The sequence below is a fragment of the Nocardioides speluncae genome, assembly GCF_003121585.1.
Taxonomy (GTDB): Bacteria; Actinomycetota; Actinomycetes; order Propionibacteriales; family Nocardioidaceae; genus Nocardioides; species Nocardioides speluncae.
Genome location: NZ_QEOO01000017.1, coordinates 1 through 53,264 on the forward strand (window position 1 = coordinate 1; position 53,264 = coordinate 53,264).

Below are 53,264 nucleotides of genomic sequence, written 5' to 3' on the forward strand. Positions count from 1 at the left end.
CCGCCAGCACCAGCCACCCAGATCCACCCACGATCAACCTCCACGCCCTCAGACCGAGAGCCGCATGACAGACCGATCTACGCTACGTGGCATTGGGCGTCGACCCGTCTCTGCATTTCCATGGGGGCCGCGACGGGTTGAGGCTCTTTTACTGAGTTACGTGGTTACCGTCGGCGGTTGGTTGCGGTACTTGGTTCGGTTGCCTTTCGGCTTACGGTTTGCTCGGGTCAACGGTCTCTGGTTGCGGTTCCCAAACCTTTGACTATCGCTCGAACGTATGTACAGTTGACGTAGTCAGTCATCGTCGGGACACCATGGGGGAGGTGTCGGAAGAATGCTCGTCAATTCACCGCATCCGGTGCTTGTCTGTGCCGTCGCTATTGAAGCGGCATTGAAGGATGTTGACGGCGTCGAGCCGACCTTCATGCGGACTTCGGAGAAGGCGGATGCACTGCTCGCGCTCGCGCGACTGGAGACCCAGCTGGCCGCGTTGCGGCTGAAGGTGATGGCAGCAGCGGATGACGTCGCCGAGGAGTCCGGGGCGCGTGACGTGGCCGCGTGGCTGGCCCACGAGTCTCGCGAGAACCCGACCGCCTGCCGCGCCGAGCAACACCTCGCCTTGGCGCTCGACACCCGGTGCACCCGACTCGGTACGGCGGTCGCCGAGGGTGCGGTGAACCTGGCCCAAGCCAAGGTCATCGCTCGAGCCTTGGGCGACCTGCCCGACGATCTCGACCCCGAGTTGCTGGTGCGGGCGGAGGAGCACCTGGTCGAAGCGGCCAGCGAGTACCGGCCGGATCAGCTGCGGGTGCTGGGCAGGCGGATCCTCGACGTGATCGCCCCCGACGTCGGCGAGGCCGAGGAGGCCAAGCAGCTCGCGCGGGAGGAAGAGCGTGCCTGGGAGACCACCAGCCTGACGCTGACCAGGCGCGGAGATGGCACCACCCGACTCACCGGCGTCCTACCCGACGCCGCGGCAACCCGGCTCGCCACCTACCTCGACGCATTCACCTCACCCCGTTCCCGGGTGGTCGAGCAGCGAGCGCCAGCAACCGCAGCATCGCGGCCGCGGTCACGCGGCCGCGATGCTGGGGCCGTCGTCGAGACCACCGCCATGCCACAGCACCGCGCACGCGGCCAGGCGTTCATCGCACTGCTCGAACACCTCGACCCAGCCAAGCTCCCAGCGCACGGCGGCGACGCCACCACAGTCATGGTCACCATCAACCACGACTCGCTCACCAAAGACCTCGCCACCGCCGGGTTGCTCGGCACCGACGACAAGATCACCGCCGCCCAAGCCCGCCGACTCGCCTGCACCGCCCAGATCCTGCCGGTCGTGCTCGGCGGGAAGTCCGAGATCCTCGACCTCGGCCGCACCCGCCGACTCTTCTCAAGAGCACAACACAAAGCCATGCGAATACGCGACACGCGGTGTCGCGGCGAGAATTGCACGATACCGGCGACCTGGACTGAAGCCCACCATTGGAAACCGTGGTCGAAGGGCGGAAAGACCGACCTCGCCGACGGCGTACTGCTTTGCAGTCACCATCACCACCGAGCGCACGATGCCCGATATTCATCGGAAAGAATGCCGAACGGCGATATTCGATTCCACCGCAGAACATAAATGGACTGCCACTAGCAGAGGGACGACAATGACGGCAGGCACGGCAGATAGCCTTCATCGATAGTTCGGTGTGACGGTCAACATCTCGCGTCAAATCGAACGTAGGTGCGACGCGTGAGCTCTTCAAACCCCTGGATCCGGATGGTTCAGTCTCGCCCAGGTTCATGGCTGATTGCGGGGAACCTCGCCGGCTGACTCCGCGTCGAGGTGGTCTGATCGCGAAGATCGCGCCCCATGCGGCGACCGTGAAGGCCGCCGCGGTCAGGAGCACCGCGAGCCAGACCGCCCGCCAGTGGCCCCGGTAGGTGTAGATGGCGGCCGGGATCATCCCGACGCCGAAGAGCACGACAGGCGTGCCGTAGTCCCAGGCGGGCTGCTCCTCCTCCCACACGCCGACCCAGCCCCAGTTGGAGGAGAACTCGAACACCAGGAGGACGGCAGAACCGAGTCCGGCGACGAAGGCCCACGCCAGGTCGGCCGCCGGATTCGGGTCGCGCCGGGCCTGGTCCGGTTCGGGCCAGGGTGCGAGGGCGGCCAGCCCCAGTACCGCTCCAGCGACGACGGGCACCCAGAAGTACCCGCCGATCCCGACATGGATCTCCGGGATCTTCCGGAAGCCGAAGCCGGCGGCCACCAACAGACCACCCGCCACCAGGGCGGCCCAGCGCGCGTGGCGGGTGCGAGGCAGCAGCGCGAGTGCCGCACCAGCGGTAGGCAGAGTCCGGGGCCGAGCACGGCAGCGGTGAGCGGCAGGCCGAATGCGATCGGCGAATTCGGGTCATCGAGGTCAGCGCCGAGCAGGTCGAGGAGGACCAGCAGCCACAGCACGCCAGCGGCGAGGGCGAGCCAGAGAAGCGGCTCGACGAGGTAACGCAATCTCACAGAACGGGCAGCATCCGCTCGCGCTCGAAAGCGGAGACCTGGCCGCGGTACTCGTCCCACTCGGCGCGCTTGTTGCGGAGGAAGAAGTCGTAGACGTGCTCGCCGAGGGTGTCGGCGAGGAGCTCGGAGTTCTCGGAGATGCCGATGGCCTCGTTGAGGCTCTTCGGCAGCGGCTCGATGCCGAGGCTCTTGCGCTCGCGCTCGGTCAGCGACCAGACGTCGTCCTCGGCCTCGCGGGGCAGCTCGTAGCCCTCCTCGATGCCCTTGAGCCCGGCGGCGAGGATCACCGCGAAGGCGAGGTACGGGTTGCAGGCGGCGTCGAGGTTGCGCAGCTCGATCCGGGTCGACTGGCCCTTGTTGGGCTTGTACATCGGCACCCGGATCATCGCCGAGCGGTTGTTGTGTCCCCAGCAGATGTACGACGGGGCCTCGCCGCCGCCGATCAGCCGCTTGTAGCTGTTGACCCACTGGTTGGTGACGCAGGTGATCTCGGGGGCGTGCTGGAGTACGCCGGCGATGAACTGCCGGCCGGTCTTGCTGAGCTGGTACTCCGCGCCGGCCTCGAAGAAGGCGTTCTGGTCGCCCTCGAACAGCGACACATGGGTGTGCATCCCGGAGCCGGGGTGCTGGGTGAACGGCTTCGGCATGAAGCTGGCCCAGATGCCCTGGCTGAGCGCCACCTCCCGGATCACGGTCCGGAACGTCATGATGTTGTCTGCGGTGCTCAGCGCGTCGGCGTACCGAAGGTCGATCTCCTGCTGGCCGGGGCCGCCTTCGTGGTGGCTGTACTCCACCGAGATGCCCATCGACTCCAGCATCGTGATCGCCTCGCGCCGGAAGTCCGCACCCATCGACTGCGCGGTGTGGTCGAAGTACCCGCTCCGGTCCACCGGGACCGGCTCCGCTCCCCCGCCCGGCGTGTCCTTGAAGAGGTAGAACTCGATCTCCGGATGGGTGTAGAAGGTGAAGCCCTTCTCGGCCGCCGCACTCAGGGTCCGCTTCAGGACATAGCGCGGGTCGGCGTACGACGGCGAGCCGTCCGGCATCGAGATGTCGCAGAACATCCGGGCGGTGCTCGGCCCGTCGCCCGACCGCCACGGGAGGATCTGGAAGGTGGCCGGGTCCGGCTTGGCCAGCATGTCGGCCTCGTAGACCCGGGCGAATCCCTCGATCGCCGAGCCGTCGAAACCGATCCCCTCAGTGAAGGCACCTTCAAGCTCGGCCGGCGCGACCGCCACCGACTTGAGGAACCCGAGCACGTCGGTGAACCACAGCCGCACGAAACGTACGTCGCGCTCCTCGAGCGCCCGCAGCACGAAGTCTTCCTGCTTGCCCATGAGGCAACTATGACCCATCACGTGTTTCCGGGAGATGTCCTGGTCACCTTCCGACAACGGCAGCGATGACTAACCCCGGGCCGGCGGGTCTACCCATTCATGACTCAGCGACCGAACCGAACCGTGGTAGCCAACTTCACGATGAGCCTCGACGGACGGGTCAACGGCCCCGGCGGCGACCAGGACATGAGCTGGATCGCGCCGCACGCCGTCACCGACGCCGCCCGCGACAGCCTCACTCAGCTGGTCGAGCCGGTCACGACCGTCGTCCTGGGCGCACGAACTTCGAGGGCTTCGGCAGCTACTGGCCGAACGTCGCGAAAGACGACAGCGCCGAGCCGCGCGACCGGGCGTTCGCGCAGTGGTTCGACCACGTGGAGAAGGTGGTCTTCTCGACCACGCTGACCCAGCCGACCTGGCAGAACTCGCGGATCGTGAGCGGCGACCCGGGCGAGGTGATCGACGAGCTCCGCGCCCAGGAGGGCGGCGACATCATGGTCTCGGCCAGCATGAGCGTGATCCGGGCACTGCTCGCAGCCGACCAGGTCGACCGGCTGAGCATCAATCTCTGCCCCGAGGTCTCCGGAGGCGGGATGCGGCTCTTCGAGGACGGCATCCCTGCGTCCTCCTGGACGCTCACCGGGACGACGACCAGCGAGACGGGTGCGATCTGGGCGTGCTACGACCGCAAGCGCGACTAGCTACTTGCTGGGCGCGAGAACCCGCACACAGCAGCGCGGCGGATCCGGCGCCAGCTCGACCCGGTCGCCGTCGCAGCCCAGCCGGTCGGCGACGGCACGCACGAAGTCGAGGTTCATCCCGCACACGAGCTCCTGGTGCTCGGCGGCCAGCCGGTCGTAGGGGCAGTTGCCCAGGGTCAGGTCACCGTGGTCCTCGTCGATCTGCGGCTCGTACCCGTAGTCGGCGAGTACGCCGGCCACCCGGGCGAGGTCCTTGCCGGTGGGCTTGGCGTTGTGTACGGCGTCCGCGGCGGCCTGCTGGGCGGCGTCGGTGACGGCCTCGTTCATGGGTGCGCCGTCGAGCGCCCGCTCGACGGCGTCCGCGAGCACCTGACCGGCCAGGTCGTAGCGCCGGCTCGGCACGCTGACCGAGACCTCCTTGCGCGCCCGCCGGTAGAGCTTGGCCGGCCGGCCGGCACCGGGTCCGCTCCGTCCGGTCAGCCGCCGGAACTCGGGGACCAGTAGCCCCTCATCGACCAGCCGCTCCAGATGGAACTTCGCGGTGTGCCTGGGTACGTCGACGCCGTCGGCCGCCTGGTCGCGGCTCACCGCGTCGGGCTGGGCGGAGACGAAGCGGTAAAGCGCGCGTCGTACCGGGTCGGCCAGCGAGCCGACCCTGGTCACGCGGCGGGCGAACGCGTCTTCGGTCACGATCACTTTCTATCAGACAGATGTCTTGTCGAAACAGTCTTGACAGGTCTACCGTTGAAATCTGTCTCCGTTAGAAGACAGACAGTTCAGTGAAAGGAGTCGCCATGGCACTCACCCACGCCTGGCACGACATGACACAGGAGATGCGCTCGGAGCTGCACGACATCGCCTTCATCGGCCGGGTTGGGCCCGCCCGCCAGGCATTCCTCATGCTCTGGGTCACCTTCGCCATCGCGCCGATCGTCTTCGGCATCGACAAGTTCGCCGAGGTGCTCAGCTCGAACTGGGCAGGCTACCTCGCCCCATGGGTCAACGACCTGGTCCCCGGCACCGCGTCCGAGGCGATGATGGCGGTCGGCGTCATCGAGATCTGTGCGGGCCTGCTGGTCGCCGTACTCCCCCGCATCGGCGGGTACGTCGTGGCCGCCTGGCTCGCTGGCGTCATCGTCAACCTGGTCTCCCAGGGCGAGTTCTACGACATCGCGCTGCGCGACTTCGGGCTGCTGGTGGGCGCTCTGGCCCTGGCCCGGCTCGCGATGACCTTCCACCGTCAGGAGCAGGAGGTCACCGACTGATCCCCCAGACCGCGAGGGCGGCTACCGTCTGACCTCTCTGGCTACAGTGCGTGCGTGACAGCTTCCCCGTGGCGCTCGCTCGTACTGACGCTGGCTGTGATGTCGGTAGTCGTCCTCGCCATTCACGTGGCGTTCCCTGACCACCCGGACTACGCCGGACACTTCGCGGCCGGCGCCGGGATGACGTTGGGCGGGCTGTCGGTGTTGCTGCTCTGGCACGAGAAGCCGGCTCCCGGTCGCGCGACCATGCTGGCACTCGCCGCGGTCGGCGTCGGTGCGCTCACCGAGGCGACCATCTTCCGGCTCGCTGACTTCGACGTCGTCGACTTCGGTCTGCAGAGCATCGGCGCAGTCTTCGCGACGTACCCGTTCCTGTACGGCGCCACCATCGAGCGCAACCTGATCGGAATCCTCGCCGGGCTCGCCCTCCTCGCGGTCGGCGTCGGCCACATCGTCTGGCTCACCGATGCGTAGGGCGCTGGTCTGGGTGCCCTTCGCCCTCGTCGTCGCACTCGGCCTGCTGGTCGTCGGCGAGCTGGTGCTGCGTACGGCGATCCCGCGCGAGCTCGCCGGCACCGTCACCGCCGTCGACCGCCGTACCGAGGACCAGCCCGGCGTGGACGACGTCTGGTTCGTGACCCTTGATGGCAATCGAGAGGTCCGGGTCGAGCGGCCGATCGGCGAGCGACTGGAGTCTGGCGACGAGATCGTCAAAACGGCGTGGAGCCGCAACCTCCACGTCAACGACGAGGAGGTGCGGCTCTCACTCAGCCCGGAGGCGCGGGCCAGTCTGTGGTTCGTGCCGCTCATCTGGCTCCTGGCCGGCGGGCTCACCCTGGCCACCACTCGTCCTAGCGAACCGTGACCAGCGTGTGCATGCCGCGGGCGGCCAGCATCGTGCCATCGTCGAGGTCGACCACCCAGCTGACCAGCGTATACCGGCCGGGCGCGAGCGCCGGTCGGACCAGCGCGCGGCCGCCGGCCTCGAGGACCGGCATGCCCGATGGGGGCGCGCCGGTGAAGGGCATCACCGGCGGCCGCTTGCCCGCGTTCATCGCCTCGAAGAACGCCTGTAGGTCGGCCTCGGTGGTCTCCGGCCGGACCGGCACAACACGGCCTCGTCCAGCTGTCCGTTCCGGTTGGTCACCGCGATCGTCCCGTCCGCCGTGAGCGGTCGGCGTACCCGGAACCGGGGTCCGGCCGAGGTGTCGACCATCGTGATCGCCGCGTCCGCGACCATCGGCGGAGGCGGTGCCCACGGGCCGTCAACGACCAGGGCAGTCAGCGGCCGTCCGGTGTCGGCGTCCTGGTAGTCGACGAGGTAGTAGGTGCCCTCGCCGAGCCGCTGCCGGAACTCCGCCGTCCGGCCGGGTACGGCGAGCGCCCCGCCGAGCATCGTCGCCTCCTCGGTGAGCTGCCGCCCCGCCGCCGCGGCGGCCTCGCCGCGCTCGGTGAGTGCGGCGGTCAGGTGGGTCAGGAACCGGTCGACCGGCACCCCGTCTCGCAGCCGCAGCAGGCCGAGCCGGATCCCCTCCGGGTCGTCGGTGCGCACCCGGAAGGTGACCGCGCCAGGCCGATGCCGGGCCGGAGCCGTGAAGCCGGTCGAGCTGCCGACCACGTCCACCGTCATCCTCGACGGCGCCGTTGCCTGCTGGCTCTCCAGGACCGGCGCTGCCGTGGCGGTCGGCGCCACCACCCCGGCTGCAAGGAACGCGGACAGGGCGGCTGCGGCGTACGTGGTCTGCTTGGCCTGCTTCGACATCGACGTTCCCTCCGGAGGTCTGTCTGGGTCGACTCCAAACCTGTCGCCCGGCCCACCCCCGGACAACGGGGATCCTCCCGGGATGCACCCTGAGCGGGGCCTCGGGGTCTGCGCAGCCGGACCGGCTCAGCGAGCGCGCAGCCGGCGCAGCATCCGGGCGTCCTCGAAGCCGACCGCGCGGGCGGCCGCCTCGACGATGGTCCCAGCCCCGATCAGCAGCTCGGCCCGCTCCAGGCGGACCTGCTGCTGGTAGCGCAGCGGGGTCAGGCCCACGGCGCTGGTGAAGGCCCGGGTGAGAGTTCGCTCGGACACCGCGACCCCAGCCGCCAGCTCGGCGAGCGGCAGCGGCTCGGCGTACCGCTCGTCGATCTCGTCCTGGGTCCGGTGCACGATGTCGTCGAGATGGTCGCGATGCCGCAGCATCACGCTCTGCTGAGGGTGCAGCCCGTTGCGCCGCGCGTACACCACCATCGACCGTGCCACCCGGGCCGCAGTGGCCGGTCCGTGCCGTTCGGAGATCACGTGCAGCGCAAGGTCGATGCCACTCGCGATCCCGGCCGAGGTGTGCAGCCGGTCCTCGGACACGAACAGCACGTCGCGGACGACACGGACCCGCGGGTGCCGGCGCTGCAGCGCGTCCTGCAGGCCATGGTGCGTGGTCGCGCGCCGGCCGTCGAGCAGCCCGGTGGCGGCCAGGGCGAACGCTCCCGCGCACACGCTGAGCATGGTGCCACCGGCCTCGTGGTGCCGGACGACCTCCTCCAGCAGCGGCTCCGCGACCGGTTGTCCGATCGGGCCGTCGCCGTTCTCCCAGCCCGGGATCACCACCAGGTCGTCGGCGGCGAGGCTCGGCCAGGTCGTGTCCGCGACCAGGCCGAGCCCCTGGTGACTGGTCACCAGGGGCTCGGTCGCGACGTAGGACAGCTCATAGACGGGCCCGCAGTCCCACACCGATCCAAACGCCTGCGCCGGGCCGGACAGGTCGAGCAGGTGTACGCCGGGCGGCAGGACGAAGAGCACACGAGTCATGATCCGGTCAGGATGCCACGGCCTCCCCGATGACCTCGCCGACGACCTGGTCGATGGTCGCGATCGTCGCGAACCGGCCGGCCAGCGAGAACTCGGTCCCGGCGATGACATCCGCGACCGCGCGGACCTCGCCGGTGTCCGGCCGAGTGATCGGGAAGGTCGCGGTCGCGTCGGTGACGAAGGTGACGTCGTACCCGAGGTCGGCGGCGACCCGGGTCGTGGTCTCGCAGCACTGCTCGGTCTGGATGCCGGCGATCAGTAGGCGGCCGACGCCCTTCTGGGTGAGCAGCTGCTGCAGGTTGGTGGTCGTGAAGGAGTTGATCGACGACTTGGTGATCACGGCCTCACCGGGCCTGGCAGTCAGCCCCTCCTGAAGCCGAACGAAGCCCCAGTCCGGGTCGAACGGGCCGCCGTCCGCCTGGCTGTGCAGCACCCAGATCACCTCCTGGCCGACCGCGCGGGCGTGGTCGACCAGCCGGCTGACGTCCTCGACGATGTCGGGGTTCGAACACTGCTCCCAGACGGCTCGGTGCCGGAAGGACTCCTGGACGTCGATCACGAGGAGTGCGGTCTTCTCTGCCGTGGTCATGCGTCCATCCTGCCGGCGTGGCCCAGCGCCGGCCAGACACGGTCCGGTCGGCTAGCGGACTGATCCGGTCACGCCTTGAGCTACCCGGATGCTGGCTGCGGAGTGGGCTCCTCGGTGGCGGCGTCGACCTTCGCCAGGGCGGACTTCGCCAGCCTGACGATGTCGGACTCGTCGTGCCCAAAGGTGACCAGGTAGCCGTGCACCGCGTTGCGGACCAGCGCCAATTCAGCGTCGGTCAGACGGATGGTCTTCATCCTCCAACGGTACGCCGCGCTGAGGAGCGCCTGTTGGAGATTCAGTCGGTGAGCTCGACCGGCTCGGCGATGGCGTCGACCAGTGCGCCGTTGCGGAGCACGGTGATCTCCATCCGGGCGCCGATCGCGTCGGCGAACATCCGCCGCTGCAGCGACTGCGCGTCTCCGAGTGGGGTGCCGTCGATGGCCAGGATGACGTCGCCGCGGCGCAGCCCGGAGTACGCCGCCGGGCTGTTCTCGACGACCTCCACCACCCGCAGTGCGGTGCGCTGCCCGGTCCTCTCACGGAGCGCGGGCGACAGCGGCGTGGGCGAGCTGACCAGCCCGAGGTAGGCGCGGCGTACCCGGCCGTCGTGCATGAGCGCATGGATGATCCGGTGCGTCGTGGCGTTGATGGGTACGGCGAGCCCGAGGCCGACGCCGGCCACGGCGGTGTTGATGCCGACCACCCGGCTGCGCGAGTCGGCCAGCGCCCCACCGGAGTTGCCGGGATTGAGGGCAGCGTCGGTCTGGATCACGTCCTCGATCAGCCGGGTGGCGCTGCGGGTGCGGGCCGGCATCGAGCGCCCGAGAGCGCTGACCACGCCGGCGGTCACCGAGCCGGCCAGGCCGAGCGGGTTGCCGACCGCCACGACCAGGGAGCCGACCAGCAGCCGGTCGGCGTCGCCGTACTCCGGCGGGCTCGGCACCTCGCGGTCGGCGCGGACCACCGCCAGGTCCGACAGCGGGTCGCGGCCCACGACGTCGATCCGGGCGGTCACCCCGTCGCTGAACTCCGCCTCCCCGGCGTTCGCGTCACCGACCACGTGCGCGTTGGTGACCAGGTGGCCCTCGCCGGTCAGCACCACGGCCGACCCGGCCGACTCGCCTCGCTGCCCGCGCATGCGCACGGCCGCCACCCGCGGGGTCAGCTCGGCAGCCACCCCCGTGACGATCGCGGAGTACGCATCGAGTGCGTCGTTCTCGGTCGGGTCCATCGACAGATGGAACGAACGGAGCCCGGCGTGGATTCCACACCAGGCTCCGCTCAGAGCGAACGCGGCCTCAGCTTGCTGCTTCGACCTCGGTCCGGACCGGGGGTGCGACGATCCGGCCGCGGCGTACGGCGACGTACCGGCCGAGAGCCACCAGCCCGAAGCCGGCCAGGAAGATCGCCAGGGTGAACCCGCCGTAGGAGACCGGGAACTCCCCGGCCTCGAAGGCCGGTGCCGAGCTTTCGGGGTCCATCGCGTCCAGCAGCAGGTACAGAGTCTGGAAGACGAACGCCCACAGGTAGGCGATGGCGTACGCCGTGTTGGCGGCCAGGCGGGACCGCAGCAGGTAGCCGAGCGGGAACGCGGCCAGCAGCGTGACGACCGTGATCATCGGAGCTCGGCCTCATCGGACGCCGGCCCGCGCCGGGGCGCGGCGAACATCAGGTAGACCGCGGCGACGGTCCACACGATCGACACGCCGACCAGGATCCGGATCCCGGCCGGGATGCCGTCGACGAAGAATGCCGGCAGTCCGGTGAGGGTGACGATGATGATCGCGACAGCGGCAATCCGAGCGGCAACGCTGTTGCCGCGCCAGGCAGCAATGACCGCGACCAGGCCGACGACGCCGAGCACGGTGCCGACGGCCAGGACCTCCATCGGCGGGCCCTCCTCGCCCTCGGGCGTCGGGATCAGCACGCTCGGGATGTTGGCGGCGCTCATCAGGCCGGCGAGGACCAGGCCGACCTTCTGCCCGGTACTGGGCGTGGTGCGGCGGGTAGTCATGGTGCTCATGGTGACTCCTTGGTGAGTGGTTTGGTGAGTGGTGGTGCACCAAACGTGCGGCCCCGCCGCTTCCCGGCGGCAGGTCGGAACTGCCCGTGCCGTTCCCGCGCTGTCCCGGCCGCACAGGAAGGAGTTCCCGGGACACCTCACCCGGAGCGCGGCCATGATGAGTCCATGACAGTGCGGATCCTGCTCGCCGACGACCACCCGGTCGTGCGCGGCGGGTTGCGCGCGCTGATCGACACCATCGACGGGCTGGAGGTCGTCGGCGAAGTCGGCGACGGCGAGGCGGCGGTCCGCGAGGTGCAGCTGTCCCGGCCGGATGTGGTGCTGATGGACGTGCGGATGCCAGTGCTCGACGGAGTGGAGGCGACCCGCCGGATCCGGGCGGCGGTCCCGGAGACCGCCGTACTCATGCTGACCATGTACGACGACGACGCGACCGTGTTCACCGCGATGCAGGCCGGCGCCCGGGGCTACCTGCTGAAGGGCGCCGAGCAGGACGAGATCGTCGGCGCGGTGCGGGGGGTGGTGGCCGGGCAGGCGATCTTCGGTCCGGGCGTCGCGGTCCGGGTGCTGGCCCACTTCAGCGCCCCGCCCGCGCGGACCGAGATCCCGTTCCCGGAGCTGACCGAGCGCGAGCGCGAGATCCTCGACCTGCTCGCGGCGGGCTCGCGCACCAGCGCGATCGCCCAGGAGCTGTTCCTGTCGCCGAAGACCGTGAGCAACCACCTCACCAGCATCTTCGCCAAGCTCCAGGTGACCGACCGCGCCGCGGCGATCATCCGTGCCCGCGAGGGTGGGCTGGGCTCATGACCTACGCCGAGCTGGTCGGCGTCGCGGTGCTCGGGCTCAGCACCCTGGTCAGCGGTGCAGCGCTGCTGGCCCGGTCTCGCGCCGTACTGCCGGGCGCACCGCTCGCGCTCGGCGGCCTCGCGCTCCTGACGGGTGCGCTTGCCTGGCGGGCCGAGCCGGAGCTGGCCCGGGCTGCGTTCGTGACCGGAGGCTCGCTGCTGCTGCCACTGGCCGTCACGGCGTACCCACGGCTGCGGTGGCGGCTCCCGGTCGACTTCGTGGCTCTGGTCGTCGTCACCGGCTCTGGCCTGATCGCGGTCGCGTCGCTCGGCTGGACCGGGCCGTGGGAGCGCTCGGGCATCCTCTGGCCCACGGGCATCACCCTGGCCGCGACCGGCTTCCTGCATACCTGGTGGAAGCTCGAGCGCAGCGACGGCACCGACCGCTGGGCGCTGGCCTGGATGGCGTTGAGCCTGGCGCTGACCGGAACGGTGTTCTTCTTCATCGTGTTCGCACTCGATGGCGCGACCGGTCAGCGGGCCGGCATCGGGTACGGCGTGGGCTACGGGCTGTTCGCGGTCGTCGCACCCGCGATGTACGTCGGCCTCTGGCGCCCGGAGGTCGTCGACGTCCGCGGTCTGGTCGTCCAGGCGGTGGTGCTGGCGACGGCAGTGGTCGTCTACATGGCGGTCTACGCGACCCTTCAGGGAGGCCTCGATCTGCTCGGCGGCGAGCCGCCGAGTGTGGGCACGATGGCACTGGCCGCCGCACTGATCGCGGCCCTCTTCCACCCGCTCCAGGTGGCGATGCGCGGCGTCATCGACGAGCTGCTGTTCGGCACCCGCCCGGACCCGTTCGGCGCCGCTGGGCACGTCGCCGAGAACCTCGGCGACGACCCCGAGCTCGCCCTGCGCACGATCCGCGAGGCGCTGGTGCTGCCGTACGCCGAGCTCCAGGTCGGCGGCGAGGTCCTGGCCACGTCCGGCACCGCCGTGACCCACACCCGGGCACTGCCGCTCACGCTCGGCGACGGCCGCACCGGCGAGCTCGTCGTCGGGCTCCGGGCGGGCGACCTCGCCCTCACCGCGGGCGATCGGCACGTGCTCGACCTGGCCCGGCCGCTGCTCGCCCAGTCGCTGCGGGCACGGCTGCTCGCCGACCAGCTGCAGGAGTCGCGCGAGCAGACGATCACCGCGATCGAGGAGGAACGGCGGCGACTGCGCCGGGACCTCCACGACGGACTCGGGCCGCGGCTGTCCGGGATCGCGTTCACCTCCGACGCAGCCCGCAACACGATGCCCGACGACCCTCCCGCCGCGGCCGCGCTCCTGGGCGGCCTCCGCGCGGAGGCGGTCGCGGCGATCGAGGAGATCCGGCAGCTGGTCTACGGGATGCGGCCGCCGGCCCTCGACGAGCTCGGGCTGGTCCCGGCGCTGCGGCAGCAGGCCCACTCACTTCGTACGGCGGACGGGCGGCCACTGCGGGTCGAGGTCGACGCGGCCGACCTGCCGCCGCTGGCAGCGGCGGTCGAGGTCGCGGCGTACCGAATCGCGGTCGAGGCGCTCAGCAACGCCGCCCGGCACAGCGGCGCCGACCTAGCCGAGGCCAGCCTCCGGGTCGCCGAAGGGTCACTCGTCGTCGAGGTCAACGACCATGGCGCCACCCCGTCGACCTGGACCCGCGGCGTCGGCCTGTCCTCGATGCGGGAGCGGGCCGCCGAGCTCGGCGGGAGCCTCGACGCCGGGTATGCCGACGGCGGCGGCCGCGTGGTCGCCGTACTCCCGCTGTGACTCGGGCCGGACGTCATACGAACCGGCGGCTATCGGTGCCGGACCGCATGACGTACCGCAGGACGTCATACGAACCGCGCGTCATGGGTCGCGATTCGTATGACGTCCCGCCCCGTGCGACGCCATGCTGAGCATCGTGTACTCACGGTCGCTGGTCGCCGCCGCGCTGGCGTACGCGCTGCTGCACCACATCGGGCTGCTGCCGGATGGGCTCGGTCCTGGGCCGGAGGACACCCGGCTGCTCGACTGGCTGGACCTGGCCGTCCCGTGGCTGGTGCTCGGCAGTGCGGCCGCGGTGCTCTGGGCCGACCGGTCGCGGCCCCTCGTATGGCTGCTCTTCGGCGCCGGCGCGATCGCCTACACCTCCGGCCACGGCATCCATCTCGCGGCCAACTCGATCGGCCACGAAGTCGCCAACGACACCGTGCACCTGTGGGACGAGCCGGTGGGGCACCACATCTGGTTCGTCGGGGTCGCCCTGGTGCTGGCAGCACTGGCGCTCACCATGGTCGACAAGCCCCGGCCGCCGGTCCTCGGCTACGTCCTGGCACTCGCCGTCGGGCTGACCTGGGCGACCAACGCGGTCGGCGGTGGCACCGAGGTCTTCAGCCTGCTGGTCGCCCTCGCGGCAACGGCGTACGGCTGGCGTCAGCGCGACAGCCTCGGCGTGGTGCTGCTCGTCGGCTTCCTCCCGGCAACGGCCACGCTGGTCGCACTCTGGGCAGCGTCGTAGCCGGCTACTTCTCCGGGACGTTCGCCTCGATCTCGCGCAGCCAGGCGGTGCCGCTGGCGTCAGACGGCATCCGCCAATCGCCGCGCGGCGACAGCGAGCCGCCGGCGGAGACCTTCGGGCCGTTGGGCAGCGCGGAGCGCTTGAACTGGCTGGAGAAGAACCGCTTGGCGAAGACCAGCAGCCAGCGTCGGATCGTGGCCAGGTCGTACGACGTACGCCGGTCGTCGTCGAAGCCCGGCGGCCACTCCCCCGTCTCGGCGTCGCGCCAGGCGTGCCAGGCGAGGAAGGCGATCTTGCTCGGCCGATAGCCGCGGCGCAGCACGTGGTAGAGCGTGAAGTCCTGCAGCGAGTAGGGCCCGACCGAGTCCTCGGTGGCCTGCGGCTTCTTGCCGGCCTCGATCGGGATCAGCTCGGGGGTGATCTCCTGGTCGAGGATCTCCTGGAGCACCTCGTTGGTGTCGCTGTGCCCGTCCTCGTTGGCGAACTGCCCGGACGAGATCACCCAGCGGATCAGGTGCTGGATCAGCGTCTTCGGGACGCCGGTGTTCACCGCGTAGTGCGACATCTGGTCGCCGACGCCGTACGTGCACCAGCCCAGCGCCAGCTCCGACAGGTCGCCGGTGCCGAGCACGATGCCTCCGCGGTGGTTAGCCAGCCGGAACAGGTAGTCGGTGCGCAGCCCGGCCTGGACGTTCTCGAAGGTGACGTCGTACACCGGCTCGCCGTCGGCGTACGGGTGGTCGAGGTCGGCCAGCATCTGCCGCGCGGCCGGCTTGATGTCGAGCTCGGCGAAGGTGACGCCGAGCGCCTTGGACAGCCGGGTGGCGTAGGACTTGGTGGTCTCGCCGGTGGCGAAGCCCGGCATCGTGAACGCGTGTATGTCGCTGCGCGGGCGCCCGAGCCGGTCCATCGCCTTGGCCGCGACGATCAGGGCATGGGTGGAGTCAAGGCCACCCGAGACACCGATCACGACCTTCGGCTGACCGATCGCGTGGAGTCGCTGCTCGAGCCCGGAGACCTGGATGTTGTAGGCCTCGTAGCAGTCCAGCTCCAGCCGCGCCGGGTCGTCGGGCACGAACGGGAAGCGGTCCACCTTCCGCCGCAGCCCGATGTCGCCGGTCGGCGGCTTCAGCTCGAACTCGACGGTCTCGAAGTCCTCGATCCGGTCGGCCAGCGTCCGCCGGTTGTCGTCGAAGGTGCCCTGCCGCAGCCGCTCCTGGCGGAGCCGGTCCAGGTCGACGTCGGTCACCGACCGCCGCGGCCCGTCCGGGAACCGCTCGGTCTCGGCGAGCAGGTCGCCGCACTCGTAGACCATCGTCTGGCCGTCCCAGGACAGGTCGGTCGACGACTCGCCCTGGCCGGCCGCCGCATAGAGGTACGCCGCAAGGCAGCGCGCGCTGGCGCTGCGGACCAGCAGCCGCCGGTCCTCGGCCCGGGAGACCGTGATCGGCGAGCCGGACAGGTTGGCCAGCACGGTCGCGCCCGCCAGCGCGGCCTCAGCGCTCGGCGGAACCGGGACCCACATGTCCTCGCAGACCTCGACGTGCAGGACCAGGCCGGGTACGTCGGTCGCGGCGTACAGCAGGTCGGGCCCGAACGGCACCTCCTCGCCGCCGGCCACGATCGTGGAGCCGCGCCGGTCGTCGCCGGGGGCGAAGTGGCGGCGCTCGTAGAACTCGCGGTAGGTCGGCAGGTACGACTTCGGCGACACCCCGAGCACCTCGCCGCGGTGGATCACCACCGCGCAGTTGAGCACCCGGGTGCCGTGCACCAGCGGGGCACCGACGACCAGTACCGGCAGCAGCTCCGTGGTCGCCTCGGCGATCGTCGTGATCGCCGCCTGCACCTCGTCGAGCAGGGTGTCCTGGAGCAGCAGGTCATCGATGGCGTAGCCGGACAGCGCCAGCTCGGGGAAGACCGCGACCGCGACGCCGTCGGCGTGGCAGGCGCGCGCCTCGGTCAGCACGCTCTGCGCGTTGGCCGCCGGGTCGGCGACCGCGACCGGGACCGTGCAGGCGGCCACGCGGGCGAACCCCTGGGCATATGCGGAGTAGAAGTCCACGCCTGCGAGTCTAGGTGTCGTGACCCTCGCCGAGACGCCCGCGCCGCCGTACACCGCCGTGATCTTCAGCAGCATCCGCACCGACAACGAGCAGGGGTACGCCGTGATGGCGGCTCGGATGGAGGAGCTGGCGGCCCTGCAGCCGGGCTACGTCGGCATCGAGTCCGCACGAGGCGAGATCGGCATCACCGTCTCCTACTGGACCGACGACGCCGCTGCCCGCGCCTGGAAGCAGGTCGCCGAGCACACCATCGCGCAGGAGCGCGGCAAGACGACCTGGTACGCCGACTACCGGGTGCGGGTCTGCACCGTCGAGCGCGACTACGGCCACCCGTCGACCATGTGATCGAGGGAAGCCTGCCATGGCGGTGGTGTGCGGGGCGCCGCGTGTTGGGGGCTTCGGGCCCCGCATTTCATGGTTACCGTCCGCTTTTGGTTGCGGTACTTGGTTCGGTTCATCGCTGGCTTACGGCTTGCTGTGGTCAACGGTCCGCGGTTGCGGTTCTTAAACCTTGCTCAATCATTCGAACGTATGTACGGTGGTGTTAGTCGAATAGTTGGTACGCCATGGGGGAGGTACCGGAAACAATGCTCGTCAATACGCCACATCCGGTGCTCGCCTGCGCCGACAATATCCTCGCCGAGCTCGCACAGATCGCTGACGTTGACCCAGCCTTTATGAAGACCTCCGACAAGGCCGACGCGCTGCTCAAGCTGGTGAAGATCGAGACCCTGTTGACCGCGCTCCGACTACGGGTCATGGCCACCGCCGACGACGTCGCCGAGGACACCGGCGCCCGCGACGTGGCCGCCTGGCTCGCCCACCACACCCAGTCCAGCCCGAAGACCTGCCGCGCCGAACTCCACCTCGCCGCCGCCCTCGACACCCGCTGGACCCGCCTCGCGGCGGTAGTCACCGCTGGTGAGGTGAACCTAGCCCAGGCGCGGGTAATCACCCGGGCGCTCGATGAGCTACCCGACGATCTGGACGCCGACCTCCTCGTCCAAGCCGAGAAGCACCTGGTCGAAGCGGCCGCCCACCACCGCCCCGACCAGCTGAAGATCCTCGGCCGCAAGATCCTGGACGTGATCGCGCCCGAGGTCGGCGATGCCGAGGAAGCCAAGCAGTTGCAGCGGGAGGAAGAGCGAGCGTGGGAGACCACCAGCCTCACCTTCACCAGGCGCGGCGACGGCACCACTCGGCTCACCGGCCTGCTACCGGACGCTGCCGCGGCGCGGCTGGTGACCTACCTGGATGCCTTCACCTCACCCCGCCAGCAATCCACCGACGTCGTGGTCCCGCAGCACCGGGCGCGGGCTCAGGCGTTCTGCACGCTGCTGGAACACCTCGACCCCACCAAGCTTCCGATGCACGGCGGTGACGCCACCACGGTCATCGTCACCATCAGCCACGACGCACTCGCCCGCGACCGGGCCGCAGCGAGCGTGGTCGGCACCGACGACAAGATCACCGCCGCCCAAGCCCGCCGCCTGGCCTGCACCGCCGGGATCATCCCCGCGGTCCTCGGCGGGAAGTCCGAGATCCTCGACTTCGGCCGCACCAGAAGGCTCTTCTCCAAGCCCCAGCACAAGGCACTGCGACTGCGCGACCAACGGTGCCGCGGCGCAGGGTGCACAATCCCGGCGCAGTGGTGTGAGGCGCATCATTGGCGGCCGTGGTCGAAAGGCGGGAAGACCAATTTCGCCGACGGCATACTGCTTTGTTCACATCACCATCACCGAGCGCACGACAATCGCTATTCCGCGGAGCGAATGCCGAACGGCGATATCCGATTCCACCGCAGAACATAACCGCAATGCAATGCAATCAATTCACGCGCCCTCACCACAGACCGTTGACCATCGCGGACCGTGAGCCGAAAAGCAACCGAAGCAAGTCATGCAACCAAAAGCGGACCGCAACGACGTAGTCCGGTAGTCACGTCACGCCAGGCGGTCAGCGAGCTATGCAGCAGCGCAGCCAACCACCGCGACCACCGACATCAGACCGCCCGGACACGGTCCGGAATCTTGACCCCGATCGAGCTGGTCACCGACGCCGTGCATGCAATCACGATAGGGCCACCCTGCGACGGTCCAACTCGAATCGTCCAGTCACCAGCCGACTGAGGCCGCTCCCCGATCGGCGACAACGAGGATCCGGAACGGCTGGTCATCGGAGTCGCGGACGATCGTGATGTCGACATTGCGGACCTCCGTCGCCGGCTCCTCCCAGTACAGCGCGTCCTCCATCAGCCAGACCTGGGAGTACTCGGATGCCGGCGTCTCCTTGGGCTGGATCCGGCGAATGCTGGAGCCCTTGAACCCGATCTGGGCCACGCCGGGCGCCGGCAGTGTCGGCTCGGCCGCCCAGAGCGAGTCTGCCTTTGCACGGTCGCCGCGGTTGACCAGATCCGCCCAGGCACGGACTGCCGCGTCGGGCTCATCAGCGGCGGTAGGGAGCGGGATCTCGGACTCGGGCTTCGACTCGATCAGCTCCTCGAAGCGCTGCTGGACCTTCGTACCCGGCTGCCAGAACCACTCGCCTGTGCCGAACCAGCCACAGCCCGAGCCAGGGATCAGGACTCGGTCTCCCCAAGCGTTCTGAGCGACGAGTTCCACCCGCAGCGGGTCAACGCATTCGCCGCGGAGCCGCTCCCTCATTGTCACCCGATCCGCGAGGTCGGCGTTGACCAACGCGATCAGCTCCACGTCGAGCAGCGCAGACTGGAACGGCAGCTCGGTCAGCGCCTCGGTCTTCCAGCACAGCACCGCATGCGTCATGCGAAGGTCCGCGGGGTCGTCATACGCCGCCGGGGAGAAGAGTGGGCCGTCGGGGTTGTACGTCGGGCACGACAACGACACCTCGACGTGCGGAGGCTCTCGGGTCGCCCGCTGGGCGGCGAGCAGGTCGAGGTACTTCCGGTGGACCACGCCGGAGCCCTCGCGCACCCGTCCTGAGGTCTGGTGGTCGTGTGGGCCGAGGTGGAGCCAGCCGCATCCGGAGCTCCCGCCGGTGACCGAGGCCGCCGTGCCGTCGGCGTACTGCAATAGCACCGTCCATTCGGTCCCGAGCGTCCCCGGACAGATCGACGATGCTGGCGAGGCAAAGGGCCGTGCGTTCACGGTCTCGACCAGCTCGTCGAGCCCGGTCTCGAGCACATCTCGCGGCGGCTGGAACGAGCCGGCCCCGCCCGCAGGACAGAGCTGCGCGCGCACGGCTCCTTTCCGCAGCGGCTCGCCCGGTTTGCCGGGCAGCGCGCCGCGGTTGACGTTGGCCGGGCACTCCAGCGACAAGACCTCGGGCTCCTTCACCGGCTCCCCGCCGCGATCGCCGCCGGGCTCGCCGCCACGGGTGACTGCCCACGGGATGCCGATCGCGGCCAGCACCGCTACCGCGGCCGAGACGGCCACGATGCCCTGCCGCCGACGACGCGCTCGCCGTGCCCAGGTCCGGGCCGCTCCGGCCAGGTCGCCGGTCGGCGGCTCGGGCACGAGCTCGGTCAGCGACCGGCCGAGCCGGTCCTCGAAGCTGTCGTTCATGCGTCCTCCTCGCGTGCCAGTGCTGGGGAGGAGCGGAGAGCCACGATCGCCCGGGCGGCCTGACTCTTCACGGTGCCGACGCTGATGCCGAGCACGTCCGCGGTCTGTGCCTCGGTGAGGTCCTCCACATAGCGGAGTACGACGACGGCTCGCTGCCCGCGAGGCAGCGCGGCGAGTGCGGTCACCAGGTCCCGCCGCAGGTCCGCATCGACCGCCGCGCCGGCCTGCTCGGGCACGGCCGCGGCCGGGACCTCGACGTTCCAGCGGCGGCGCCACCAGGCGACGTACGTGGTGAACATGACCCGCCGGACATACGCCTCGAACGACCCGTCGCCGTTCACCCGGCCGAAGTGCGGCCACGCCTTGCCGAGCGCGGTCTGCAGCAGGTCCTCGGCCTTGCCGATGTCGCCGGTCAGCAGCCACGCGGAGCGCCAAAGCGCACCCGACCGGGCGGCGACGAACTCGTCGAAACCGCCGGCGTCGCGCTTCCCCGTCTCCGTCATCGCATCCAGCACCGTTCCTCCTCACCACCACTAAGCGGCGAGGCCTGCCGAAAGGTTGTCACGCGGGACGGATACTCGGTTGCCGCTGGTCGCCGGGTGGGCCAGTGTCGTGGTCGTGCAGATCCGACAAGAGAGTCCCGACGACGTCGCCGCGATCCGCGCCGTGACTGCGGCCGCCTTCGCGGGCATGGCGCACTCGATGCCCCCGGTCGACCCCGACGGCGTACCCGGCGAGGCCAGCCTGGTCGGCTGGCTGCGCGAGAGCGCGGGCTGGATCCCGGAGCTGTCGCTGGTGGCCGAGGCCGGCGGTCAGATCGTCGGCCATGCGGTCGCGACCCGAGGCACCGTCGACGGCGAGCCGGCCCTGGGGCTCGGCCCGGTCAGCGTGGCTCCGGACCGTCAGGGCGGAGGCGTCGGCTCAGCGCTGGTGCGCGGCGTGATCGCGGCCGCCGACGAGCTCGGCGAGCCGCTGATGGTGCTGCTCGGCGAGCCGGCGTACTACTCGCGTTTCGGCTTCCGGCCGGCGACCGAGCTCGGCATCGCCTCGCCGGATCCGGAGTGGGGCGACTACTTCCAGGCCCGCCCGCTCGCGGCCTACGACCCCGCGCTGACCGGCACCTTCCGCTACGCCGAGCCCTTCACGCGCGCCTGACGTGCGCCGATCAGCAGGGCCGCCGCGCCCGCAATCTCGATGCCGATGAACGCCTTGCTGACCAGCGTGGTGCCCTCGCCCTCGAGCGCTACCGATGCCGCGCGGCCGAGCGCCATCCCCGCGGTCGCGATGCCGATCGGCACCGCCGCGGCCGGGCTGGCGACCAGGGCCGCGGCGAAGGCGAGTGGCATGCCGCCGTACACGGCGCGGATCTCGGTCCGGGAGTCGGCGGTGTCGGCGGTGCCGCCGAAGGTCTGCGGGATGCGTCCCGGCTGCGCCAGGCCGGCGACGCCGAGTGCGGCGTACGACGCCGCTCCGATCGCGATCAGCTTGTTCATGCAGCGATCCTGACAGGTCGGTGTTGACATGCAACCTTGAGGTTGCTTATTGTCGAGCCTGTGTCCGTCTTCGAAGCTGTCGCCGACCCGGTACGGCGCGACCTGCTCGCCGTGCTGCGGGAGTACGGTCCGGCCTCGCTCAACACCCTGGCCGAAGGCCGGCCGATGACCCGCCAGGCCGTGACCAAGCACCTCAACGTGCTGGTGAAGTGCGGCCTGGTCCGGGCGCACCGCCGCGGCCGGGAGCGGATCCACGAGCTCGACCCTGAACCGCTGAAGGAGCTGGCCGACTTCCTGGCACCGTACGCGGCGGCCTGGGACGACCGGCTCGACCGACTGCAGACCTACCTTGAGGAGAACCCATGAACGCCCCCGCTACCGACGCAGTGACCAACCTGGCCACCATCGAGAAGACACTGGACCTCAGCCATCCGATCGAGCGCGTTTGGAGCGCGATCTCCAACCCGGCCGAGCTGGTCAAGTGGTTCCCGAACACCTCGGCCACCCTCGACGCGCGCCCCGGTGGCGTCGGCCACTGGGTCTGGGACTTCGACGACAACCACTTCGAGGCCGAGATCCACGTCGTCGAGGTCGAGCCGCCGTGCCGCCTGGTCTGGACCTGGGACCACCGCGAGGACTCCGACAAGCCGATCACCACGGTCGAGTGGCAGCTGACCGAGCGCGCCGACGGCGGCACCACGCTCGTGGTCCGCGAGTCCGGCTTCCAGGACCCGGCCCACCGGACCGACAACGTCCAGGGCTGGGACTCCGAGACCGACGAGCTGGTCGCGTACCTGGACAGCTGAGCCTTACCCTGCGGGACGTGACCACCGCCGGACTCGCCCTCGCCCTGCTGGCGACCTACGTCGTGCTGGCCCTCGTGGTCCGGCCGATCCTCCAGCTGCGGCGTACCGGCTCGACCGGCGTGGTCACGGTCCGCAAACACACCAGCGCGAGTGAGTGGGCGGCCGTCCTGCTCGGCCTGGCCGGCTTCGGGCTCGCGTTCACGGCGCCGGCGCTGGTGCTGCTCGACATCGTCGACCTGGCTGAGTGGCACGACTCGACACCACTGCGGGCGGCCGGTGCGGTCACGATGGTTGCCGGCATCGTGCTGACCTTCGCCGCCCAGCTCGCGATGGGAGCGTCCTGGCGGATCGGTGTCGACCCTTCGGAGCGTACGGCGCTGGTCACCGACGGCCTGTTCGGCTGGATCCGCAACCCGATCTACACCGGCATGGTGCTCACCGTCGGCGGGCTGGTCCTGCTGCTGCCGACCGTCGTGGCCGTCGCTGCGCTGGCCACGGTGGTCGCGGCGGTCGAGGTCCAGGTCCGGCTGGTCGAGGAGCCGTACCTGCGACAGGTCCACGGCGACGAGTTCGCGGCGTACTGCCGCCGGGTCGGCCGGCTGCTGCCGAAGGTCGGCCGCCAGCGTTGAGCCCTAGTTGACCGGGCTCTCGGCCAGCGTGACCTCGGCCTCCTGGCGCTGTCCGGACGCGTCCCGCCAGGTGATGGAGACCTCGTCGCCCACCTCGTGCTCCGCGACCGCCGACTGCAGCGCGTCCACGGAGTCGGTCTCCTCGTCACCGATCGCGAGCAGCGTGTCACCGACCTCCAGGCCGGCCTTCGCCGCCGGGCTGCCGTCCTCGACCTGCAGGATGCCCAGGCCGTCGTCCACGCCCACGCCGAGGTACGCCGCCGGCCCAACCGTGACCGAGCCATCCTCGTCACCGGACTCGATCTTCTCGGCGATCGCGAGCGCGTCGTCGATGGGTACGGCGTAGCTCTCGGAGCTCGTCGCGGTCGGCTGGGCGAACCCGCCGCCCGAGTTCGCCGCGGTCGTGATGCCGATGACCTCACCTTCGTCGTCGAACGTGGGCCCGCCGGAGTAGCCCGACACCGCCGCGGCGTCGGTCTGGATCAGCCCGGTCAGGTTCTCGGCGTCGCCACCGAACGCGTCGGACGCGGTGATCGGCTGGTCCTCGGCGAGCACCTCTCCGTCGGCGGCGGACAGGAAGCCCTGCCCGCCGCCGTTCCCGACCGCCGTCACGTCGTCGCCGACGTCCACCTCGTCGTCGTCGATCGTGACGGGGGTCAGCTCATCGGCGTCGATGTCGAGGAGTGCGACATCAGCAGATTCGTCGTACCCGAGAACCTCGGCGTCGTAGGTGTCGCCGGTCGAGGCGACGGTGACCTTGACCGAGGTCGAGTCCTCGACGACGTGGTAGTTGGTAAGGATCGTCCCGTCCTCGTCGAGGATCATCCCGGTGCCGGCGCCGGCGCCGTTCTGGAGCGTGGTGTCGATCAGCACGACGCCCTCCGACTGCTCCTCGCTCGCCTTCGTGCCGCTCGGCTGTTGCGCACCGCCCGGCCCCCACTCCGGCTGCGGGAACCGGTCGATTCCGTCGTTCGGGGTGTCGACGTCCTCGGAGGCGGAGGTCCGGTCGTCGGTCCCGTTGCTGGCCTGGTCGTCCTTGGTCAGCGCCCACGTCGTCGGTACGGCGACCGCCGCGGCCAGCACGGTGCCGGTCACGAGCCCGGCGAGAGTGCCGATGACGACCGGACGCCGGCTCGGCGGCCGGGTCAGCGAGGGTGGAGCCGCCACGTAGGTCGTCGCGACCTGTGCTGCCGGAGTCGGCGGGATCGGCTGGGTCTGGGACTGGTCGTCATCGTTCATGCAACCAGTGGACGTGGCGATCCTGAGAACCTCTTTGACCTGACCTGTGCGCTGGTTGTGAGTTGTCACGTGACCAGCGACACAGGCGCTCACCGGCGCCCGCGGGTCTAGCCTGAGAAGAGGTCCGGGGACTCCATCGGGGAGCCACGAGAGCGAACATCAGGAGAGACGCATGAGCGAGCAGAACGCTGAGGTGACGGCGCCGTACGGTACCGGCGCGGCCAAGCCGTCCGGAGAAGGCGAGCCGAAACCGATCAGGCGGATCCGCACCCATCACCTGCGCGAACTGAAGGAGCGCGGCGAGAAGTTCTCGATGCTGACGGCGTACGACATGTACACCGCCGCCACTTTCGACGAGGCCGGCATCGAGGTGCTGCTGGTCGGCGACAGCGCCTCCAACAACGTCTTCGGCAACGAGACCTCGCTCCCGGTCACCGTCGACGAGTTGATCCCGCTGACCCGCGCTGTGACCCGGTCGGTACGCCGCGCGCTCGTGGTCGGCGACCTGCCGTTCGGCTCCTACCAGGCCTCACCCGAGCAGGCGTACCACACCGCCGTCCGGTTCATGAAGGAAGCGAACGCGCACTGCGTCAAGCTCGAGGGCGGCGCCGAGATGGCGCCCCAGATCGAGCTGCTGACCAAGGGCGGGATCCCGGTGATGGCCCACATCGGCTTCACCCCGCAGAGCGAGCACGCCCTCGGCGGCTACCGGGTCCAGGGTCGCGGCGACACCAGCCAGCACATCATCGACGACGCCAAGGCGGTCGAGGCGGCCGGCGCGTTCGCGGTGGTGATGGAGATGGTGCCCGGCGACGTGGCCGCGCAGATCACCAAGGAGCTGACGATCCCGACCATCGGCATCGGCGCCGGCGTCGAGTGCGACGGCCAGGTGCTGGTCTGGCAGGACGCCTTCGGCCTGCGCACCGGCAAGATGGCCAGGTTCGTCAAGCAGTACGCCGACGTACACGCCGTACTCCTCGAAGCCGCCCAGGCCTACGCCGCCGACGTCAAGGGCGGCACCTTCCCCGGCCCCGAGCACACGTTCTGACCGGGGCGGGCAGTTTCACACGGTACCTAGTGAAACTGTCCCAGCCCACGGGAAGTTTCCAACGGGGAGGGGCAGTTTCGCTAGGTACCTAGCGAAACTGCCCGTGCCGCGGCGGTAGCGTGGCGGCCATGCGCCGCGTTGCCGTAGTTGCCGCCGCCCTGTCCCTGCTCGCCACCGCCGGCCCGGCCATTGCCAGCCGTGCCGCCGCACCGCCGAGTGAGCCTGCCGCCGACACAGCAACCAAGGCGCCGGCGCTCACCGTCACCCGCCAGGTCCGCAACCTCGAGCACCCGTGGGACGTCAAGCCGCTCGGCGACGGTCGGCTGCTGATCTCGGAGCGGGACAGCCGCCGGCTGCTGGTCTGGTCGGGCGGGCGGCTGCGCAGCCTGAGCTACCCGCGCGGCAGCGTGTGGGTGAGCGGCGAGACCGGGCTGATGTCGCTGGCGGTCGATCCGAACTTCGCGAAGAACAAGCGGTTCTACGCGTGTCACGGCGGGTTCGCCGGCGGCCTGCGGCACGACGTACGGATCACCGCGTTCCGCCTCGACCTCGCCAACCTGCGAGCGGTCCGGGTCCGCACGCTGCTCAGCGGCATCCAGGCCACGTCCGGACGGCACGGCGGCTGCCGGCTGCTCATCCAGCGCGGCGGCGCGCTCCTGGTCGGCACCGGCGACGCCGCGGTCGGGACCAACCCGCGCAACCTCGACTCGCTCAACGGCAAGGTGCTCCGGCTGAACCGCTTCACCGGCAAGCCGTGGCCGGGCAACCCGTTCATCGGCTCGGCCAACACCAAGCGGCGGTACGTCGTGACCTACGGGCACCGCAACATCCAGGGTCTGGCCCAGCGCGCCGACGGCAGCCTCTGGTCGGTCGAGCACGGCAGCTTCCGCGACGACGAGGTCAACCGGATCTTCGCCGGCAGCGACTACGGCTGGCACCCAGTCCCGGGCTACAACGAAGAGGTCCCGATGACCGACCACAGCCTGCCCGGCGCGCAGGCCGCGGCGAGGTGGCGCTCCGGCGACCCGACCGTCGCGACCTCGGGCGCCACTTGGGTGAAGGGCAAGCGCTGGGGTGTGTACGACGGCACCCTCGCGGTCGCCTGCCTGAAGGACAGCAAGGTCATCTTCATGAAGTTCGACCGGTCCGGGAAGCTGCTGTGGACACGAGCGCCGGCCGCCCTGCAACAGGACGGCCGGCTTCGTTCGGTGACCCGGGTCGCGAACGGCGACCTGCTGATCACCACCGCCAACGGCACCGAGGACGTTGTGTTGAGAGTCAGGCCGAGAGGCTGACCGCCTCGCCCACCCAGTCGGGACGGGTGATCGCCTCGGCCTCGACCGCGGCGACCTGGCCGCGCCCGATCTCCATGCTCACCGTCTCGTCGGTCAGCGAGACCTTCACCGGGCGGGCGACGTCCTCGTCGGTCAGGCCGACTGGCTGGATGAGAGTCCAGTCCAGCCCGCTGGTGCGGACCAGCCGCTCCTGGACGTCGTGGTCCTTGATCTGCGGACGGAGCAGCACCGAGAACGTCAGCTTCCAGCTCAGCGACAGGTTCTTGCGGGTCTGCCCCAACCCGTAGGTGGTCTGCACAATCAGGCGGCGGACGCCGTGCCGGGTCATCGCCTCGATGGTGTTGCGGGTGCCGGCCGAGCGGACGTCGGTCGGCGTCTTGGCCCGGCGGAGCAGCACGTTGATCGGGTTCTCGGAGATGCCGAGCGTGACCACGACGGCGTCCTGGCCGATCACGGCCTTCTCGAGCGCCGCGGCGTCGTACACGTCGCCGTCGACGGTGTTGATCTCGGCGCCGCCGAAGTCGGTGCGCGATGCCGACCGGGCGAACGCGGTCACCCGGTGGCCCTGCGCCGCCAGCTCCTTCACAACGGCCTGTCCGGTGCCCCTGCTAGCTCCAACCACCAGTACGTCCATGGTCCTGCTCCTTCGTTGTTGTCGTTCTGCGGATGACATCAACGATGGGCCAGCTGGACGAGACTCTCCATGGCCTGAACGCTCGCGTGCATGCGCGATCGTCCAAACCATCTCCGGTGACAACCGATCGCCTCCGTCAGGCGTCCACTCAGCACCACATCGCTCGGGCGTCCACCACCGCAGCACAAGGAGCCCACCATGTTTCGCAGAACTCTCGGCGGCCTGATCGCACTCGTCGCCGCACTCACCCTGACCGGCGTGGCCGCCCAGCCGGCCGCGACCCTGCCCGCCTGGAAGACCTGCGCCAGCAGCTGGCAGGGCGAGGACGCGCGCGCCCCGAAGATCGTCGACCTCCGCTACGCCACGCACCCGCGCTACGACCGGGTGGTGATCGAGGTCCGCGGCCGGATCCCCAACGGGCGCGCGTTCTACCGGCGCCACTTCTCGTACGACGGCTCCGGCCAGCCGGTCCCGATCCTGGGCCGCTCCGGCCTGCAGGTCATCCTGTTCCCGGCGTACGCCCACAACGATGCCGGCCACAGCGTGTACGACGGTCCCCGGATCGCCCGCCCACGCTTCCGCACCCTCAAGGCGCTGGCGCTCAACGGCGACTTCGAGGGCCAGGTCAGCTTCGCCTTTGCGCTCACCCACCGGGCGCCGTACCGGGTCTTCACGCTGCCGAACCCACAGCGGATCGTGATCGACTTCAAGCACGCCTAGGCATTGAGGATCTCTTCCTCCCTGGCGCGCATCATGTCGCCGACCAGCTGCACGATCGGCTCAGGTGCGCTGGCCGGGGAGCCGGCGTCGAACGGCGGCTGGGGGTCGTACTCGATCCCCAGCTGGACCGCCTGGGCAACCAGGTCACCTTGGTCGAGCGCGACCAGGGTGAGCGCCATGTCGATTCCCGACGAGACACCGGCGGCGGTCACCACGCGCCCGCGCCGGACCACCCGCTCGTCAACCGGCTTGGCACCGAGCGCACGCAGCTGGTCCTTCACCAACCAGTGACTGGTGGCGTCGGTGTCGTCGAGCACGCCGGCCGCGGCGAGCAGGATCGAGCCTGTGCACACCGACGTGGTCCAGGTCGTGGTCGGGTGCACGTCGCGGACCCAGTCGATGACCGGGTGCCCGTCGCGGGCCATCCGGCGCGTGATCAGCCCGCCGGGCACCACGATCACGTCCGGCCGGCGTACGTCGGCGAACGTGGCCTCGGCGACCATGTGCTGCTCTCGATCGTCGCGGACCGGGCCCGACTGCTCGGCCACGGTCACGATCTCGAGTCCCGGCACGTTGGACAGCACCGAGTAGGGCCCGACCGCGTCGAGCATGGTGAAGCCCTCGAAGAGGGCGATGGCAACCTGCATGGTCATACTCCTGTCGGGATGGGGGCGGTGAAGTGGTCGCGGTAGCGGCCGGGGGTGGTTCCGGTGGCCCGGTGGAAGGCGCGGTGGAAGGTCTCGACGGTGCCGAAACCGCAGCGCCGCGCGATCTCGACCAGTCCGATGTGGTCGCGGGTCAGCAGCTCCTTGGCCGCCTCCACGCGGAGCCGGACGACGAAGGCCGCGGGCGTCACGCCGGTCTCCTGTCGGAACCTCCGGGCGAAGTTCCGCTCCGACATGCCGGCCCGGTCCGCGAGCGCGGGGTTGGACAGGTCGTGGTCCAGGTGGTCGGCCAGCCACTCCTGTACGGCGCGCAGCGAGGTGGTCTCCGCGGTCCGCACCTCCAGGTGCGGGGAGAACTGCGACTGCCCGCCCGGCCGGCGGCGGAACATCACCAGCCACCGCGCGATCTCGCGCGCCACCTCTCCCCCGAGATCCTCCTCGACCAGCGCGAGCGCCAGGTCGAGACCGGCGGTCACGCCAGCGGAGGTCCACACATGCCCGTCGCGGACGAAGATCGAGTCCGGCTCGACCTCGACCTCGGGGTGCCCCTGCGCCAGCAGCTCGCTGACCGCCCAGTGGGTGGTGGCCCGGCGCCCGTCGAGCAGCCCGGCCGCGGCCAGCAGCAGCGCGCCGCTGCACACCGAGGTGACCCGGCGGGCCGACCGGGCCAGCTCGGAGATCGCCGTGACCAGCGGCTGGTGCGCGGGGCGGACCGTCGGGTCGTAGGCGCCGGGCACGATGACGGTGTCGGCCGGCCCGGAGAGGGCGGCGACGGCGGTCGTGCCCAGCCGCACCGGCCCCGGCCCGGCCACCACTCCCCCGGCGACAGAGGCGATCACCACGTCGTAGCTGCCGGGCCGCATCACCTCGGCGCCGTGGAAGACCTCGGCCGGCCCGACGAGGTCGAGGGGCTGGCAGCCGTCGTAGGCCAGGATCACGATCTGCTTGGTCACGCCTCCAGCGTCCGCTGCCGCCAGTCTGGCCGCAAGGACAACTTCATGACGATTTCAGCCAGTGGCTGCGACAGCCACCACGATGCCGAACCACAGCACCACGGCCACGACCGGAACGATCACGACCCGCTTGGGGTGCGGGGTGAACCAGCGGCAGGCGACCACGAACAGCACCAGCCACAGGACGAGCAGGAGGCCGACCACCCACCACGGCGCGAGCAGGCCGGAGGCGGCGTACAGGAAGAAGGCGCCGGCCATGCCGGCCATGCCGACGAACGGCCACGGCGACGCGGCCGGCGCGGGAGTGCGGGTCACCTCCGGGTCACGTGCCGTCGTCGTAGACGTCGTCGTTCCAGTTGGGGTCGTTCTCCCAGGCCGCGTTGCGCTCCTCGGCCTTCTCGAGCGCCCGAGCCGCCTCAGCCTCGGTGGCGTAGGGCCCGAGACGGTCCTGGTTACGGCACCCGTCCTCACCCTCCACAGTGTGGTGAGTGAGGCAGAACCAGTACTCCTTGTCCGATCCGCTCATGTGTCGAAACTACACTCGCGAGATGTGACGCCCATAGCCCCAGGCACGATCTCGCCCCGACGTCCCGTACCGCCCGGCATCCCGCGCCCGGAGTACGTCGACAAAGAACAGCCGGCGAGGTTCGAGGGCAGCGAGATCAAGGACGCCGAGACCATCGACCGGATGCGCAAGGCAGGCCAGCTGGCGGCGCAGGCCCGCGAGCTGGTCGGCAGCCACATCGCGCCGGGCGTGACCACTGACGAGCTGGACCGGATCGGCCACGAGTTCCTCTGCGACCACGGCGCCTACCCGTCGACGCTCGGCTACCGCGGCTTCCCGAAGAGCCTGTGCGCGAGCGTCAACGAGGTGGTCTGCCACGGCATCCCGGACAGCCGGGTGGTCGAGGACGGCGACATCGTCAACATCGACATCACTGCGTACCTCGACGGCGTCCACGGCGACACCAACGCCACCTTCCTTGCCGGCGACGTCGACGAGGAGTCACGACAGCTGGTCGAGCGCACCCGCGAGGCACTCGATCGCGGCATCAAGGCGGTCAAGCCGGGCCGTCGGATCAACGTGATCGGCCGGGTGATCGAGTCCTACGCACGCCGGTTCGGGTACGGCGTGGTCCGCGACTTCACCGGCCACGGCATCGGCACCCACTTCCACAGCGGGCTGGTGATACCCCACTACGACTCCCCCGAGTACGACGACCTGATCGAGGTCGGGATGACCTTCACGATCGAGCCGATGCTCAACCTCGGCACCCACGAGTACGACCTGTGGGACGACGGCTGGACCGCGGTCACCAAGGACCGGCGCCGCAGTGCCCAGTTCGAGCACACGCTGCTGGTGACGCCGTCCGGCGCCGAGGTGCTCACCAATCCGTGAGTTCTCGTCACATTCTGCTCCGCCGATCCGACATAGAGGCATGACAACTCTTCCTCAGAGCACCTTCAACGAGCTCAGCGCCAGCGTCCGTGGGCGGGTGTGGCTGCCCGCCGACACCGACTTCGACGACGTACGGCGACCGTGGAACCTCGCGGTCGAGCAGCATGCCAGCGCCGTGGTGGAGGCCGCCGACGCCGACGACATCGCGCAGCTGGTGAGCTTCGCCTCGGCGAGGGGCGTGCCGATCGCCACCCAGCCCAGCGGCCACGGCGCGACCGGACGAACGGCGGACGCGATCCTGCTGCGCACCGCTCGCCTGGACACCATCGACGTCGACCCGGCGGCGATGACCGCGCGGATCGGCGCCGGGGTCCGTTCCGGCGAGCTGCAGCGCGCCGCCGCCGTACACGGCCTCACCGCGCTGCCGGGCAGCTCCCCCGTCGTGACCGTCGCCGGCGCGGCGCTCGGCGGCGGGCTGAGCTGGTTCGGGCGAGCGTTCGGCTGGATGGCCGACAGCGTCGTTGCCTTCGACATCGTCGCCGCCGACGGCACCGCCCACCACGTCACGCAGAGCACCGACCCCGACCTGTTCTGGGCACTGCGAGGCGGTGGCGGCGATCTGGCCATCGTCACCGCGCTGGAGCTGCAGCTGCGCCCGGCGCCCACTGTCTTCGGTGGCCGCCAGCTCTGGCCGGCGACCCACGCGCGCCAGGTTGCCGAGGTCTACCGGTCCATCACCGAGTCCGCGCCCGACTCACTCACCCTGTGGCTCGAGCTGCTGAACTTCCCCGGCGCCGACCCGATGGTGGCGATCGACTCGACGTACCTGGGCGACGAGGAGACCGGCCGCCGGCTCATGAAGGAGACCAGCCTGCTGCCCTCGCCGCTGTCCGACACGCGCGCGCCGATCAGCGTCGCCGACCTCGGCGCGATCACCGCAGAGCCCACCGACCCGGCCCCCGGACAGTCACGTGCAGAGCTGCTCACCCACCTCGACGAAACCGCACTGGCGGCGCTCCTCGACGAGCCGATCGCGCCGCTCATGGGGGTGCAGGTCCGCCATCTCGGTGGCGCCTTCGCGAGCCCGAGCGACAGCCCGCACGGACCGCTCAGCGAGCCGTACGCCGTCTACATGTTCGGGATTCCCGCGACACCAGAGCTGGCAGCCTCGATCGGGGCCAAGCAGGCGGCGCTTGCCGACGCACTGCCCGCCAGCGGCCGCAAGCCAGCCACGTTCCTCAACCCGACGGAGCGGCTGTCCGACGCCCTGCCTGACGCCTCGATGCAGCGACTTCGCAGGCTCAAGGCCGACCGCGATCCCCGCGGCATCATCCAAGGCAATTTCAGCATCTTGGACTGATTTCCAGCGAGGCAATACAGCCGAAACGTCCTGGGCCGTATCGTCGCGACATGAACCGGATGTTCGCGGGGTACGCCGGGGGCGCGGCGTACGACGAGATGTTCGACGACGGCGATCTGCGCGCGCCGTACACCGACCTCCGCAGCTCGCTCGACGACCTGTCCGAGGCTGAGCTCCACGGCCGGATCGAGGCGGTGCAGTCGTCGTACCTCGACCAGGGCGTCACCTTCGACATCGGCGGCGAGGAGCGGGCGTTCCCGCTGGACATCCTGCCGCGGGTGATCGAGCACGACACCTGGGCGACGATCGAGCACGGCGTCCAGCAGCGGGTGCGGGCGCTGGAGCTGTTCCTCGACGACGTGTACGACGAGGGCCGGGTCTTCGACGACCGGGTGATCCCGCGGTCGGTGGTCACCACCTCGACCCACTACCACCGCGAGATCGCCGGCCTGGAGCCGCCGAACGGGGTCCGGATCCACGTCTCCGGCATCGACCTGGTGCGCGACGACGCGGGCGAGTTCCGGGTGCTGGAGGACAACGTCCGGGTGCCGAGCGGGGTCTCGTACGTGATGACCAACCGGCGCGCGATCTCGGCCGCGCTGCCCGAAAGCTTCGCCCGGCACCGGATCCGGCCGGTCGCCGGCTACCCGCGCCGGCTGCTGCAGGCGCTCCGGGCGGCGGCCCCCGCGGGCGTGACCGAGCCGACCGTCGTCGTACTCACCCCCGGCGTGTTCAACGGCGCCTACTTCGAGCACGCGCTGCTCGCCCGGACCATGGGCGTGGAGCTGGTCGAGGGCCGCGACCTGGAGTGCCGGCGCGGCCGGGTGACGATGCGGACCACGCACGGGCCGGAGCCGGTGCACGTGATCTACCGCCGGGTGGACGACGAGTTCCTCGATCCGGTGCACTTCCGCGGCGACTCGCTGCTGGGCTGCCCAGGCCTGATCAACGCGGCCCGCGCCGGCAACGTCACCATCGCCAACGCGGTCGGCAACGGCGTCGCCGACGACAAGCTGGTCTACACCTACCTGCCGGACCTGATCCGCTACTACATGTCGGAGGAGCCGATCCTGCGCAACGTCGACACCTGGCGGATGGATGACCCGGACGCGCGCGAGGAGGTGATGGACCGCCTCCACGAGCTGGTGCTGAAGCCGGTCGACGGCTCGGGCGGCAAGGGCATCGTGATCGGGCCGCGGGCCTCTGCCGCGGAGCTGGACGCGCTGCGGGCCAAGGTCCTGGAGGACCCGCGGTCGTGGATCGCGCAGCCGGTGGTGCAGCTGTCGACGGTACCGACGTACGTCGGCGACAAGATGGCGCCGCGGCACGTCGACCTGCGGCCGTTCGCGGTCAACGACGGCCAGCGGGTGTGGGTGCTGCCCGGTGGTCTGACCCGGGTCGCGCTGCCGGAGGGCGAGCTGATCGTGAACTCCTCGCGCGGCGGCGGCTCGAAGGACACCTGGGTGCTCGCCGGGCCGGGTGCTCCGCACCGCACCGACCTGCCGCCGCTGCTGCCGTCCACCTCGCCGCAGGTCTCCGGGCCGGCGATGGACGACCTGACCGGCCAGCAGCAGCAACAGCAACAGGCTCGGGACCTCCCATGCTGAGCCGGATCGCGGAGTCGCTGTTCTGGATCGGCCGGTACGTCGAGCGCGCCGAGGACACCGCGCGGATCCTCGACGTCCAGACCCAGCTGATGCTGGAGGACCCGGGCGTCGACGAGAGCGCCACCTGTCGCACGCTGCTGTCGATCATGGGCGTGGACGCGCCCGACGACGGGCCGGTCAGCGTGCCGACGACCCTCGAGCTGCTGGCGTACGACGCGCAGTCGCCGGTGTCGATCGCGGCGGCGCTCGCCGCTGCGCGCGAGAGTGCCCGCCGGGCGCGCGAGACGCTGTCGGAGCCGCTCTGGGAGTCGATCAACGCGACCTGGCGGGCGATCCCGTCGGGCCGGTTCCGGGCGCTGCGGCCGCCGGCGACGTTCCGCTGGGTGCGCGACCGCGCGGCGCTGATCAACGGCACCGCCGACGCCACCATGACCCGCGACGAGGGCTGGCAGTTCCTGGTGCTGGGCCGCTCCATCGAGCGCGCCGACATGACCGCCCGGCTGGTCGCGACCGCGGCCATCGCCTCCACCGGGCCGGCGCCGGCCTGGACGACCACCCTGCGCGCGTGCGGCGGCTACGAGGCGTTCCTGCGCGCCTACCGAGGCCAGACCGACCGGCAGGCGGCGGAGTTTCTGCTGCTGGACCGGCTGTTCCCGCGGTCGGTGGTGCACGCCCTCGACCGCGCCGAGGACGCGCTCGCCACGCTGGAGTCGACCGGCCAGCGGGCCGGCGTACGAGACGACGCGCAGCGGCTGCTCGGCCGCACCCGCACCGACCTGGTCTACCGCTCGCTCAGCGACGTGGTGGTGAACCTGCCGCGGGAGATGGAGCGGCTCCAGCACACGTGCGCGGCGGCGACCGAGGCGATCACCCAGCGGTACTTCGCGGGCTCCGAGGCGACCGAGTGGCACGGCGGAAAGGTGGTGGGGTGAGCATGCAGCTGCGGATCACGCACACGACCGGCTTCGAGTACGACGGCCCGGTGGCCGCGTCGTACAACGAGGTGCGCCTGACCCCGGTGACCTCGGTCGGCCAGATCGTCGCGCATACCCGGCTCGACGTGACGCCGTCGCCGTGGGTCTACACCTACCGCGACTACTTCGGCACCCACGTCACCGCCTTCGAGGTGCTGGACCCGCACCAGTCGCTGCGGGTGGTGGCGTCGGCGACGGTGTTCACGAACCGGCCCGAGCCGGCCGCGCCGAGGCTGGCCTGGTCCCAAGTCACTGACCCTGCGGTCCAGGACCTGCACACCGAGTACCTCACGCTGCCCGACCTGGTCCGGCCCGCCGAGGAGCTGGTCGAGCTCGCCGGGTCGCTGCGCGCCGAGACGTCGCTGCCAGGCGAGACGGCGCGCGCGATCTGCGCGCTGGTTCACGAGAAGCTGGAGTACCGAAGCGGCGCCACCGACGTACTCACCGCGGCGGCCGAGGCCTGGGAGCAGCGGGCCGGCGTCTGTCAGGACATCGCGCACGTCGTGGTCGGCACCCTCCGTAGCCTGGGCATCCCCGCCCGCTACGTGTCCGGCTACCTGCACCCCGGCAAGGACGCGCCGGTCGGCGAGTCGGTGGTCGGCGAGTCGCACGCGTGGGTCGAGTGGTGGGACGACGGCTGGTGTGCCTACGACCCCACCAACGACCAGCCGATCGGCGACCGGCACGTCGTGATCGCCGCCGGCCGCGACTACGGCGACGTACCGCCGCTCAGCGGCATCTACAGCGGCGGCGCCACCTCGTCGATGTTCGTGAACGTCGAGGTCACCCGGCTCGCCTGACTCGACTCTCTCCCGACTCCACTATCCTGATTGGGCGGATGGGCTGGCCGGGCGACCGCGTCGTACTCGCAGGAGTACGCCGAGGAAGGTCCGGGCTCCACAGAGCAAGGTGGTGGGCAACACCCACCCGGGGCAACCCGCGGGAAAGTGCCACAGAGAACAGACCGCCTCCCGGCTCAGGCCGGGCGGTAAGGGTGAAACGGTGGTGCAAGAGACCACCAGTACGCCGGGCGACCGGCGTAGCTAGGTAAACCCCACCTGGAGCAAGATCAAGAAGTCGCACCTCCCCGGAGGAGCGATGCGCGTACGTTCGAGGGCTGCTCGCCCGAGTACGCGGGTAGATCGCACGAGACCGCCGGCAACGGCGGTCCTAGATGGATGGTCGCCAACCGTCCGGTCGAAAGGCCGGCGGCGAACAGAACCCGGCCTATGAGCCAGCCCATCCGCCATTGGGCCTCTGACCTGCGGCGGAGCGTTCATTGGGCACCCTCCGCCCGCGCAGCGCCCGCAGGAATTCCGAGCGCGGACTGCACGACCGCCCGCGAGCGGTCGTCCTCGTCGCCCATCAGGTGGCCGTAGGTGTCGAGCGTCTCGGTCGCGGACTTGTGGCCGAGCAGCGCCTGGAGGACCTTGATCGACTGGCCACCCCGGATCTGCACGCTGGCGTAGTAGTGCCGCAGGTCGTGCGGCGTCGCATCGGTGCCGACAGCCTTAGCGGCCCGGTGCCACGCCGTCCACAGCGTGCTCGGTCGGAGCGGCGTCCCGATCGCGCTCTGGAAGATCAGCCCCGTCTTGTGGGCCGGGTACGCCGCCAGGTGGGCGGACAGCGCCTCGATCACGACGTCGGCAACGGGGATCAGCCGATCCGACGCGACCGTCTTCGGCTCGCACCAGGTCGGCACGTCGCCGGATCCCTTGGCGAGCTGGCGGTCGACCCTGACCGTCTTGCGGAGGAAGTCGACCCGGTCGACCGTGAGCCCGAGCAGCTCGCTACGCCGCATCCCAGTACCGGCACCCACCGTGACCAGCGCGCGGAAGTGCCCGGGCATCGCGTCGCGCACCGCCACCACCGTCTCGGTGGTGATCGGCACCAGCGCCGACTTCGCCGGCAGCGGCGGCAGCTTCACGCCGGCCGTTGGCGACTCGATGATGCGCCGGTCCCCCACGGCGGCCTTGAGCACGATCGAGAGCACGGTGAACCGGCCCTCGACGGTCGACGGCTTGGCCTTGACGGTCCAGGCCTTGACGAGCTTCTGCACGTCGGCCTTGCGGATCCGGTCGAGCGGCACGTCGCCGAGCGTCGGGTACAGGTGCAGCCGCAGGATCGACTCGAAGGTCTCCTCGGTCCGCTCGCGGTGGATCTGCCGGGTGCGCCACTGCTCGGCGTACGTCTTGAACGTCTCCTTGCCGGCGCGCGGGTCGACGTACTGCCCGGTGACCAGCGCCGCGGTCTGCTCGTCGAGCCACCGCTGCGCGTCGACCTTCCGGTCGAACGTCTTCATCGGCTCCTTGCCGCGGCCGTCCCGGTACCGGGCCCGCCACCGGCCGTTAGGCCTCTTCTTGATGCTGCTCATGCGGACCGCCTCCGCCGGCGCCGTACCGGGACGGCGGGGACCGGGCGCATCGCGGCGAGCAGCTTCGCGACGTCGGCCTCGGTGAACCGCCAGCCGGCGGTGCCGCCGAGGCGGGCGCCGATGCCGAACTTCCGGGCCCGCTCACTCACCAGCCTGGGCGAGCAGCGCAGCTCCTTGGCGACCTCGGGCAGCGTCATGTAGGCACGCTGCTCACCGCAGTCGCACCCCGAGCAGCAGCGCGTTACGGCTGCACCCGTAACGTCAGGACCCTTGATGCTGGCCATCGCCGGCGAACCTTTCTCGAGCAGTGTCGACGCGAGCGTTGGCCTCTGCGACGGCGGCCTCGGCCTGGGCCAGCTGCTGCGCGGCCGCGACCTGGTCGCGCAGCGCAGTCTGCTGCTGGCGCTCAGCTTCCAGCAGATCCCGGTGCTCGTCATTGAGGGGCGCCACGCTGAGGCACATGTCGTCGACCGTGCGGTCGAAGGTCTGCGCCAGGGCGGCGGCCTCGAACAAGCGCAGCGGTCGGCGCGTTGCGTCGTCCTCGCGCTCCAGCTTGGCCACTGCGCTCTGGCTTAGCGGAACGTCGCGCGACGCCATCAAGCGCGCCAGGGCGGCTTGTGTCATCCCGCGCGCCTCCCGCTCGAGCCGCAGGTTTCCAGCGAAAAAGCGCTCGGCCACCAACGGCGCCCAGACGATGCCGTCCTCGAACTCGTGGCCTTTTGGGTATGGCAGCCCGAGGTGGAATCGGGTGCCCGGAGGGAACTTATGCGTCATGGGCATAAACATACATGCCCAGATTGCACTAGGCAACGCTTTCCACGTGATTCCATCAGAGCATCACGAATCATGCTGGAGGAGCACATGTCCCCATACCTGACCACCGAAGAGGTGGCCGAACTGTTGCGTACGACGCCGGAGACCTGCCGCTACTGGCGCCACATCGGGAAGGGGCCGAAGAGCTTCAAGGTCGGCCGGCGCGTCCTCTACGACAGCGCCGACGTGCAGGCGTTCATCGATGCCGCGCGGAGTGTTTCGGGGTGACCCCGTGGGAACCGAGCGCGTGGATGCGTGAGGCGATCGCCCGTCGTGTCCACGAGCTCGACGACGCCGCGGCGGTTGCCGACGTCGTCGTGATGACGCTGTCCGGCGAGGACTGGCGCGAGCTCGCCGAGGGCACGCCCGAGGACCGCACCTGTGACCGGTGCCGGGTGTACGTGCCGCCGGGCCGGCTGCTGTGGCTCGGCGCCCTGCCGATGCTGCGCCCCGGAGACGGCAAGAGGGCGGCGTTGGTGTTCGCGCCGCGCTCGTCGTGCAAGGCCGCAGAGGTGCTCCCATGACGCCGCTGAAACACGCCGAGGTGCTCGCCGCGACCTTCGGCTGGCACGTGTTCCCACTCCCGGAGCGCAGCAAGGCCGCCGCCGTCAAGTGGAAGGAAGTCGCCACGGCCGACCCACAGGCCATAGCCGGCTGGCTGAACGGAGGCCCGCTCAACTACGGCATCGCCTGTGGACCTTCGGGCCTGGTCGTCGTCGACGAGGACGAAACCGGCGCTACGTCCCAGCTCGCCAGGGCGCACGGCTTCGACGAGCTGCCGCAGACCTTCACCGTGACCACGGCCAAGGGGCGACACCTGTACTACGCCGCCAGCGGGGTGCCGATCGCCAACAGCGTGCGCCGATGGCCCGGAGTCGACGTCCGAGCGGTCGGCGGCTACGTCGTCGGACCGGGGTCGGTGCACGAGTCGGGCGCCGTCTACACGGTCACCGACGCCCGGCCGGCGCAGCCCCTCCCCGGCTGGCTGGCGGCCGCGCTCAACGGCGGGAACGTGATCCCGTCGACGGCCGCGGCATTCATGTCGGGGGCGCTCGATCCGCCGGCGCGCGAGCCTGTCGACGCTGCCGGAATGGTCCGCGACGGCGTTGAGCCCGGGCAGCAGGACGACCAGCTGGCCCGCCTGGCCATGAGCCTGCGGGCCCGCGGCCACGACCGCGAGACCGCTGCCGCGATCTGGTGGTCAGTGGTCGAGCGCTCCGAGGTCGACCCCGCCCGCCCATGGACCGAGGGCGACTTCGACCGGCACTGGTCGGGAGCGGACCGAAAGGTGACCGCCTCCGAGACGCAGACGAGCGTCGTAGCGCCACAGAACGGGGCCCAGGAGGGAACGCCGGCGAGTGGTGCACCCATGCTGCCCCCGCCGACCGCACCGCTCGCCGTCGCCCGCGTCGTCGCCGAGGACTACCGGCACGGTGACCGGCTGATGCTCTTGCGTTGGCGTGACAGCTGGATGCTGTGGCGCACGGCACACTGGGCAGAGCTCGAGCACGCCGCGATCTCCGCGCAGCTGTACCGGCTGACCGAGCATGCCGTGTACCTCAAGGACGGCAAGCCCACACCGTGGGCGATGAACCGCCGCAAGCTCGGCGACGTGCTCGACGCGCTCGGAGCAGTCACCCTGCTACCGGCCGAGCACGACGCCCCCACCTGGCTGGACGGCACCGAGCACGGCGTCCTGGTCGCCTGCGCCAACGGCCTCCTCGACGTCGGCACCCGCCAGCTGTACCCCCACGATCCGACGTACTTCAACGTGGTGTCGGTGCCGTTCGCCTATGACGCCGCCGCGCCCGCGCCAGCCGCTTGGCTGGCCTTCCTGGCGCAGCTGTGGCCCGATGATCCCGACGCGATCGCCGCGCTGCAGGAGTGGTTCGGCTACGTGTTGTCGGGACGGACGCACCTGCAGAAGATCTTAATGATCGTCGGCCCGAAGCGGTCCGGTAAGGGCACCATCGCCCGAGTGCTCCAGGGGCTGGTCGGGCGCGGCAACCACATCGGCCCGACCATGGCGAGCCTGTCGACCAACTTCGGCCTGGAGTCGTGGCTCGGCAAGCCGCTCGCGGTGATCTCGGACGCACGGCTCGGCAGCCGGCACGACCCACACGTCGTCGTCGAGCGGCTGCTGTCGATCTCCGGGGAAGACGCGCTCACCGTCGACCGGAAGCACCGGCAGGGCTGGACCGGGCGGCTGCCGACCCGGGTGATGGTGCTGTCCAACGAGCTGCCCAGGTTCTCCGACGCGTCCGGTGCGATCGCCACCAGGTTCGTAGTGCTCACCCAGACCGTGTCATGGCTGGGCCGCGAGGACACCGACCTGGAAGCCAAGCTTGTTGCCGAGCTGCCGGGCATCCTCAACTGGGCGCTCGACGGGCTCGCTCGGCTCACCGATCGCGGCCGGCTCACTGAGCCCGCGTCGTCGACGGACTCGGTCATCGCGATGGGCGACAGTGCCTCGCCGATGTCGGCGTTCGTTCGCGACGAGTGCACCGTCGGCGCCGGGCTCGAGGTGACACCGGAGCAGTTCTTCGCGGCGTGGCGTGGATGGTGTCTGCGCAACGGCCGCGACCACCACGGCACGCTCCAGACCGCGGTCCGCGATCTCCACGCCGTCGTGCCAGCCATTCGGACCGTGCGGCCACGCCATGTCGACGGTTCCAGACCGCGGATCCTCCGCGGCATCATGCTTGGTCCGCGATGGTCCGCGGTACCAAGCATTGCGGGTTACAACACAGATGAATCACAGGGGCAGACCCTAGGTATAGGTGGCAATGGGGTGGACCGCGGACCATCGCGGACCACGCTTGCAGCGGGGAGCCCCGCACCGGCGTACTGCCGCGGCGTGCCGTGCCGCCGGCTTGGCCATCCGGCCTGCTCCGTGGGATGCCTCGACGGGCACGCGCAATGACCCGGCCGCACCCCGCCAGACCCCGAGCTGGCGAGCCCTCGGCATCCGGCCGTCGCGTCACTGTGACGTCACAGTGGCCGGGTGGGGGAAGTCCTGACCCATGGGTCAGCGCAAGTCGATCCCCCGCGATCGCGACCCGACCCCCGGGTGCGCCGAGAGGAGTCACCGATGGCCAGTACCACCGAGCGTGGCTACGGCAACGAGCACCAGAAGATGCGCGCGCAGATCAAGCGCGACGTGGTCGACCCCGGCCTCGGCTACTGCTGGCGGTGCGGCAGATGGATCGACCCGGCCAAGCCGTGGGACCTCGGCCACGATGATCACGACCGCAGCACCTACCGAGGGCCCGAGTGCAGGCCGTGCAACCGCGGAACCCGGAGACGCGACCGGCAGGAACGCCGGCCCCCGCGGCGCTGGGTGCTGTAGGCCGCCTGGCGATCGCGCAATGCACCCGGGGTACGTCGGCGATCGAGGCGATCACACCGGTCTGACCCACCGGTCAAGCCGGCTCTCTCCCTGCCAGCTGAACGTTCGCTCGTCCCGGGACACCACGCCTGTTAGCCCGGATAGCCGGCCTTTAGCCGGAACAACGAAAGGAACCGACCATGACGACCCCACCCGACCTCGCCGCGCTGGCGTGCGAGGACTGCCCGGCCGAGGTGCACACCGAAGCCGGCGCCGGTCTCTTCGGGCCCGTGCGGATCGTGACCGTCGTGCACGACGACACCTGTCCGTGGCTGACCCGAGTGGCGCCCGAGGGCGCGACCCACGTGTCGGCCGAGGGGATCCTGATGCACGTGTTCCGCGACGTCGCATCGCAGGAATCGCCTTGATGTCGAGTACCGTTGTGGTGTCGGTCGGTGGCCCGGATGGGCTGGCCGGCACCAACTGCACACAGCCTGAGTGTGGCAGCCCCTGGGTGGGGACGCCGCGGTCCAGCGGGACACGCCTCGGCAGGACGCAGCGGAGCGGCACGCGCTCCGCTTCCCTCTCGACGTGTCCGAGGAGGACCACGCCATGAAGACCGCTCCCATCCACCAGATGAGCTACGACCAGCTCGCCGCGCGCTCGACCGAGATCGCCGACGAGCTCCAGGCCCTCAGCGGCCACGACAACCTCACCACCGCACAAGAGACCCGCATGGCGGAGCTGATCACGGAGTCCCGGCACCTCGACCTGCGCAGCCTCCAGCTCAATGTCGAGGACGGCCACGTTGAGGGCGGCGCGGTCGGCACTCGCGGCCTCCCCGGGCACGATGACCCCGGGTTCCACCCGGCCAACACGGGTGTGTCTCGGGACATGTTCGGCAACGTGACCGCAACCCGCGACCAGGCGGCCCGCACCATCGACACCGCGCACGGCTCCGGCCTTATCGCCGACCACGCCGCCGAGCGCGCGACGCGGCTCATCGACCAGGGCATGCCGCGCGATCGCTCGCTGGCGGCTCGCTGGGCCGTCGCGGCCGGCGACCCGGCGTACCTGACCGCCTTCGCCAAGCTGGTGGCCGACCCGGTGCGCGGACACCTGCTGTTCGAGGGCCGCGAGCTCGAGGCCTACCAGGCGGTCGCCCAGGTCCAGTCCGAGCTGCGCGCGATGTCGCTCACCGATGGCGCCGGCGGCTTCATGGTGCCGTTCACGCTCGACCCCGCGATCAACATCACCTCGGCCGGCTCGACCAACCCGCTGCGCCGGATCGCCCGGATCGAGCAGACGCTGGGTGACCAGTGGTCCGGCATCACAAGTGCCGGGGTGGTCGCCGAGTGGAAGGCCGAAGCTGCCCAGGCCGCGGACGCCTCCCCGACGCTGGCCAACCCGAGCGTGCCGGTCTTCCTCGGCGATGCGTACGTTCCGTTCTCCTTCGAGGTCGGCATGGACGGGGCGAGCTTCATGATCGAGCTGCAGACGCTCCTGGTCGACGCGCTCGACCAGCTGCAGGCGACCGCGTACACGACCGGTCCCGGCACCACGGCGCCCAAGGGGTTCGTCACCGGCCTGGCAGGTACCGCGTCGGAGGTCAACGCCGCGGCCGACGACACGTTCGCCAGGGCTGACGTGTACGCCCTGCAGAACGCGCTGCCGGCACGGTTCTCGCCGAACGCGTCGTGGCAGGCGGCGCTGCCGATCATCAACCTGATGTCCCAGTTCGAGACAACGGCCGGCGCGCGGCTGTTCCCCGAGATCTCCGAGGGCCGGCTGCTGAACCGGCCGCTGCACGAGAACTCGAACATGGACAGCACCATTACGACGTCGGGAGCGGTGTCCAACTTCGTGCTGGCGTACGGCGACTGGCGCCAGGCCTTCGTCATCGTCGACCGGATCGGCGCGCAGCTGGAGCTGATCCAGAACGTCGTCGGTGCCAACGGGCGGCCGACCGGCCAGCGTGGCGCGTTCCTGTGGGCGCGCACCGGTTCCGACGTCCTGGTGACCAACGCCGCCCGGCTGCTCGACGTGGCCAGCGCGGCCTAGCCGATCGCGGCGTCAACCTCACCCCAGCGGCTCGCGGTCTGCTGGGGACGGATGGCGGGCGAGCGGTGCCCCCTCTCCTTTCGGCCGTGTAGACCCCGCCAGCGCCACAGCAGGGCCCGTCCCGGGTCAGTTGTCCCGGGACGGGCCCTGCTGTTGTCGACGCACCCGGGGGTCGGGTCGCGATCGCGGGGGATCGACTTGCGCTGACCCATGGGTCAGGACTTCCCCCACCCGGCTCCGAGCTCGTTACGTAACGCGTTACGTAACGGGCGCCTCAGCGCTCGCGCCACCGCTCGACCAGGACCACGATCGCCACGCCGGCGATCGCCGCCAGCGCGGCACCGATGACGACGGCGATCACCGCGACCCCGACCCACTCCCAGGTGCTCACCGCAGCCACGTTACGCAGCAACGCCCCCGGGTGGCTCCCGGGGGCGCTGACTTCGAGCGGGGGTTAGACCAGGTGCAGGTGCCGCCCTCCCTCGCGGCGCCGGCCCGGGCCGCGTGCGCCCTGTTGTGGGCGTCGCGCGCCGTCGCGCTGGCCGGCCTCGTACGCGGCTCGGATCAACCGCTCGAACCGGCTTCTCCTGATGATCTTGACCGGGAGGCTGCCCAAGCCGATCTCTAGCCGCCTCATCGGTCCGCCTCCCACGCGGCTAGCGCCTGCTCCAGGCCGTCCGGGTCTGACTTCTCGAACCAGGCCGCCAGGAAGTGCGCCAGGTCGCAGCGCGCCTCACGGTCGTCCAGCTGGTCCATGACCTCGCTGAGGCTCATGACAGCTCGACCGCGTCGGCCAGGTGCTCGAGCTGCCGGGCAAGGCTGCGCGCCTCGCCGGTGGTCAGCTCGACCGCGACGGCCGGCGGTCCGGTGACGCGCAGGTTCACCACCGGCGTCGTCAGGAAGCCGCGGCCCGTGGGGCTGGCCTCCTGCTCGGCGCGCAGCTGGTACTCCCCGCCGCCGCGCCGCATCACGCGGCCGTCGATCGGATTGCGGATCTCATCGAGGAAGTCACTCCCGCCCGACCGGGTGTGGAGCTGGGCCAGGACCCAGTCCCCGGACTCGGCGTACACCGCGGCGTGGTCGGCCGTGCACCAGGGAGGGCACAGCTCGGGCAGCCACTCGTCGTCGTTGTTCTGTGATGATGTGTCCATGGTTCGTCGGTCCCTTCTAGACCGTCGTTCCTAGGCCCTGGTCGGTGTTACAGCACCGGCCGGGGCCGCTGTGTTGGTGCGGTCGCCCGAGTCCGCCGATCCGCCGAGCGCCCGCACAGCGCCCGCAAGAATTCCGCAGGAGACCAACGGCGGCCCACGGCAGCAAACGCATATGCCCAGGTCAGCCACCGTGTGCCAACGCCAGCCAACGCTGGCACTCCCTGCGGGGCCACAACCCGGCCTATGAGCCAGCCCATCCGCCATTGGGTCGCGACCGCGAGGCAGCATCAGCCGCGTCGTAAACGCTTCCACCTCGAGGCGGCGCCGCTGACCGAGGTCGCGTCAGGCAATGTCCTTCTCGCGCTCAGCGCGATACCAGGCCACAAACTCCTGCTGCTCCTCATCGCTCTCAAAGAAGGACGTGCAGGCCCAGTCGCTGCCGTCGCCGATCGGCTTGGCATCCTTGAAGAGCTCGTCGAGATCGACCTTGTCGCTGACCCACTCGGCAGGCAGGTCAGGGTGCGGAGTGCTCGTCATCGTGACCTCCTCAGGTTTGTGCGCGGTTACCGACCATCTCAGTTTGCCACGCTGCTCCCCCAAACCTGGCAGGTCAGGGCCCAGTCGATCCGCCAAGGGCGCGACGGTCACCGACCCCGAGCAGACCCGGGGTGTTCCCGGTTGCTGATCCATGCGTGTCACTAAACCGGGTTAGTGACACACCTGGATCACCAAAACGTGGACTGCCTCAGCCAGCGCAGGATGCACTGATGCTGAGCTGGTTCACGCCACTGACCAGGGAAGGGAAGGGCCCTGCCGGCTCGGCCGGGCCCTCCCCTCGTGTGTTCGGTCGGGCGGTCAGTGGCAGCTGCGGGTGCCGCTGTCGTTGTAGGTCTTGCCCGACTGCGGCACGAACTGCCAGTCCCGGCTGTTGCTGTGCAGCGTCAGCTTGAGGACGCCGAACGTGTCGTTGTTGCGGGCCAACGATTTGGGCTGGATGGTGCCGAAGCCGTAGAACCGACGCCACCCATGCCTGCCACGAACGACTGGATGCCGTTGGTGTTGTCGAGGGTGCCCTGCGGGTTCATCGGGGCGAACCGCTCGTAATGGTGGTTGTGGCCGGTCACCACAACCTCGGCGTCGTAGTCGTACAGCGCCTGGTACAGCGGCCGGGTCGCGGTGTTCGGCGAGTGGTTGGCGCCCGAGGTGAACAGCGGCTTGTGCCAGTACGCCGCGGTGCAGGGCTTGGTCGACGCGGCCAGGTCCTGGCGCAGCCAGGTCTCCTGGGCCGAGCCGGCCGACATCGACACCTCGGAGTTCAGCGACATGATGTGCCAGTTCCCGGCGTGGCTCTCCGACACCGAGGTCGCCTACACCGTGCGGGACAGCTCCGGCAGTCCGGCGGTCTGGTCGGTGCCGGCCGACGGCACCGGCGCCCCGGAGCTGATCCGTGCCGACGCGGAGTCGCCCGCGAGGCTCGGAGAGTGAGACCGCTACGGCCGGGTCCTTGCCCACAGGGAGGGCTCGGTAAGTAGGGTGCAACCTTGGCTCGGTCCAGCCCTGAGGGAGCACCTATGGCGCGGATGCCCAAGGCGACATGGCTTGGCGAGCACAGCCCGGGGAGGCTGATGGCTCGCCATGACATCGTCTGTGTGCACACCATCGTCGGGTTCGCGCCTGCTCACGCGGCGCACTTCTCGGTGAAGGCGGACGGCACGATCCTGCAGTCGCGCGACACCCGCTTCCAGAGCGGCGCGAACCTGAACGGCAACCGCCGGGTGATCGCGATCGAGAACGAGGACCACGGTCGCTCGTTCGGTGACTGGAACACCGGCAACGGGCACGCCGTACCCGCCCTGACGTTCGAGCAGGTGGAGGGGAACGCCGAGATTCTCGCCTGGGCACACCGCACCCACGGCATCCCGCTTCGGATGGCCCCCAACAGCCGCCCGACCAGCCGTGGGCTCGCGTACCACCGGCAGGGGATCGACGGCGACTTCAGCGACTTCGACTTCCCGGGCCGGGTGTCGGGCGGCGAGGTCTGGAGTGAGGCTCGCGGCAAGGTCTGTCCCGGCGACCGCAAGATCGACCAGCGTCGCGAGATCCTCGCCCGCGCCATCGAGATAGTGAACGGAGTAGACGTGACCAAGCTCAGCCAGGAGTCACTCGACCAGATCCGCCGCCTGGTCCGCGAGGAGATCGCCAAGGCCGGCGACACCATCCGGATCGACCACGACGACCGGCGGAGTACGCCGAAGTGGTCGCTGACCACCACGCTCCGCTGGATCCGGAACACCGCCGCGCGGCGGCGCTAGCACTCAGGCCTTGACTCCGTACCTGGGTCCGGGGTTGAGCATTGATCCATGCGATCCAGAGAACTCGCCCGCCAGGTCGGGGTGAACACCGAGACGCTGCGCTACTACGAGCGTCGCGGGTTGCTGCGGGAGCCGCCCCGGACCGACGGCGGATACCGCGACTACCCGTCAGCGGCGGTCGACCTGTTGCGGTTCATCAAGCGCGCTCAGCAGCTCGGCTTCACCCTCGACGAGGTCGAGGAGCTGATCCGACTCGACGCCGGCGGGCCGGACAACTGTGACTCCGCACGCGCCCTGGCTGAGATCCGCAGGGCCGACCTCGAGTCCCGGATCGCCGACCTGCTGAGGATGCGCGACTCGCTGAGCGAGCTGATCGCGACCTGCGAGCGGCCCCGAGACGACCGCTCGTGTCCCCTGCTGGACGCCATCGAGCACCGGAGCATCCAGTGAACGCGACGACCATCGAGGTCCTGCACGTCCCGGACTGCCCGAACCTTGCAGCGATGCTCGAGCGGCTCGCGCAGGTCACCGACCTCCCGCTCGTCACGCGCGAGGTGACCACCGAAGCCGAGGCGATCGGCCGCGGCATGGCCGGCTCCCCCACCGTGCTGGTGAACGGCACGGATCCCTTCGCGGGACCGACATCCGGAGGCGGCGGGTTGTCGTGTCGCCTCTATCGCGACGAGCGCGGCCGGATCGACGCGGCGCCCTCAGTTGACCAGCTGCGCAAGGCCATCTCCGTGGCGGCTGTGGCTGGTGACGGGCCTGTCCGACGACGGGACATCCTGAGTGCCTGGCGAAGGGCGGCCGTGCCACTGAAGCCGGTCGAGCGAGTGGTCCATCAGGAAGTGCTCCGCCACTTCGCACGGACCGGCCGCGCTCCCTCACTCGCAGACCTCGAGCCGGCCACCGCAGGCAGTGACCGCAGCACTCGCGACGTACTGTCCGCGTTGCACGACGCCGACGCCCTCCGGCTCGGCATCGACGGGGACATCGTGGTCGCCTATCCCTTCTCGGCGACCCCCACGCGACACCGGGTTCGCGTCGAGTCCGGAGCCGAGGTCTACGCCATGTGTGCCATCGACGCGCTCGGAATCTCCGCGATGCTCGGCCGGGACACGCTGATCACGTCCGTCGACCCCGTCACCGGCGAGACCATCACGGTCACGATGACCGCGGCGGCCGGCGGCACCTGGTCTCCCGCCGCGGCAGTCGCGTTCATCGGTGCCAGCGCCGAGTGCGGGCCGTCGGCGGACTGCTGCTGCGACTACCTCAACCTCTTCGTCGACCGCGCCAGCGCGGCCGAGTGGATCGCGAAACACCCCGATATCCCCGGCGAGGTCCTCACCCAACCCGAGGCCGAGCACCTCGGCGCCTCACTCTTCGGTTCGCTCCTCAACGACGAGGCCCAGCGCCTTGCCTCTCTCATCCGGGAGCAGTTCGGCATTCCGGACCTCTTGCCGCACCTGGCCCGGCTGCTGGCCGAGGGGCAGCCGGTCTCCGTCGCACAGGTAGTCGCCGGCGAGGACTGGACCGAAGAACAGATCCGTGCCGAGCTCAGCCGTCACCCTGGCACCGACTGGGACGACCAGGGCCGGATTCTCGGGTTCGGCCTCACGCTCCGCGAGACGCCGCACCGCTTCGCGTTCGACGACCGCGTGGTCTACGCCTTCTGCGCCAGTGACGCCCTCGAGTTCTCAGTGGTGCTCGGCCGGTCCGGCACCATCACGTCCACCTGTCCGGCCACGCGGCAGCGAATCACCGTCGAGATCACTCCCGAGCGCGTCGTGTCCGTCGAGCCGGCGTCCACGGTCGTGTCCAAGCTCCGGCCCGATCGGGCTGTCGACGACGTCCGGGCCGAGATCTGCAACCTCGGAAACTTCTTCTCGTCCGCACAGGCAGCCACCGACTGGCTTACGCTGAATCCGCATGGGCAGGTCGCCTCGATCCACGAGGACTTCGAGGTCACCAGGCTCGCCATGGTCGAGCTGGGCTGGACCAGCCACTGATCTGCCAGGATCGGCGGCATGACCGACGTCCACACCCGGCTGTTGCTGACCGAGCGCGATGCGCTGCTACCGGTCCTGCGGAGTACGCCGGACGCCGACTTCGACCTGCCGACCGTGTGCACCGAGTGGTCGGTGCGCGACGTGATCGCCCACTGCGCTAGCGCCCTGATCCGGGTGGCGACCAACGACCTGCACAGCTTCAGCCCCGAGGACAACCAGCGCGACGTCGACGAGCGGAAGCCGTGGCCGCTGGCCCAGGTTCTGGACGAGCTCGAGCACGCCTACCGGCTGGGCGCCGAGGCGCCGTCAGTGGCCGGCGTGGCCCTCGGCGAGTGGGTGCACGGCGGCGACATCCGCGAGGCGCTGGGACGCGACGACGCCTACGCGAGCGAGGGTGTCGCCGACGCGGTCGGCATCTTGGTGGACCGGTCCGGCGGCCGCGACATCCCGGCCACCGACGTGACGCTCACCGACGCCGCGCAGCACGGCGTACCGGATCGACTGCGGCTGGGTGACCCGAGCGCGGAGGCGGCCGGGCAGCTCACCACCGACGTCGTCGGACTGGTCCGGATCGCCGCACACCGCCGGCCGGAGCTCGCCACCGCGACCCTGGACGGGGTCACGATGGCCGAGCTCCGGATGTTCTTCTAGTCGCCCAGCGGGTTCAGCAGCTCTTCCTTGCCCTGGAACGCGAACAGCATCAGGTCCGGCATCCCGAACCTGCCGGCCACCTGACCGAGCGAGGGCCGGAAGCCCGGGTTGCGCACGATCGAGTGCTTGCTGCCCTCCATCGCCCGGTGGAATGTCTCCGCCACGATCCGGGCGCCGACGCCGGTGAGCTTGCCGTTGTTCAGCTCCGCCTCGCGCAGGATGTAGAACCACAGCGGGGTGTTGGCGAGGAACGTCGTCCGCTGTGCGGCGGTCAGCGTGGAGAGTACGGCGCCACCCGAGCCGTCGCGCAGCTGCGCGGCGGTCAGCGTGGTGACCGAGACGCCCTTGCTCCGCAGGAACGCCGCCATCTGCTGCCCGGACGCGAGCGAGAGCATGCTGGCCCGGGTCACGTTGCGGAAGGCGAGGTTGGCCTGGATCGTGCCGACGTCGGACTGCTTGCCGCCGAACGAGCCGATCGGCAGCGCAGCCAGCGGGTCGACCAGCAGGCTGTCGATCCGCCGGGCCCGGTTGAACTCGCCGGCCGGCGCCTTCAGGTCGGCGCGGCCGAACTGGTCGAACGGGTAGAACCGTCGCCAGTCCACGATCCAGTTGCTCGGCAGCGTCGGGTTGCCACCGAGGTTGCCGCTGGTCGCGGAGAACGTGAACAGGAAGTCGAGGGTGCCGGCGCCGTCGGGGAACTCACGGTTCCAGTCGTATGCCTCTCGCACCATCGAGTGCCCGAGCCGGAACCCGGCGACCGCGAACTCGATCGGCATCGTCGGCACCGACAGCGGGTCCGCGCCGACCTCGAAGATCTTCCGGCCATTCTTGAACACGTCCTCGGCGACCCGGCCGTCCATGATCCGCGGCAGGTAGTCGGTGCGCAGCATCCACTGGTAGTGGAGCACGACCTTGCGCCGCGCCTCGAAGAACTTCTCGCCGTCCGGCACCGAGGACGGCAGCGTGTCCAGCACCCGCTTGTGGAACCGGATGAACGCCGCGTGGTGCTGTGCGACCGCGAGGTTCTCGTCGTTGCGCAGGTCCGGGATCAGCGCCTTGCGCTTGGCCTGGTCGTTGGCGCCGGTGCCGACCCGCGGTACGTCGAAGCCGACCCGCGCGATCAGGTTGCCGATCCGTGTGGTCTTGCCGACCTTGAGGTGCTTGCCGTCGGAGTAGAACTTCTTCGATGCCGCGTCGAGCGGGCCGGCGCCGTACACCGAGTCCAGGTCAAGCGACGGCGAGCGGCCCTGCAGCAGCTCGGTCGGGCTGATGTCCTCGCCGAGCATCACCTGGGTCTTGTCGAAGGTGAAGTCGTGGTCCACGAACTGGCCGAGGTAGGTGTAGCCGGCCGGCACGCCGTCGGCGTTGTTGGTCACGGTCATCGCGCGGGCGATCTTGCGGCGTACGTCGAAGGCGACCTTGGTGCCCTTCGGGCCCATCCGGGAGAACCGGAACGGTGCCGCGGCCGCGGCCTCGGCGCCGGAGGCACGGGTCGGGTCGTCCTTGGCGGCGACCTTGCCGTCCGGCCCGAACGTGCCCTCCCCCTCGATGACGAAGATGTCCCGGCCGTGGCGGCCTCGACCTACAGCTGGAGCCTGCTTTGCCGGTTCGGCTGGCTTGCTCGACATGACGTTCCCCCTTGAATCCGGTCTGCGGCTGCCGGCGGCAGGCCGGCAGGGAGCCATGAAGTGGCTCTTGTGTTTAACAGACGCAGCAGCGCGCGGACTGGTTGCCGCGCGCGGCATCTCTTACCGGATTGTTAGGTTCGCCCGCTTCGGCACCCTCGCTACGAGAGCGTGAACTCCACCGAACGGCTCGCGACGTCAGCCTTCGCCAGCGTGACCTGTACGTCGGTCCCGAGCGGCAGCGGCGCGCTCCCGGAGACCGACGCCTCGATCGCGGGGTCCTGCATCGTCACGGTGCCCCGCCGGTCGTCCTTGTCCTCGAGCTCGACGACGACCGCCGCGAACGTCTCGCCCACCCGCGGCGCCAGCGCGGCCGCCTCGACCAGGTTGAGGATCGCGTTCTCGTACTGGTTGCCGCGCCGGCCGGAGTCGCGCATCACGTCCGGCAGTGTCTCCAGCTTCTCCAGCACCCAGCCAGGCACCTCGGTCCCGGCCGTGATCGCGACGCAGGTCTCCAGCGCGTAGCGGTCCACCAGCCGCCGCAGCGGCGCGGTGACGTGGGCGTACTCGGCGGCGAGCGCGGAGTGCTGCGGCTGCTCGGGCACCTGGCCGTCGAAGCCGACGTACCCGGAGCCGCGCAGCAGCCGGGTGGACGCCACCACCATCGCCGCATGGTTGGGCTGGGTCGGGTCGAGCGAGCGGATGAACTCGGGGTACGGCGTCTGGTCCGGCCAGTCGATCTTGAGCGCACGAGCGGTGCGGTGCAGCCGCTTGACGTCGCGCTCGTCGACCGGCGGCAGCGTGCGGAGCAGGCCGACCTTGGCATTGATCATCAGGTGTGCGGCGGCGAAGCCGGTCAGTAGCGAGATCTGCGCGTTCCACTGCTCGACCGGGTGCAGGGAGCGGAACTCCAGCGTCCACCGGTCGCCCTCGATGTTGATCTGCTGCTCCGGCAGCGGCAGCGAGACGCCGCCGCGGTCGGCCTCGCGCGCGATCCGCAGCTCGCCGACCTCCTTCAGCAGCCCGAACACCTCGTCGGCGTCGCCGGCGTCGATCGACTTCTGGACCGAGCCGTAGTCGAGCTTGGCCCGCGACTTCACCTTGGCCCGCTCGACGGTGACCTCGGTGCCCTCGCCCTTGGCATCCACCTTGATCGTCCACAGCAGCGCCGGGCGCACCTGGTCGGGCAGCAGCGAGCCGGCGTCCTCGGAGATCGACTTGGGGTGCAGTGGGATCTTGGAGTCCGCGCCGTACAGCGTCTCGCCGCGGCGGTTGGCCTCGACGTCGACCGGGTCGCCCGCGGTGATGAACGCCGACAGGTCGGCGATCGCGTAGTAGACGACGTAGCCCTCGCCGTCGCGCTCGATGTGGAGTGCCTGGTCGAGGTCCATCGACGTCGCCGGGTCGATGGTGACGAACGGGATGTCGGTGCGGTCCAGCTCCGGCAGCCGGGGGTTCTTGGCCGCCTCGGCCGCGGTCCGCTCGACGTCCTCGGGGAACTCCGGCGTCACCTTCATCTCGGCCTGGATCGCGGCGATCCCGTCGCGCAGGGTCGCCGCGGCGACCGCACCGTCGGGGCCGGCGGACTGCCTACGGACGCTCACCACACGAGTCGACATGATCCTCACCCTAACCAGAGCGGCGCCGACCGCTCGGGAGGCGGCGCGACCTAGGCTGTGCTGGTGCTGATCCTGCTGCCGCCCTCGGAGGGCAAGCATGTGCCGCGGCGGTCTCGTCCGCTCGACCCGGCCGGCCTGTCCTTCCCCACCCTCACCGAGCCGCGCGAGCGGGTGCTCGCGGCGCTGGTGGAGCTGTGCACCACCGACGCCGAGCGCGCGGCCGCCGTACTCGGTCTGGGCAGCACCCAGCTCGCCGAGATCGCCGGCAACGTCGGGCTCCGCACCGCTCCGGCGGCCCGGGCGGACCGGATCTACACCGGCGTGCTGTACGACGCGCTCGGCTTCGCCACGCTCTCGACCGGCGCCA

Annotated in this window: 65 protein-coding genes and 1 other RNA gene (1 of these 66 running past the window's edge); 36 read left to right on the top strand and 30 right to left on the bottom strand. The window is 70.2% G+C overall.

Annotated features, from left to right (window positions below):
• Positions 1-424 precede the first annotated feature (424 nt).
• Positions 425-1,630, top strand: coding sequence for an HNH endonuclease signature motif containing protein (locus DDV73_RS10370; protein ID WP_240617222.1), 1,206 nt, complete (start codon positions 425-427; stop codon positions 1,628-1,630).
• 878 nt (positions 1,631-2,508) lie between these two features.
• On the opposite strand, the gene glnA is transcribed toward DDV73_RS10370, so the two are convergent.
• On the bottom strand, positions 2,509-3,849 hold the full coding sequence (gene glnA, locus DDV73_RS10375) for a type I glutamate--ammonia ligase (RefSeq protein WP_109507181.1): 1,341 nt from the start codon (positions 3,847-3,849) through the stop codon (positions 2,509-2,511).
• A 141-nt stretch (positions 3,850-3,990) separates the two neighbouring features.
• Here glnA and DDV73_RS29695 point away from each other — a divergent pair, with 141 nt between their 5' ends.
• Positions 3,991-4,254 (top strand): hypothetical protein, encoded by a 264-nt coding sequence (locus tag DDV73_RS29695; RefSeq protein WP_420818471.1) that lies wholly within the window; start codon positions 3,991-3,993, stop codon positions 4,252-4,254.
• Positions 4,224-4,550, top strand: coding sequence for a dihydrofolate reductase family protein (locus tag DDV73_RS29590; RefSeq protein WP_338066387.1), 327 nt, complete (start codon positions 4,224-4,226; stop codon positions 4,548-4,550). Before DDV73_RS29695 ends, DDV73_RS29590 begins: the two co-directional genes overlap by 31 nt.
• Here the strand turns inward: DDV73_RS29590 and DDV73_RS10385 are convergent, their stop codons facing one another.
• The gene (locus tag DDV73_RS10385; protein ID WP_109507253.1) at positions 4,551-5,240 is read right to left on the bottom strand and encodes a helix-turn-helix transcriptional regulator; all 690 of its coding nucleotides are present in this window, start codon (positions 5,238-5,240) and stop codon (positions 4,551-4,553) included.
• Positions 5,241-5,344: 104 nt separating this feature from the next.
• Between DDV73_RS10385 and DDV73_RS10390 the strand changes: the two genes are divergently transcribed.
• The 3 genes from DDV73_RS10390 to DDV73_RS10400 are packed head-to-tail and all read left to right on the top strand — an operon-like array spanning position 5,345 to position 6,680.
• Positions 5,345-5,815 carry a hypothetical protein gene (locus DDV73_RS10390; protein WP_240617223.1) on the top strand — a complete coding sequence of 157 codons (471 nt, stop codon included), beginning with the start codon at positions 5,345-5,347 and terminating at the stop codon, positions 5,813-5,815.
• A 54-nt stretch (positions 5,816-5,869) separates the two neighbouring features.
• Positions 5,870-6,289: a hypothetical protein gene (locus tag DDV73_RS10395; RefSeq protein ID WP_154402707.1), complete on the top strand. Its 420-nt coding sequence runs from the start codon at positions 5,870-5,872 to the stop codon at positions 6,287-6,289.
• Positions 6,282-6,680 carry a hypothetical protein gene (locus DDV73_RS10400; RefSeq protein ID WP_109507183.1) on the top strand — a complete coding sequence of 133 codons (399 nt, stop codon included), beginning with the start codon at positions 6,282-6,284 and terminating at the stop codon, positions 6,678-6,680. Before DDV73_RS10395 ends, DDV73_RS10400 begins: the two co-directional genes overlap by 8 nt.
• Here DDV73_RS10400 and DDV73_RS10405 read toward each other — a convergent pair.
• From DDV73_RS10405 to DDV73_RS10435, 8 genes are all read right to left on the bottom strand, one after another.
• The gene (locus tag DDV73_RS10405; RefSeq protein WP_109507184.1) at positions 6,667-6,924 is read right to left on the bottom strand and encodes a hypothetical protein; all 258 of its coding nucleotides are present in this window, start codon (positions 6,922-6,924) and stop codon (positions 6,667-6,669) included. The genes DDV73_RS10400 and DDV73_RS10405 overlap by 14 nt on opposite strands.
• Positions 6,867-7,577, bottom strand: coding sequence for a hypothetical protein (locus tag DDV73_RS10410; RefSeq protein ID WP_109507185.1), 711 nt, complete (start codon positions 7,575-7,577; stop codon positions 6,867-6,869). The genes DDV73_RS10405 and DDV73_RS10410 overlap by 58 nt, the downstream gene beginning before the upstream one ends.
• Before the next feature lie 126 nt (positions 7,578-7,703).
• The gene (locus DDV73_RS10415) at positions 7,704-8,606 is read right to left on the bottom strand and encodes a GlxA family transcriptional regulator (protein ID WP_109507186.1); all 903 of its coding nucleotides are present in this window, start codon (positions 8,604-8,606) and stop codon (positions 7,704-7,706) included.
• Positions 8,607-8,613: 7 nt separating this feature from the next.
• Entirely contained in the window at positions 8,614-9,195 is a 582-nt protein-coding gene (locus DDV73_RS10420) for a cysteine hydrolase family protein (protein ID WP_109507187.1), read from the bottom strand.
• Positions 9,196-9,275: 80 nt separating this feature from the next.
• Positions 9,276-9,449 (bottom strand): hypothetical protein, encoded by a 174-nt coding sequence (locus DDV73_RS27880; protein WP_154402708.1) that lies wholly within the window; start codon positions 9,447-9,449, stop codon positions 9,276-9,278.
• Between the two features lie 41 nt (positions 9,450-9,490).
• A complete protein-coding gene (locus DDV73_RS10425; RefSeq protein ID WP_109507188.1) occupies positions 9,491-10,426 on the bottom strand; it encodes a S1C family serine protease in 936 nt (311 codons plus the stop codon).
• 67 nt (positions 10,427-10,493) lie between these two features.
• Positions 10,494-10,814, bottom strand: coding sequence for a hypothetical protein (locus tag DDV73_RS10430; protein WP_109507189.1), 321 nt, complete (start codon positions 10,812-10,814; stop codon positions 10,494-10,496).
• Positions 10,811-11,218, bottom strand: coding sequence for a hypothetical protein (locus DDV73_RS10435; RefSeq protein ID WP_109507190.1), 408 nt, complete (start codon positions 11,216-11,218; stop codon positions 10,811-10,813). The genes DDV73_RS10430 and DDV73_RS10435 overlap by 4 nt, the downstream gene beginning before the upstream one ends.
• A 165-nt stretch (positions 11,219-11,383) precedes the next feature.
• Here DDV73_RS10435 and DDV73_RS10440 point away from each other — a divergent pair, with 165 nt between their 5' ends.
• From DDV73_RS10440 to DDV73_RS10450, 3 genes are all read left to right on the top strand, one after another.
• The gene (locus tag DDV73_RS10440; RefSeq protein WP_109507191.1) at positions 11,384-12,025 is read left to right on the top strand and encodes a response regulator; all 642 of its coding nucleotides are present in this window, start codon (positions 11,384-11,386) and stop codon (positions 12,023-12,025) included.
• A complete protein-coding gene (locus tag DDV73_RS10445) occupies positions 12,022-13,794 on the top strand; it encodes a sensor histidine kinase (RefSeq protein ID WP_109507192.1) in 1,773 nt (590 codons plus the stop codon). The genes DDV73_RS10440 and DDV73_RS10445 overlap by 4 nt, the downstream gene beginning before the upstream one ends.
• Positions 13,795-13,930: 136 nt before the next feature.
• Positions 13,931-14,527: a hypothetical protein gene (locus tag DDV73_RS10450; protein WP_154402709.1), complete on the top strand. Its 597-nt coding sequence runs from the start codon at positions 13,931-13,933 to the stop codon at positions 14,525-14,527.
• A 4-nt stretch (positions 14,528-14,531) separates the two neighbouring features.
• Here the strand turns inward: DDV73_RS10450 and DDV73_RS10455 are convergent, their stop codons facing one another.
• Positions 14,532-16,589, bottom strand: a complete 2,058-nt coding sequence (locus tag DDV73_RS10455; protein ID WP_109507194.1) for an NAD(+) synthase — start codon at positions 16,587-16,589, stop codon at positions 14,532-14,534.
• A 19-nt stretch (positions 16,590-16,608) separates the two neighbouring features.
• Here DDV73_RS10455 and DDV73_RS10460 point away from each other — a divergent pair, with 19 nt between their 5' ends.
• Both DDV73_RS10460 and DDV73_RS10465 read left to right on the top strand, forming a co-directional pair.
• A complete protein-coding gene (locus DDV73_RS10460; RefSeq protein WP_109507195.1) occupies positions 16,609-16,935 on the top strand; it encodes an antibiotic biosynthesis monooxygenase family protein in 327 nt (108 codons plus the stop codon).
• 332 nt (positions 16,936-17,267) lie between these two features.
• Complete coding sequence (locus DDV73_RS10465) at positions 17,268-18,401, top strand: HNH endonuclease signature motif containing protein (RefSeq protein ID WP_161962351.1); 1,134 nt, start codon at positions 17,268-17,270, stop codon at positions 18,399-18,401.
• A gap of 303 nt (positions 18,402-18,704) precedes the next feature.
• Here DDV73_RS10465 and DDV73_RS10470 read toward each other — a convergent pair whose 3' ends face one another.
• Together DDV73_RS10470 and DDV73_RS10475 are read right to left on the bottom strand one after the other, a co-directional pair.
• Entirely contained in the window at positions 18,705-20,132 is a 1,428-nt protein-coding gene (locus DDV73_RS10470) for a hypothetical protein (RefSeq protein WP_109507197.1), read from the bottom strand.
• On the bottom strand, positions 20,129-20,647 hold the full coding sequence (locus tag DDV73_RS10475; RefSeq protein WP_240617224.1) for a SigE family RNA polymerase sigma factor: 519 nt from the start codon (positions 20,645-20,647) through the stop codon (positions 20,129-20,131). Before DDV73_RS10475 ends, DDV73_RS10470 begins: the two co-directional genes overlap by 4 nt.
• A gap of 103 nt (positions 20,648-20,750) precedes the next feature.
• Between DDV73_RS10475 and DDV73_RS10480 the strand changes: the two genes are divergently transcribed.
• A complete protein-coding gene (locus DDV73_RS10480) occupies positions 20,751-21,287 on the top strand; it encodes a GNAT family N-acetyltransferase (protein ID WP_109507256.1) in 537 nt (178 codons plus the stop codon).
• On the opposite strand, the gene DDV73_RS10485 is transcribed toward DDV73_RS10480, so the two are convergent.
• A complete protein-coding gene (locus DDV73_RS10485; RefSeq protein ID WP_109507198.1) occupies positions 21,260-21,625 on the bottom strand; it encodes a DUF4345 family protein in 366 nt (121 codons plus the stop codon). The genes DDV73_RS10480 and DDV73_RS10485 overlap by 28 nt on opposite strands.
• A gap of 60 nt (positions 21,626-21,685) precedes the next feature.
• Here DDV73_RS10485 and DDV73_RS10490 point away from each other — a divergent pair, with 60 nt between their 5' ends.
• Genes DDV73_RS10490 through DDV73_RS10500 form a run of 3 tightly spaced genes read left to right on the top strand, consistent with a single transcriptional unit; the run spans position 21,686 to position 23,060 of the window.
• Entirely contained in the window at positions 21,686-21,991 is a 306-nt protein-coding gene (locus DDV73_RS10490; RefSeq protein WP_161962352.1) for an ArsR/SmtB family transcription factor, read from the top strand.
• Complete coding sequence (locus DDV73_RS10495; RefSeq protein ID WP_109507200.1) at positions 21,988-22,431, top strand: SRPBCC domain-containing protein; 444 nt, start codon at positions 21,988-21,990, stop codon at positions 22,429-22,431. Before DDV73_RS10490 ends, DDV73_RS10495 begins: the two co-directional genes overlap by 4 nt.
• A 17-nt stretch (positions 22,432-22,448) precedes the next feature.
• Positions 22,449-23,060 (top strand): methyltransferase family protein, encoded by a 612-nt coding sequence (locus DDV73_RS10500; RefSeq protein WP_206050811.1) that lies wholly within the window; start codon positions 22,449-22,451, stop codon positions 23,058-23,060.
• A 3-nt stretch (positions 23,061-23,063) separates the two neighbouring features.
• On the opposite strand, the gene DDV73_RS10505 is transcribed toward DDV73_RS10500, so the two are convergent.
• The gene (locus tag DDV73_RS10505; RefSeq protein ID WP_109507201.1) at positions 23,064-24,299 is read right to left on the bottom strand and encodes a S1C family serine protease; all 1,236 of its coding nucleotides are present in this window, start codon (positions 24,297-24,299) and stop codon (positions 23,064-23,066) included.
• A gap of 172 nt (positions 24,300-24,471) precedes the next feature.
• On the opposite strand from DDV73_RS10505, the gene panB reads away from it, so the two are divergent.
• The gene (gene panB, locus DDV73_RS10510) at positions 24,472-25,347 is read left to right on the top strand and encodes a 3-methyl-2-oxobutanoate hydroxymethyltransferase (RefSeq protein WP_109507202.1); all 876 of its coding nucleotides are present in this window, start codon (positions 24,472-24,474) and stop codon (positions 25,345-25,347) included.
• Between the two features lie 128 nt (positions 25,348-25,475).
• The gene (locus DDV73_RS10515) at positions 25,476-26,642 is read left to right on the top strand and encodes a PQQ-dependent sugar dehydrogenase (RefSeq protein WP_109507203.1); all 1,167 of its coding nucleotides are present in this window, start codon (positions 25,476-25,478) and stop codon (positions 26,640-26,642) included.
• On the opposite strand, the gene DDV73_RS10520 is transcribed toward DDV73_RS10515, so the two are convergent.
• A complete protein-coding gene (locus tag DDV73_RS10520) occupies positions 26,626-27,276 on the bottom strand; it encodes an NAD(P)-dependent oxidoreductase (protein ID WP_109507204.1) in 651 nt (216 codons plus the stop codon). The genes DDV73_RS10515 and DDV73_RS10520 overlap by 17 nt on opposite strands.
• Positions 27,277-27,474: 198 nt before the next feature.
• On the opposite strand from DDV73_RS10520, the gene DDV73_RS10525 reads away from it, so the two are divergent.
• Entirely contained in the window at positions 27,475-27,996 is a 522-nt protein-coding gene (locus tag DDV73_RS10525) for an AMIN-like domain-containing (lipo)protein (RefSeq protein WP_109507205.1), read from the top strand.
• Here the strand turns inward: DDV73_RS10525 and DDV73_RS10530 are convergent.
• Genes DDV73_RS10530 through DDV73_RS10545 form a run of 4 tightly spaced genes read right to left on the bottom strand, consistent with a single transcriptional unit; the run spans position 27,993 to position 30,140 of the window.
• Positions 27,993-28,643, bottom strand: coding sequence for a DJ-1/PfpI family protein (locus DDV73_RS10530; protein ID WP_109507206.1), 651 nt, complete (start codon positions 28,641-28,643; stop codon positions 27,993-27,995). The genes DDV73_RS10525 and DDV73_RS10530 overlap by 4 nt on opposite strands.
• 2 nt (positions 28,644-28,645) lie before the next feature.
• Complete coding sequence (locus DDV73_RS10535) at positions 28,646-29,614, bottom strand: GlxA family transcriptional regulator (protein WP_109507207.1); 969 nt, start codon at positions 29,612-29,614, stop codon at positions 28,646-28,648.
• 54 nt (positions 29,615-29,668) lie between these two features.
• Positions 29,669-29,929, bottom strand: coding sequence for a hypothetical protein (locus DDV73_RS10540; protein WP_109507208.1), 261 nt, complete (start codon positions 29,927-29,929; stop codon positions 29,669-29,671).
• A gap of 7 nt (positions 29,930-29,936) precedes the next feature.
• The gene (locus DDV73_RS10545; RefSeq protein WP_109507209.1) at positions 29,937-30,140 is read right to left on the bottom strand and encodes a hypothetical protein; all 204 of its coding nucleotides are present in this window, start codon (positions 30,138-30,140) and stop codon (positions 29,937-29,939) included.
• Between the two features lie 24 nt (positions 30,141-30,164).
• Here DDV73_RS10545 and map point away from each other — a divergent pair, with 24 nt between their 5' ends.
• The 6 genes from map to rnpB all read left to right on the top strand — a co-directional run bounded on the left by map (position 30,165) and on the right by rnpB (position 36,200).
• On the top strand, positions 30,165-31,013 hold the full coding sequence (gene map / locus DDV73_RS10550; RefSeq protein WP_109507210.1) for a type I methionyl aminopeptidase: 849 nt from the start codon (positions 30,165-30,167) through the stop codon (positions 31,011-31,013).
• Positions 31,014-31,053: 40 nt separating this feature from the next.
• Positions 31,054-32,373 (top strand): FAD-binding oxidoreductase, encoded by a 1,320-nt coding sequence (locus DDV73_RS10555; RefSeq protein ID WP_109507211.1) that lies wholly within the window; start codon positions 31,054-31,056, stop codon positions 32,371-32,373.
• A 50-nt stretch (positions 32,374-32,423) separates the two neighbouring features.
• The gene (locus tag DDV73_RS10560; RefSeq protein ID WP_109507212.1) at positions 32,424-33,980 is read left to right on the top strand and encodes a circularly permuted type 2 ATP-grasp protein; all 1,557 of its coding nucleotides are present in this window, start codon (positions 32,424-32,426) and stop codon (positions 33,978-33,980) included.
• Positions 33,974-34,912, top strand: coding sequence for an alpha-E domain-containing protein (locus tag DDV73_RS10565; RefSeq protein WP_109507213.1), 939 nt, complete (start codon positions 33,974-33,976; stop codon positions 34,910-34,912). The genes DDV73_RS10560 and DDV73_RS10565 overlap by 7 nt, the downstream gene beginning before the upstream one ends.
• 2 nt (positions 34,913-34,914) lie before the next feature.
• The gene (locus tag DDV73_RS10570; protein ID WP_109507214.1) at positions 34,915-35,754 is read left to right on the top strand and encodes a transglutaminase family protein; all 840 of its coding nucleotides are present in this window, start codon (positions 34,915-34,917) and stop codon (positions 35,752-35,754) included.
• Between the two features lie 39 nt (positions 35,755-35,793).
• Positions 35,794-36,200, top strand: an RNA gene (gene rnpB / locus DDV73_RS10575) — RNase P RNA component class A.
• Between the two features lie 30 nt (positions 36,201-36,230).
• Here the strand turns inward: rnpB and DDV73_RS10580 are convergent.
• The 3 genes from DDV73_RS10580 to DDV73_RS10590 form a co-directional block, all read right to left on the bottom strand.
• Entirely contained in the window at positions 36,231-37,328 is a 1,098-nt protein-coding gene (locus DDV73_RS10580; protein WP_109507215.1) for a tyrosine-type recombinase/integrase, read from the bottom strand.
• Positions 37,325-37,525, bottom strand: a complete 201-nt coding sequence (locus DDV73_RS10585) for a hypothetical protein (RefSeq protein WP_109507216.1) — start codon at positions 37,523-37,525, stop codon at positions 37,325-37,327. Before DDV73_RS10585 ends, DDV73_RS10580 begins: the two co-directional genes overlap by 4 nt.
• Positions 37,526-37,589: 64 nt before the next feature.
• Positions 37,590-38,102: a helix-turn-helix transcriptional regulator gene (locus DDV73_RS10590; RefSeq protein ID WP_154402710.1), complete on the bottom strand. Its 513-nt coding sequence runs from the start codon at positions 38,100-38,102 to the stop codon at positions 37,590-37,592.
• 72 nt (positions 38,103-38,174) lie between these two features.
• Between DDV73_RS10590 and DDV73_RS10595 the strand changes: the two genes are divergently transcribed.
• The 6 genes from DDV73_RS10595 to DDV73_RS10620 all read left to right on the top strand — a co-directional run bounded on the left by DDV73_RS10595 (position 38,175) and on the right by DDV73_RS10620 (position 43,530).
• On the top strand, positions 38,175-38,369 hold the full coding sequence (locus tag DDV73_RS10595) for a helix-turn-helix domain-containing protein (protein WP_240617225.1): 195 nt from the start codon (positions 38,175-38,177) through the stop codon (positions 38,367-38,369).
• Entirely contained in the window at positions 38,366-38,665 is a 300-nt protein-coding gene (locus tag DDV73_RS10600; protein WP_109507218.1) for a hypothetical protein, read from the top strand. The genes DDV73_RS10595 and DDV73_RS10600 overlap by 4 nt, the downstream gene beginning before the upstream one ends.
• Positions 38,662-41,064, top strand: a complete 2,403-nt coding sequence (locus DDV73_RS10605) for a phage/plasmid primase, P4 family (RefSeq protein ID WP_109507219.1) — start codon at positions 38,662-38,664, stop codon at positions 41,062-41,064. Before DDV73_RS10600 ends, DDV73_RS10605 begins: the two co-directional genes overlap by 4 nt.
• Positions 41,065-41,232: 168 nt before the next feature.
• Positions 41,233-41,490: a hypothetical protein gene (locus DDV73_RS10610; protein ID WP_109507220.1), complete on the top strand. Its 258-nt coding sequence runs from the start codon at positions 41,233-41,235 to the stop codon at positions 41,488-41,490.
• Positions 41,491-41,669: 179 nt separating this feature from the next.
• On the top strand, positions 41,670-41,897 hold the full coding sequence (locus tag DDV73_RS10615; protein ID WP_109507221.1) for a hypothetical protein: 228 nt from the start codon (positions 41,670-41,672) through the stop codon (positions 41,895-41,897).
• Positions 41,898-42,081: 184 nt separating this feature from the next.
• Positions 42,082-43,530, top strand: coding sequence for a phage major capsid protein (locus DDV73_RS10620; protein ID WP_206050813.1), 1,449 nt, complete (start codon positions 42,082-42,084; stop codon positions 43,528-43,530).
• Between the two features lie 633 nt (positions 43,531-44,163).
• On the opposite strand, the gene DDV73_RS27885 is transcribed toward DDV73_RS10620, so the two are convergent.
• The 5 genes from DDV73_RS27885 to DDV73_RS10640 form a co-directional block, all read right to left on the bottom strand.
• On the bottom strand, positions 44,164-44,304 hold the full coding sequence (locus tag DDV73_RS27885; RefSeq protein ID WP_154402711.1) for a hypothetical protein: 141 nt from the start codon (positions 44,302-44,304) through the stop codon (positions 44,164-44,166).
• Positions 44,301-44,681 carry a hypothetical protein gene (locus DDV73_RS10630; RefSeq protein ID WP_109507223.1) on the bottom strand — a complete coding sequence of 127 codons (381 nt, stop codon included), beginning with the start codon at positions 44,679-44,681 and terminating at the stop codon, positions 44,301-44,303. Before DDV73_RS10630 ends, DDV73_RS27885 begins: the two co-directional genes overlap by 4 nt.
• Positions 44,682-45,023: 342 nt before the next feature.
• Positions 45,024-45,218: a hypothetical protein gene (locus DDV73_RS10635; RefSeq protein ID WP_109507224.1), complete on the bottom strand. Its 195-nt coding sequence runs from the start codon at positions 45,216-45,218 to the stop codon at positions 45,024-45,026.
• A gap of 318 nt (positions 45,219-45,536) precedes the next feature.
• A complete protein-coding gene (locus DDV73_RS29470; RefSeq protein ID WP_276310111.1) occupies positions 45,537-45,662 on the bottom strand; it encodes a hypothetical protein in 126 nt (41 codons plus the stop codon).
• Positions 45,623-46,006, bottom strand: coding sequence for a metallophosphoesterase family protein (locus DDV73_RS10640; protein WP_206050814.1), 384 nt, complete (start codon positions 46,004-46,006; stop codon positions 45,623-45,625). Before DDV73_RS10640 ends, DDV73_RS29470 begins: the two co-directional genes overlap by 40 nt.
• Between DDV73_RS10640 and DDV73_RS27890 the strand changes: the two genes are divergently transcribed.
• From DDV73_RS27890 to DDV73_RS10660, 5 genes are all read left to right on the top strand, one after another.
• The gene (locus DDV73_RS27890; RefSeq protein ID WP_154402712.1) at positions 46,005-46,166 is read left to right on the top strand and encodes a hypothetical protein; all 162 of its coding nucleotides are present in this window, start codon (positions 46,005-46,007) and stop codon (positions 46,164-46,166) included. The genes DDV73_RS10640 and DDV73_RS27890 overlap by 2 nt on opposite strands.
• Before the next feature lie 140 nt (positions 46,167-46,306).
• Complete coding sequence (locus DDV73_RS10645; RefSeq protein ID WP_161962353.1) at positions 46,307-46,993, top strand: peptidoglycan recognition protein family protein; 687 nt, start codon at positions 46,307-46,309, stop codon at positions 46,991-46,993.
• A 48-nt stretch (positions 46,994-47,041) separates the two neighbouring features.
• The gene (locus DDV73_RS10650; protein ID WP_109507226.1) at positions 47,042-47,443 is read left to right on the top strand and encodes a MerR family transcriptional regulator; all 402 of its coding nucleotides are present in this window, start codon (positions 47,042-47,044) and stop codon (positions 47,441-47,443) included.
• Positions 47,440-49,002: an organomercurial lyase MerB gene (merB, locus tag DDV73_RS29130; RefSeq protein WP_240617226.1), complete on the top strand. Its 1,563-nt coding sequence runs from the start codon at positions 47,440-47,442 to the stop codon at positions 49,000-49,002. The genes DDV73_RS10650 and merB overlap by 4 nt, the downstream gene beginning before the upstream one ends.
• A gap of 18 nt (positions 49,003-49,020) precedes the next feature.
• Complete coding sequence (locus DDV73_RS10660) at positions 49,021-49,653, top strand: maleylpyruvate isomerase family mycothiol-dependent enzyme (protein ID WP_109507227.1); 633 nt, start codon at positions 49,021-49,023, stop codon at positions 49,651-49,653.
• On the opposite strand, the gene DDV73_RS10665 is transcribed toward DDV73_RS10660, so the two are convergent.
• Both DDV73_RS10665 and DDV73_RS10670 read right to left on the bottom strand, forming a co-directional pair.
• Positions 49,650-51,281, bottom strand: a complete 1,632-nt coding sequence (locus DDV73_RS10665; RefSeq protein WP_109507228.1) for a peroxidase family protein — start codon at positions 51,279-51,281, stop codon at positions 49,650-49,652. The genes DDV73_RS10660 and DDV73_RS10665 overlap by 4 nt on opposite strands.
• Positions 51,282-51,439: 158 nt before the next feature.
• Positions 51,440-52,897 carry an RNB domain-containing ribonuclease gene (locus DDV73_RS10670; RefSeq protein WP_109507229.1) on the bottom strand — a complete coding sequence of 486 codons (1,458 nt, stop codon included), beginning with the start codon at positions 52,895-52,897 and terminating at the stop codon, positions 51,440-51,442.
• A gap of 63 nt (positions 52,898-52,960) precedes the next feature.
• Between DDV73_RS10670 and yaaA the strand changes: the two genes are divergently transcribed.
• Positions 52,961-53,264, top strand: partial view of a peroxide stress protein YaaA gene (gene yaaA, locus DDV73_RS10675; protein WP_109507260.1) — the beginning only. Its footprint extends 470 nt past the window's final position; 304 of the gene's 774 nt are visible here — the first part of the coding sequence; it begins with the start codon at positions 52,961-52,963; its stop codon lies off the right edge, out of view.

What these genes read in the sequence shown, in the direction of transcription:
- DDV73_RS10640 (WP_206050814.1), bottom strand. Translation starts at nt 46,006, where the DNA reads ATGTCGCTGAACTCCGAGGTGTCGATGTCGGCCGGCTCGGCCCAGGAG.
- DDV73_RS10580 (WP_109507215.1), bottom strand. Translation starts at nt 37,328, where the DNA reads ATGAGCAGCATCAAGAAGAGGCCTAACGGCCGGTGGCGGGCCCGGTAC.
- DDV73_RS10650 (WP_109507226.1), top strand. Translation starts at nt 47,042, where the DNA reads ATGCGATCCAGAGAACTCGCCCGCCAGGTCGGGGTGAACACCGAGACG.
- DDV73_RS10425 (WP_109507188.1), bottom strand. Translation starts at nt 10,426, where the DNA reads ATGGACCCGACCGAGAACGACGCACTCGATGCGTACTCCGCGATCGTC.
- DDV73_RS10660 (WP_109507227.1), top strand. Translation starts at nt 49,021, where the DNA reads ATGACCGACGTCCACACCCGGCTGTTGCTGACCGAGCGCGATGCGCTG.
- DDV73_RS10630 (WP_109507223.1), bottom strand. Translation starts at nt 44,681, where the DNA reads ATGGACACATCATCACAGAACAACGACGACGAGTGGCTGCCCGAGCTG.
- DDV73_RS10495 (WP_109507200.1), top strand. Translation starts at nt 21,988, where the DNA reads ATGAACGCCCCCGCTACCGACGCAGTGACCAACCTGGCCACCATCGAG.
- DDV73_RS10560 (WP_109507212.1), top strand. Translation starts at nt 32,424, where the DNA reads ATGAACCGGATGTTCGCGGGGTACGCCGGGGGCGCGGCGTACGACGAG.
- DDV73_RS10505 (WP_109507201.1), bottom strand. Translation starts at nt 24,299, where the DNA reads ATGAACGATGACGACCAGTCCCAGACCCAGCCGATCCCGCCGACTCCG.
- DDV73_RS10440 (WP_109507191.1), top strand. Translation starts at nt 11,384, where the DNA reads ATGACAGTGCGGATCCTGCTCGCCGACGACCACCCGGTCGTGCGCGGC.
- DDV73_RS27890 (WP_154402712.1), top strand. Translation starts at nt 46,005, where the DNA reads ATGATGTGCCAGTTCCCGGCGTGGCTCTCCGACACCGAGGTCGCCTAC.
- DDV73_RS10610 (WP_109507220.1), top strand. Translation starts at nt 41,233, where the DNA reads ATGGCCAGTACCACCGAGCGTGGCTACGGCAACGAGCACCAGAAGATG.
- DDV73_RS27880 (WP_154402708.1), bottom strand. Translation starts at nt 9,449, where the DNA reads ATGAAGACCATCCGTCTGACCGACGCTGAATTGGCGCTGGTCCGCAAC.
- DDV73_RS10530 (WP_109507206.1), bottom strand. Translation starts at nt 28,643, where the DNA reads ATGCAGGTTGCCATCGCCCTCTTCGAGGGCTTCACCATGCTCGACGCG.
- DDV73_RS10430 (WP_109507189.1), bottom strand. Translation starts at nt 10,814, where the DNA reads ATGATCACGGTCGTCACGCTGCTGGCCGCGTTCCCGCTCGGCTACCTG.
- DDV73_RS10635 (WP_109507224.1), bottom strand. Translation starts at nt 45,218, where the DNA reads ATGACGAGCACTCCGCACCCTGACCTGCCTGCCGAGTGGGTCAGCGAC.
- DDV73_RS10465 (WP_161962351.1), top strand. Translation starts at nt 17,268, where the DNA reads ATGAAGACCTCCGACAAGGCCGACGCGCTGCTCAAGCTGGTGAAGATC.
- DDV73_RS10645 (WP_161962353.1), top strand. Translation starts at nt 46,307, where the DNA reads ATGGCTCGCCATGACATCGTCTGTGTGCACACCATCGTCGGGTTCGCG.
- DDV73_RS10420 (WP_109507187.1), bottom strand. Translation starts at nt 9,195, where the DNA reads ATGACCACGGCAGAGAAGACCGCACTCCTCGTGATCGACGTCCAGGAG.
- DDV73_RS10410 (WP_109507185.1), bottom strand. Translation starts at nt 7,577, where the DNA reads ATGTCGAAGCAGGCCAAGCAGACCACGTACGCCGCAGCCGCCCTGTCC.
- DDV73_RS10615 (WP_109507221.1), top strand. Translation starts at nt 41,670, where the DNA reads ATGACGACCCCACCCGACCTCGCCGCGCTGGCGTGCGAGGACTGCCCG.
- DDV73_RS10520 (WP_109507204.1), bottom strand. Translation starts at nt 27,276, where the DNA reads ATGGACGTACTGGTGGTTGGAGCTAGCAGGGGCACCGGACAGGCCGTT.
- DDV73_RS10525 (WP_109507205.1), top strand. Translation starts at nt 27,475, where the DNA reads ATGTTTCGCAGAACTCTCGGCGGCCTGATCGCACTCGTCGCCGCACTC.
- DDV73_RS10665 (WP_109507228.1), bottom strand. Translation starts at nt 51,281, where the DNA reads ATGTCGAGCAAGCCAGCCGAACCGGCAAAGCAGGCTCCAGCTGTAGGT.
- DDV73_RS10435 (WP_109507190.1), bottom strand. Translation starts at nt 11,218, where the DNA reads ATGAGCACCATGACTACCCGCCGCACCACGCCCAGTACCGGGCAGAAG.
- DDV73_RS10590 (WP_154402710.1), bottom strand. Translation starts at nt 38,102, where the DNA reads ATGACGCATAAGTTCCCTCCGGGCACCCGATTCCACCTCGGGCTGCCA.
- DDV73_RS27885 (WP_154402711.1), bottom strand. Translation starts at nt 44,304, where the DNA reads ATGAGCCTCAGCGAGGTCATGGACCAGCTGGACGACCGTGAGGCGCGC.
- DDV73_RS10620 (WP_206050813.1), top strand. Translation starts at nt 42,082, where the DNA reads ATGAAGACCGCTCCCATCCACCAGATGAGCTACGACCAGCTCGCCGCG.
- DDV73_RS10515 (WP_109507203.1), top strand. Translation starts at nt 25,476, where the DNA reads ATGCGCCGCGTTGCCGTAGTTGCCGCCGCCCTGTCCCTGCTCGCCACC.
- DDV73_RS10400 (WP_109507183.1), top strand. Translation starts at nt 6,282, where the DNA reads ATGCGTAGGGCGCTGGTCTGGGTGCCCTTCGCCCTCGTCGTCGCACTC.
- DDV73_RS10555 (WP_109507211.1), top strand. Translation starts at nt 31,054, where the DNA reads ATGACAACTCTTCCTCAGAGCACCTTCAACGAGCTCAGCGCCAGCGTC.
- DDV73_RS10670 (WP_109507229.1), bottom strand. Translation starts at nt 52,897, where the DNA reads ATGTCGACTCGTGTGGTGAGCGTCCGTAGGCAGTCCGCCGGCCCCGAC.
- DDV73_RS10370 (WP_240617222.1), top strand. Translation starts at nt 425, where the DNA reads ATGCGGACTTCGGAGAAGGCGGATGCACTGCTCGCGCTCGCGCGACTG.
- panB (WP_109507202.1), top strand. Translation starts at nt 24,472, where the DNA reads ATGAGCGAGCAGAACGCTGAGGTGACGGCGCCGTACGGTACCGGCGCG.
- DDV73_RS10570 (WP_109507214.1), top strand. Translation starts at nt 34,915, where the DNA reads ATGCAGCTGCGGATCACGCACACGACCGGCTTCGAGTACGACGGCCCG.
- DDV73_RS10605 (WP_109507219.1), top strand. Translation starts at nt 38,662, where the DNA reads ATGACGCCGCTGAAACACGCCGAGGTGCTCGCCGCGACCTTCGGCTGG.
- glnA (WP_109507181.1), bottom strand. Translation starts at nt 3,849, where the DNA reads ATGGGCAAGCAGGAAGACTTCGTGCTGCGGGCGCTCGAGGAGCGCGAC.
- DDV73_RS10485 (WP_109507198.1), bottom strand. Translation starts at nt 21,625, where the DNA reads ATGAACAAGCTGATCGCGATCGGAGCGGCGTCGTACGCCGCACTCGGC.
- DDV73_RS10595 (WP_240617225.1), top strand. Translation starts at nt 38,175, where the DNA reads ATGCTGGAGGAGCACATGTCCCCATACCTGACCACCGAAGAGGTGGCC.
- DDV73_RS10585 (WP_109507216.1), bottom strand. Translation starts at nt 37,525, where the DNA reads ATGACGCTGCCCGAGGTCGCCAAGGAGCTGCGCTGCTCGCCCAGGCTG.
- DDV73_RS10415 (WP_109507186.1), bottom strand. Translation starts at nt 8,606, where the DNA reads ATGACTCGTGTGCTCTTCGTCCTGCCGCCCGGCGTACACCTGCTCGAC.
- DDV73_RS10565 (WP_109507213.1), top strand. Translation starts at nt 33,974, where the DNA reads ATGCTGAGCCGGATCGCGGAGTCGCTGTTCTGGATCGGCCGGTACGTC.
- DDV73_RS10470 (WP_109507197.1), bottom strand. Translation starts at nt 20,132, where the DNA reads ATGAACGACAGCTTCGAGGACCGGCTCGGCCGGTCGCTGACCGAGCTC.
- DDV73_RS10545 (WP_109507209.1), bottom strand. Translation starts at nt 30,140, where the DNA reads ATGAGCGGATCGGACAAGGAGTACTGGTTCTGCCTCACTCACCACACT.
- DDV73_RS10390 (WP_240617223.1), top strand. Translation starts at nt 5,345, where the DNA reads ATGGCACTCACCCACGCCTGGCACGACATGACACAGGAGATGCGCTCG.
- DDV73_RS29695 (WP_420818471.1), top strand. Translation starts at nt 3,991, where the DNA reads ATGAGCCTCGACGGACGGGTCAACGGCCCCGGCGGCGACCAGGACATG.
- DDV73_RS10445 (WP_109507192.1), top strand. Translation starts at nt 12,022, where the DNA reads ATGACCTACGCCGAGCTGGTCGGCGTCGCGGTGCTCGGGCTCAGCACC.